The 57,671-nt window shown below is 31.7% G+C and carries 51 protein-coding genes and 1 pseudogene (2 of these 52 running past the window's edge); 24 read left to right on the top strand and 28 right to left on the bottom strand.

The window, feature by feature from the left end; translation table 11 throughout:
* The 12 genes from H0I32_RS04845 to H0I32_RS04790 form a co-directional block, all read left to right on the top strand.
* Nucleotides 1-2,886, top strand: the 3' portion of a protein-coding gene (locus H0I32_RS04845; protein ID WP_179312838.1) for a histidine kinase. 42 nt of this gene lie to the left of the window's left edge; the window shows 2,886 of its 2,928 coding nt (coding positions 43-2,928); its start codon lies off the left edge, out of view; its stop codon occupies nt 2,884-2,886.
* Between the two features lie 32 nt (nt 2,887-2,918).
* Nucleotides 2,919-3,671, top strand: a complete 753-nt coding sequence (locus H0I32_RS04840) for a LytR/AlgR family response regulator transcription factor (protein ID WP_179312839.1) — start codon at nt 2,919-2,921, stop codon at nt 3,669-3,671.
* A gap of 103 nt (nt 3,672-3,774) precedes the next feature.
* A complete protein-coding gene (locus H0I32_RS04835) occupies nt 3,775-5,502 on the top strand; it encodes a leucine-rich repeat domain-containing protein (protein WP_179312840.1) in 1,728 nt (575 codons plus the stop codon).
* Nucleotides 5,503-5,655: 153 nt separating this feature from the next.
* The gene (locus tag H0I32_RS04830) at nt 5,656-8,211 is read left to right on the top strand and encodes a LamG-like jellyroll fold domain-containing protein (protein ID WP_179312841.1); all 2,556 of its coding nucleotides are present in this window, start codon (nt 5,656-5,658) and stop codon (nt 8,209-8,211) included.
* Nucleotides 8,212-8,326: 115 nt separating this feature from the next.
* On the top strand, nt 8,327-8,758 hold the full coding sequence (locus H0I32_RS04825; protein ID WP_179312842.1) for a hypothetical protein: 432 nt from the start codon (nt 8,327-8,329) through the stop codon (nt 8,756-8,758).
* 134 nt (nt 8,759-8,892) lie between these two features.
* A complete protein-coding gene (locus H0I32_RS04820; RefSeq protein ID WP_179312843.1) occupies nt 8,893-9,924 on the top strand; it encodes a hypothetical protein in 1,032 nt (343 codons plus the stop codon).
* 95 nt (nt 9,925-10,019) lie between these two features.
* Nucleotides 10,020-10,688 carry a hypothetical protein gene (locus H0I32_RS04815; protein WP_179312844.1) on the top strand — a complete coding sequence of 223 codons (669 nt, stop codon included), beginning with the start codon at nt 10,020-10,022 and terminating at the stop codon, nt 10,686-10,688.
* 295 nt (nt 10,689-10,983) lie between these two features.
* Complete coding sequence (locus tag H0I32_RS04810) at nt 10,984-13,896, top strand: histidine kinase (RefSeq protein ID WP_179312845.1); 2,913 nt, start codon at nt 10,984-10,986, stop codon at nt 13,894-13,896.
* 100 nt (nt 13,897-13,996) lie between these two features.
* On the top strand, nt 13,997-14,749 hold the full coding sequence (locus tag H0I32_RS04805) for a LytR/AlgR family response regulator transcription factor (RefSeq protein WP_179312846.1): 753 nt from the start codon (nt 13,997-13,999) through the stop codon (nt 14,747-14,749).
* A 106-nt stretch (nt 14,750-14,855) separates the two neighbouring features.
* A complete protein-coding gene (locus tag H0I32_RS04800; protein WP_179312847.1) occupies nt 14,856-16,994 on the top strand; it encodes a T9SS type A sorting domain-containing protein in 2,139 nt (712 codons plus the stop codon).
* Nucleotides 16,995-17,149: 155 nt separating this feature from the next.
* Nucleotides 17,150-18,025 carry a hypothetical protein gene (locus tag H0I32_RS04795; protein WP_179312848.1) on the top strand — a complete coding sequence of 292 codons (876 nt, stop codon included), beginning with the start codon at nt 17,150-17,152 and terminating at the stop codon, nt 18,023-18,025.
* A 42-nt stretch (nt 18,026-18,067) separates the two neighbouring features.
* Nucleotides 18,068-18,424, top strand: a complete 357-nt coding sequence (locus tag H0I32_RS04790; protein WP_173587286.1) for a hypothetical protein — start codon at nt 18,068-18,070, stop codon at nt 18,422-18,424.
* Between the two features lie 151 nt (nt 18,425-18,575).
* Here the strand turns inward: H0I32_RS04790 and H0I32_RS04785 are convergent, their stop codons facing one another.
* The 5 genes from H0I32_RS04785 to map all read right to left on the bottom strand — a co-directional run bounded on the left by H0I32_RS04785 (nt 18,576) and on the right by map (nt 22,261).
* Nucleotides 18,576-18,944: a DUF423 domain-containing protein gene (locus H0I32_RS04785; protein WP_179312849.1), complete on the bottom strand. Its 369-nt coding sequence runs from the start codon at nt 18,942-18,944 to the stop codon at nt 18,576-18,578.
* A gap of 14 nt (nt 18,945-18,958) precedes the next feature.
* The gene (locus tag H0I32_RS04780) at nt 18,959-19,723 is read right to left on the bottom strand and encodes a class I SAM-dependent methyltransferase (protein ID WP_179312850.1); all 765 of its coding nucleotides are present in this window, start codon (nt 19,721-19,723) and stop codon (nt 18,959-18,961) included.
* Between the two features lie 47 nt (nt 19,724-19,770).
* A complete protein-coding gene (locus H0I32_RS04775; RefSeq protein ID WP_179312851.1) occupies nt 19,771-20,151 on the bottom strand; it encodes a GxxExxY protein in 381 nt (126 codons plus the stop codon).
* Nucleotides 20,152-20,656: 505 nt separating this feature from the next.
* Nucleotides 20,657-21,430: a DUF3050 domain-containing protein gene (locus tag H0I32_RS04770; protein WP_179312852.1), complete on the bottom strand. Its 774-nt coding sequence runs from the start codon at nt 21,428-21,430 to the stop codon at nt 20,657-20,659.
* A 12-nt stretch (nt 21,431-21,442) separates the two neighbouring features.
* On the bottom strand, nt 21,443-22,261 hold the full coding sequence (map, locus tag H0I32_RS04765; RefSeq protein ID WP_179312853.1) for a type I methionyl aminopeptidase: 819 nt from the start codon (nt 22,259-22,261) through the stop codon (nt 21,443-21,445).
* Between the two features lie 259 nt (nt 22,262-22,520).
* Between map and H0I32_RS04760 the strand changes: the two genes are divergently transcribed.
* A complete protein-coding gene (locus H0I32_RS04760; RefSeq protein WP_179312854.1) occupies nt 22,521-23,792 on the top strand; it encodes an acetyl-CoA hydrolase/transferase family protein in 1,272 nt (423 codons plus the stop codon).
* A 6-nt stretch (nt 23,793-23,798) separates the two neighbouring features.
* On the opposite strand, the gene H0I32_RS04755 is transcribed toward H0I32_RS04760, so the two are convergent.
* Nucleotides 23,799-24,197, bottom strand: coding sequence for a BT0820 family HAD-type phosphatase (locus H0I32_RS04755; protein ID WP_173587292.1), 399 nt, complete (start codon nt 24,195-24,197; stop codon nt 23,799-23,801).
* A gap of 43 nt (nt 24,198-24,240) precedes the next feature.
* On the bottom strand, nt 24,241-25,758 hold the full coding sequence (gene gpmI, locus H0I32_RS04750) for a 2,3-bisphosphoglycerate-independent phosphoglycerate mutase (RefSeq protein WP_179312855.1): 1,518 nt from the start codon (nt 25,756-25,758) through the stop codon (nt 24,241-24,243).
* 261 nt (nt 25,759-26,019) lie between these two features.
* Between gpmI and H0I32_RS04745 the strand changes: the two genes are divergently transcribed.
* Together H0I32_RS04745 and H0I32_RS04740 are read left to right on the top strand one after the other, a co-directional pair.
* Nucleotides 26,020-26,415 (top strand): ankyrin repeat domain-containing protein, encoded by a 396-nt coding sequence (locus H0I32_RS04745; RefSeq protein ID WP_173587294.1) that lies wholly within the window; start codon nt 26,020-26,022, stop codon nt 26,413-26,415.
* A gap of 145 nt (nt 26,416-26,560) precedes the next feature.
* Nucleotides 26,561-26,986, top strand: coding sequence for a GNAT family N-acetyltransferase (locus tag H0I32_RS04740; RefSeq protein ID WP_179312856.1), 426 nt, complete (start codon nt 26,561-26,563; stop codon nt 26,984-26,986).
* Nucleotides 26,987-27,108: 122 nt separating this feature from the next.
* Here H0I32_RS04740 and H0I32_RS04735 read toward each other — a convergent pair whose 3' ends face one another.
* A complete protein-coding gene (locus H0I32_RS04735; protein WP_173587296.1) occupies nt 27,109-27,954 on the bottom strand; it encodes a tetratricopeptide repeat protein in 846 nt (281 codons plus the stop codon).
* 26 nt (nt 27,955-27,980) lie between these two features.
* Entirely contained in the window at nt 27,981-28,688 is a 708-nt protein-coding gene (pepE, locus tag H0I32_RS04730) for a dipeptidase PepE (RefSeq protein WP_179312857.1), read from the bottom strand.
* Nucleotides 28,689-28,828: 140 nt separating this feature from the next.
* On the opposite strand from pepE, the gene H0I32_RS04725 reads away from it, so the two are divergent.
* From H0I32_RS04725 to H0I32_RS04700, 6 genes are all read left to right on the top strand, one after another.
* Nucleotides 28,829-29,647, top strand: coding sequence for a carboxypeptidase-like regulatory domain-containing protein (locus H0I32_RS04725; protein WP_173587298.1), 819 nt, complete (start codon nt 28,829-28,831; stop codon nt 29,645-29,647).
* Nucleotides 29,634-30,425 (top strand): carboxypeptidase-like regulatory domain-containing protein, encoded by a 792-nt coding sequence (locus H0I32_RS04720; RefSeq protein WP_179312858.1) that lies wholly within the window; start codon nt 29,634-29,636, stop codon nt 30,423-30,425. Before H0I32_RS04725 ends, H0I32_RS04720 begins: the two co-directional genes overlap by 14 nt.
* Nucleotides 30,412-31,206 (top strand): hypothetical protein, encoded by a 795-nt coding sequence (locus H0I32_RS04715; RefSeq protein ID WP_179312859.1) that lies wholly within the window; start codon nt 30,412-30,414, stop codon nt 31,204-31,206. Before H0I32_RS04720 ends, H0I32_RS04715 begins: the two co-directional genes overlap by 14 nt.
* A 45-nt stretch (nt 31,207-31,251) precedes the next feature.
* Nucleotides 31,252-31,755 (top strand): DUF6702 family protein, encoded by a 504-nt coding sequence (locus H0I32_RS04710; RefSeq protein WP_173587301.1) that lies wholly within the window; start codon nt 31,252-31,254, stop codon nt 31,753-31,755.
* A gap of 67 nt (nt 31,756-31,822) precedes the next feature.
* Nucleotides 31,823-34,123, top strand: a complete 2,301-nt coding sequence (locus tag H0I32_RS04705) for a M1 family metallopeptidase (protein ID WP_179312860.1) — start codon at nt 31,823-31,825, stop codon at nt 34,121-34,123.
* Nucleotides 34,124-34,222: 99 nt separating this feature from the next.
* The gene (locus H0I32_RS04700; RefSeq protein ID WP_173587303.1) at nt 34,223-34,513 is read left to right on the top strand and encodes a twin-arginine translocase TatA/TatE family subunit; all 291 of its coding nucleotides are present in this window, start codon (nt 34,223-34,225) and stop codon (nt 34,511-34,513) included.
* A 14-nt stretch (nt 34,514-34,527) separates the two neighbouring features.
* On the opposite strand, the gene H0I32_RS04695 is transcribed toward H0I32_RS04700, so the two are convergent.
* From H0I32_RS04695 to kynU, 12 genes are all read right to left on the bottom strand, one after another.
* Nucleotides 34,528-34,911 (bottom strand): DUF3037 domain-containing protein, encoded by a 384-nt coding sequence (locus H0I32_RS04695; protein WP_179312861.1) that lies wholly within the window; start codon nt 34,909-34,911, stop codon nt 34,528-34,530.
* On the bottom strand, nt 34,901-35,680 hold the full coding sequence (locus H0I32_RS04690; protein ID WP_179312862.1) for a HipA family kinase: 780 nt from the start codon (nt 35,678-35,680) through the stop codon (nt 34,901-34,903). The genes H0I32_RS04695 and H0I32_RS04690 overlap by 11 nt, the downstream gene beginning before the upstream one ends.
* An 8-nt stretch (nt 35,681-35,688) precedes the next feature.
* Nucleotides 35,689-36,330, bottom strand: a complete 642-nt coding sequence (locus H0I32_RS04685; RefSeq protein WP_179312863.1) for an O-methyltransferase — start codon at nt 36,328-36,330, stop codon at nt 35,689-35,691.
* A 105-nt stretch (nt 36,331-36,435) separates the two neighbouring features.
* Nucleotides 36,436-37,521, bottom strand: a complete 1,086-nt coding sequence (locus tag H0I32_RS04680; RefSeq protein ID WP_173587307.1) for an amidohydrolase family protein — start codon at nt 37,519-37,521, stop codon at nt 36,436-36,438.
* Nucleotides 37,514-38,050 carry a 3-hydroxyanthranilate 3,4-dioxygenase gene (locus tag H0I32_RS04675; RefSeq protein ID WP_173587308.1) on the bottom strand — a complete coding sequence of 179 codons (537 nt, stop codon included), beginning with the start codon at nt 38,048-38,050 and terminating at the stop codon, nt 37,514-37,516. Before H0I32_RS04675 ends, H0I32_RS04680 begins: the two co-directional genes overlap by 8 nt.
* 197 nt (nt 38,051-38,247) lie before the next feature.
* The gene (locus H0I32_RS04670; protein ID WP_179312864.1) at nt 38,248-39,030 is read right to left on the bottom strand and encodes an SDR family oxidoreductase; all 783 of its coding nucleotides are present in this window, start codon (nt 39,028-39,030) and stop codon (nt 38,248-38,250) included.
* Nucleotides 39,031-39,098: 68 nt separating this feature from the next.
* On the bottom strand, nt 39,099-40,430 hold the full coding sequence (locus H0I32_RS04665) for a short-chain dehydrogenase (protein WP_179312865.1): 1,332 nt from the start codon (nt 40,428-40,430) through the stop codon (nt 39,099-39,101).
* A 51-nt stretch (nt 40,431-40,481) separates the two neighbouring features.
* Nucleotides 40,482-41,924: an aldehyde dehydrogenase gene (locus H0I32_RS04660; protein ID WP_179312866.1), complete on the bottom strand. Its 1,443-nt coding sequence runs from the start codon at nt 41,922-41,924 to the stop codon at nt 40,482-40,484.
* A gap of 95 nt (nt 41,925-42,019) precedes the next feature.
* Nucleotides 42,020-42,454 carry a RidA family protein gene (locus tag H0I32_RS04655; protein ID WP_179312867.1) on the bottom strand — a complete coding sequence of 145 codons (435 nt, stop codon included), beginning with the start codon at nt 42,452-42,454 and terminating at the stop codon, nt 42,020-42,022.
* 337 nt (nt 42,455-42,791) lie between these two features.
* Entirely contained in the window at nt 42,792-44,189 is a 1,398-nt protein-coding gene (locus H0I32_RS04650; RefSeq protein ID WP_179312868.1) for an FAD-dependent oxidoreductase, read from the bottom strand.
* Nucleotides 44,190-44,285: 96 nt separating this feature from the next.
* Nucleotides 44,286-44,639, bottom strand: coding sequence for a hypothetical protein (locus H0I32_RS04645; protein WP_179312869.1), 354 nt, complete (start codon nt 44,637-44,639; stop codon nt 44,286-44,288).
* The gene (kynU, locus tag H0I32_RS04640) at nt 44,636-45,901 is read right to left on the bottom strand and encodes a kynureninase (protein ID WP_179312870.1); all 1,266 of its coding nucleotides are present in this window, start codon (nt 45,899-45,901) and stop codon (nt 44,636-44,638) included. Before kynU ends, H0I32_RS04645 begins: the two co-directional genes overlap by 4 nt.
* Nucleotides 45,902-46,056: 155 nt before the next feature.
* On the opposite strand from kynU, the gene H0I32_RS04635 reads away from it, so the two are divergent.
* On the top strand, nt 46,057-47,457 hold the full coding sequence (locus H0I32_RS04635; protein ID WP_179312871.1) for a sensor histidine kinase: 1,401 nt from the start codon (nt 46,057-46,059) through the stop codon (nt 47,455-47,457).
* A gap of 114 nt (nt 47,458-47,571) precedes the next feature.
* On the opposite strand, the gene H0I32_RS04630 is transcribed toward H0I32_RS04635, so the two are convergent.
* Nucleotides 47,572-48,261: a hypothetical protein gene (locus H0I32_RS04630; RefSeq protein WP_179312872.1), complete on the bottom strand. Its 690-nt coding sequence runs from the start codon at nt 48,259-48,261 to the stop codon at nt 47,572-47,574.
* Nucleotides 48,262-48,573: 312 nt separating this feature from the next.
* Between H0I32_RS04630 and H0I32_RS04625 the strand changes: the two are divergent.
* Nucleotides 48,574-49,977: pseudogene (locus H0I32_RS04625) on the top strand (Nramp family divalent metal transporter); the annotation flags it as partial.
* Nucleotides 49,978-50,149: 172 nt separating this feature from the next.
* Here the strand turns inward: H0I32_RS04625 and msrA are convergent.
* The 3 genes from msrA to H0I32_RS04610 all read right to left on the bottom strand — a co-directional run bounded on the left by msrA (nt 50,150) and on the right by H0I32_RS04610 (nt 52,847).
* On the bottom strand, nt 50,150-50,812 hold the full coding sequence (msrA, locus tag H0I32_RS04620; RefSeq protein WP_173587317.1) for a peptide-methionine (S)-S-oxide reductase MsrA: 663 nt from the start codon (nt 50,810-50,812) through the stop codon (nt 50,150-50,152).
* 152 nt (nt 50,813-50,964) lie between these two features.
* Nucleotides 50,965-51,750, bottom strand: coding sequence for a zinc ribbon domain-containing protein (locus H0I32_RS04615; RefSeq protein ID WP_173587318.1), 786 nt, complete (start codon nt 51,748-51,750; stop codon nt 50,965-50,967).
* A gap of 2 nt (nt 51,751-51,752) precedes the next feature.
* Nucleotides 51,753-52,847: a Nif3-like dinuclear metal center hexameric protein gene (locus H0I32_RS04610; protein ID WP_179312874.1), complete on the bottom strand. Its 1,095-nt coding sequence runs from the start codon at nt 52,845-52,847 to the stop codon at nt 51,753-51,755.
* Between the two features lie 41 nt (nt 52,848-52,888).
* Here H0I32_RS04610 and lpxK point away from each other — a divergent pair, with 41 nt between their 5' ends.
* The gene (gene lpxK / locus H0I32_RS04605) at nt 52,889-53,887 is read left to right on the top strand and encodes a tetraacyldisaccharide 4'-kinase (RefSeq protein ID WP_173587320.1); all 999 of its coding nucleotides are present in this window, start codon (nt 52,889-52,891) and stop codon (nt 53,885-53,887) included.
* Here the strand turns inward: lpxK and H0I32_RS04600 are convergent.
* The 3 genes in view from H0I32_RS04600 to lipA are tightly spaced (at most 41 nt apart) and all read right to left on the bottom strand, a layout consistent with a single transcriptional unit that may run on beyond the window.
* Complete coding sequence (locus tag H0I32_RS04600; RefSeq protein ID WP_173587321.1) at nt 53,880-56,120, bottom strand: ATP-binding protein; 2,241 nt, start codon at nt 56,118-56,120, stop codon at nt 53,880-53,882. The two genes, lpxK and H0I32_RS04600, sit on opposite strands and share 8 nt — an antisense overlap.
* A gap of 41 nt (nt 56,121-56,161) precedes the next feature.
* The gene (gene gap, locus H0I32_RS04595; RefSeq protein WP_179312875.1) at nt 56,162-57,166 is read right to left on the bottom strand and encodes a type I glyceraldehyde-3-phosphate dehydrogenase; all 1,005 of its coding nucleotides are present in this window, start codon (nt 57,164-57,166) and stop codon (nt 56,162-56,164) included.
* A protein-coding gene (gene lipA, locus H0I32_RS04590; RefSeq protein WP_173587323.1) for a lipoyl synthase crosses the window boundary here: on the bottom strand, nt 57,166-57,671 show its 3' portion. The gene runs 367 nt beyond the window's last position; only the last 506 of its 873 coding nucleotides appear in the window; its start codon lies off the right edge, out of view; it ends in the stop codon at nt 57,166-57,168. Before lipA ends, gap begins: the two co-directional genes overlap by 1 nt.

Raw genomic sequence — 57,671 nt, 5'->3', positions numbered from 1 at the left:
TTACATTTTTTGTGCGCCCAAGAACCTGTATCTATTCATCTTACTGAAAAAGATGGCTTACCAGATATTGAATTTTATAATATTTTAGAAGATAGTAAAGGGTTTGTTTGGTTAGCTGCAGATACCGGTTTATATCGTTATGATGGCAAAACGTATACCCAATATACTAACGCAGAAAAACGAGGCCTATCCATTTTTGGACTTTTTGAAGATACACAAGGCCGTATATGGTGCACTAATATTTCAGGACAGTTCTTTTATGTTGAAAACAACCAACTCCTCACCTTTATAGATTTAAAAGAGGAATTAAAAGGGCAGTTGGGAAATTACAGTATACAAGACAACAAACTTTTAATTACGACAAGTCGTTCGTTATATATTATTGATTTAATTACCAAGAAAATTCTTTTAAGAGAACTTCATGGAAATGGAGGGGCAAGATTGATGCCTCTAGATACGGGCTACATGTTGATTAGTTTTGATGCTGTAAAAATATTCAATAATGATTTTAAGGAGACCAATCAGTTTTTACTTAACATCCACTATCGTGACATTAAAGGTATGACTACAGCACAAGGTCAAACTCAAGTTTTTAAACTAAATGAGATTTTATTTTTTTCTCAACAATTTAAGTATAAAAACATGTTTAGAAGTATCAACCTAAATACAGGTACTACGGATGCTACACTAGGATTAGAACTTCTGAAAAATAAAAGGATTATTAGGATAAAGATCATAAAGGACAATATGTGGGTGTTAACCCATACCGGAATTTATATTTATGAAAACGATAAAAATGAATTCACACTTAAAAACCAAATATTAGAAGATGAAATCGTTACTGACGTTATCATTGATAAAGATCAAAATTTTTGGGTTTCAACATTGACCAACGGGATTCATTTAATACCGAATATAGAGGTTGTAAAACATAAATTACCTGAAAAGAGTAATGATATTATGGCTATTGATAAGGTGAATGATTCGGTTGTGTTTTTTGGTTCTAAAAGTGGGGTCGTAGGGTTTTTAAACGTTGATGCTTCTACTTATAAAGCATCTGCTAACTTGGGTAATAAAGTCTCTGCAATACAGTATAATTCTAATATTGAATATAGTTATGTAAGTATCGACGATGGTGGTTATTTTGTAAATAACAAAACATTAGAAACCATAAAAAAACATGAATTTCTTGGTGTGAAAAGTTTTTCTCGCGTTAATGAAACGATGACACTTTTTGGAACCTATAGCAGATTGGCTTTTTTGAATAATACTGCAGAGTTAGTTAAAACATTTTCTGATAACAAGCGGATCTATACAACCTACTACAGTGAGAATAGCAATACTGTTTTTATTGGGTATGTCGATGATTTATTAGTTTTAGATAACGATTTTAAATCAACCACAATACGCTATAAAGAGAAAGAGATTTTAGCCATTTCTATTACGGAAACTGCAGATGGCATCGTTTGGGTGGGGACGTTTAAAAATGGAATTTTTGCAATAAGAGATAATCAAGTTATTGCGCATTACACTACAAAAGAAGGCTTGTTGTCTGATCAGATTAAATATTTAAAGGCTGATGAAAATTCGATTTGGATAGCGACACCAAAAGGTTTGCAAGTGTTTAATACGGATAACAAATATTTTAAAAATTTAACCAAGACAGACGGTCTTTTGTCTTACAAAATTTCAGGAATCGAAGTCTTAAATAACCGCGTGGTTTTGTCTTCAAACAAGGGTGTTTTTTCTTTTGATAAAGAGAAGGTGTTTAAAAAGATGTCGCAACCCGAAATTTATTTTAACGACATAAAGATTAATGAAAAATCGACTGATCTAGGAACGGATTATGATTTAGATTATAATCAGAATTCAGTACAATTTAGTTTTAATGTCAATGGTGTTTTATACAATATAAATAAAACGTATCAATACCGTTTAGTTGGTTATAATAATAACTGGATTACTACAGATTTAGGTGTGAATACCGTAAAATATAGTAGCCTACCAGTTGGGGAATATACATTTCAGGTGAGGCCAACATCGATTATTGAGGGCACTGAGAGTAACGATAAGAGTATTAAATTGAATATCAAATTGCCATATTGGAAAAAGTGGTGGTTTATTTTAGCCTACAGTTTGTCTTTTGTAGGTCTCATTATTTTGTATTACAAAAGGAAATTAAAAAAGAAGGAAATAGCGAAAGAATTAGAGATTAGACAACTCTCTTTAGATAATGAGTTAATCGCTTTAAAACTAGAAAATTTACGCTCGCAGATGAATCCGCATTTTATATTCAATGCGCTTAATTCTATTCAAGAGTATATTATGCTCAATCAAAAAAAACTAGCTAGTGAATATTTAGGAAAGTTTGCCGATTTAATTAGAACTTACCTCAGCCATAGTACCAAAGGGAAAATCACCTTACAAGAAGAAATAGATTGTTTAGAAATGTATTTAGAATTAGAGAAATTACGTTTCGAAGATAAACTGCATTATGTCATTTCAACTTCTGGTAATTTAAAACCAGATGAGGTTAATATACCAACAATGCTTGTTCAACCTTATGTGGAAAATGCCTTAAAACATGGGTTGTTACATCGTAAAACAGATCGTAATTTAAGAATCAATTTCTTTATAAATGATAAAGTGAAAACGGTGAGATGTATTATTGTAGATAATGGTGTTGGTAGAGCGCAAGCCGAAAAGTTTAAATCGAGAAGTCGTAAAAGTCATCCATCTTTTGCTACTAAAGCTACTCAAGATCGATTAGCATTATTAAACTACGGAAAGGAAAAACAAGTTGGTGTCATTATTACCGATCTGTTTGATAAAGATATACCTGTAGGTACGCAAGTTGATATTACAATCCCATACACTACAGGTTAATCATTAAACATGCTCTAATAAAATAAACACATATGAAAGTAGTAATTATAGACGACGAACCTAAAGCAAGAAAATTGCTTAATATACTAATAGAGGAGAATTGCCCAAAAGTTGCTGTTATTTTCACGGCTGAAGATTTGTTAAGTGGTGTTGAAATTATAAAAGCAGAACAACCACAAATTGTATTTTTAGATATTGAAATGCCAGAGCATTCGGGTTTAGAAATTTTTGATTTTTTGGAGGAAACACATCGTAATTTCGAAATTATATTTACAACGGCTTATAGCGAATACGCTGTTAAGGCTTTTGAACTTTCGGCTGTAGATTATTTATTAAAACCATTGCGGTTAGATAAGCTTAGTGAAGCCATAGAGAAAGCAATTGATAATATCGGTAAATCTCATATTAACATTAAGTTAGATGAGCTTCAGAAAAGTTTAAAATCGTCTAATTTTAAAAAAATAGCACTTCCAGTAGCCGACGGTATCAAGTTTGTAAATTTTGATGATATCATCCTATTAAAGGCAGATGGTATGTACACCAAAGTTCATGTGCAAGATGCTTCAGAGCTGTTAATCAGTAAGCCATTAAAACATTTTGAAGAATTATTAGATACTATTCCTATGTTTTACAGACCACATCGTTCGTACTTAATCAACTTAAAGTATATTAAAGAATATTATAAAAAAGATGGAGGCTATATTATTATGGATAATGATGAAACGGTTTCTGTCTCAAAAGATAAAAAGGAAGAGTTTTTAACTATTGTACAGAATATAGGGTAGTTTGCTTTAGAAGTTGAAAGTGCTGTTTCAGAAATTTAGTTACAATTTTAGTAGGTTGGATTAAGATATTTGTTTTTATAAACTTTAAAATTCTTAACCTATTATGAAAAAAATTACATTTTTTCACGAACACTTAATCCATACATGTTTCGTGAGTAAAACAAAATTACTTTTTTTATTTACTATAATTTCTGCATTGAGTTATGGACAGACTTTTGATTGGGAGACAGGAACATTACTAAGTTTTGGTTCATCTAATCAAAACATTATTGCAAAGCAAATTGTTAATGGTTACGAGGTTAACTTTTCTGCCAGTGGTAGCGGTACACCTATTCTGCTTGGCACTTTTAATCAAGGTACTACAGGCAAGGCTGTTATGAATCAGCAACCTGAACAAGTTGTTCGATTAGCTTTTTTTCCTGCAGTAGATATTCAAAGCCTCAAAGCTTTTTCTGCTAATGCTAGTACTGTTAACTGGACTTTTACACCAGTTAATAGTCCAGGTAATGCCGTTGTAACAGCGAATGTTGCTCAAAATGCTGTTACAGTGAACTTAAATTGGACTAATGTTAGTATAATAGATATAACAGCAACTAATGGAAGCTCACAAAATTTTGGAGTTGATGATATTGTGTTTTCACCTTATACACCTTGCACAGTAACCATCCCAGACGCAAACTTTAAAGCTTACTTAGTTGGTAATACTGCCATAAACACCAATGGTGATACAGAAATACAGTGTAGTGAGGCTAGTGCTTTTACGGGAGCCGTAATTGTTAATGGTTTAAATATTTCAGATTTAACAGGTATAGAGGCCTTTACAAATATTTCAGTTTTAAATTGTCGAGATAATGCATTAACGAGTTTAGATATTTCTCAAAATACAGCTTTATTAGAATTGCTTTGTCAATCTAACGCATTGTCTAGTTTAGATGTCTCAACAAACACGCTTTTAACCCGTCTTTGGTGTGATGATAATAGCAGTATTTCAAGTTTAAATGTATCATCTAATACAGCTTTAGTAGTATTATCTTCTGGTAACAATAATTTAACAAGTATAGATATATCTTCTAATACGGCTTTAGTTTATTTAAGTTGTTATAATAATAGTATCACAAGTATAGATCTCTCTAATAATACCGTTTTAGTACGTGTCGTTTTAGACTTTAATGGTTTAACGAATCTAGATATATCATCAAATACTGCTTTAGAAAATCTATCCTTTCAATCTAATGCTTTAACAAATTTAGACCTGTCATCCAATACAGCTTTAAAAAATATAAAGGGTATAAATAATGGTTTAACAAGTTTAGATGTCTCGTCAAATTTAGCTCTAGAATCTTTACAGATTGATGATAATAGTTTTACAAGTTTAGATATATCAAACAACACCTTTTTAAATGTTTTACAAGCGAACAACAATTCCTTAACAAGTTTAAACGTTGCAAATGGAAACAATGCGAATTTTGTTCAATTTAATGCACTTAACAACCAAGATTTAACGTGCATTCAAATAGACGCAGCCTTCACACCACCAACAACTTGGCAGAAAGATGCAACAGCAAGTTATAGCGATGATTGCGCAGCATTAAGCGTAGATGAATTTAATCTAAACACAATCTCATTACACCCAAACCCAACAAATTCAATTTTAAATATAGAAATGACTAAAAACATCAAACAAGCAACTGTCTATTCTATGTTAGGTAAAGAAGTATTAAAAACCCAAAATAAACAGATCGATGTTTCTCGTTTATTAAACGGCGTATTTTTAATTAAAATAGAAGATGAAAACGGAAACGTTTCAACCAAACGTTTTATCAAACAATAATACATAGTTTTGTTTTTTTTAGAAATCTCGTAAGTGTTATGCTTACGAGATTTTTTTGCTTTAGAAGTTGAAAATGGTGTTTCAGAAACTCACCCCATTTTAATGAAGCTTCATAGTAGATATTTGTTTTCTAAATCTTAATAAAAACCAATTATGAAAAAAATTACATTTTTTAACGAACACATAATCAATAAATGTCTCGTGAGTAAAACAAAATTATTTTATTTATTACTACTTATATGTAGTTTTTCTTTCGCCCAATTTCCTACTACTAATTTAATAGCTCAGTATGGATTTGATAATGGGTCTTTAGTAGATGGTGCTAATGGCGCTAATTTTTCTCAACATGGATCAGCTTCACTATTTGTTAATGATAGATTTGGTACAGCTAATGGAGCTTTACAGTTAAATGGAGATGATTTTCAACGAGTAAACTTAGATCACGACTCTTCTTATGATGATATTTCTTTGTCATTTTGGATTAAGACGGCAACCAATGATAATAATGAAAGAACAATAATTTATGACCTTGGAGGAACTTTTAACAAAGGTTACCATATTTATTTAAAAGATGGAGAGATAAACCACTATTCAAGATTTAATGTGGGTTCTAACTATATTGTTTATAATATAACATCTATGGATATTAGTGATGATCAATGGCATCATATTGCTATTACAACACATATGTTAATTTCAAAAATTTATGTTGACGGGCAATTAGTGGATTCGACTGGGAATCCAAGTGCCTCAAGTTATAGTAATAGAGGATTTGATAGTAACGGTATTGTTGGTTTAGCAAGAAATAGATCTTCATACCCGACGGCTACAAGCAGTTATAGAGACGTTATTGATGATATATTAATTTATGATAGAGAGATATCAGCTGCAGAAATAACATCTATTGGTGACTATAATTTTTGTGTTGGAATTACTAATCAGTTATTTACTTCTAATATTACAGCTACAAATATAGATGTAAATGTACCAGGTACACAAACTGTGGATATTGCGTATCATGAAGTTTCTCAACCTTTTTCTTCTGCTACAGTTGTTTCAAGTGTTTCAGGAGGAGCAAGTACAACTATTACTGGAACATCGCCAGAAACTTATAAAGTTTATGTTAGAAAAGATTGTGGAAATGGTAGTTATTCATCATGGTCTGCACCCCTTATTTTTAAGAATACAGGAATACCAACTTATGTTAACTATAATGCAACAGGAAATAATGATGGTAGTAGCTGGTCTGATGCATATATTAATTTAAATACAGCGTTAGATTTGGCAAACTCTGGTGATCATATTTGGGTTGCGTCAGGTAATTATAAACCACATGCTTTTGATAGAAGCGTTTATTTTACAGTAAACAAAGAAAATTTAAAAATTATCGGAGGGTTTAATGGAACAGAAACTCAGGAATCTGATGCAGATCATGTTTTAAATACGACTATTTTATCAGGAGATTTACAAGATAATGATGTAAATATAACCGATTTTATTTCTAGCTATTCAAACACAACTCGAAATGCAGATAATAGTTACCATGTCATAAATATTACGGAATACGGAAATAATTTATTATTAGAAGGTATAACAGTAAGTGATGCACATAATAATTTAGATGCTTTTGAGAGTGGTGGTGCAATTGTAAAAGATTCTGGGGTTACTAAGCTAACCCTTAAAAATTGTATTATAAAAGATAATGTTTCAAGAAACGGCAATGCAGGTTTATTAGCTGAATATGATCTTAATGGAACAGGGATATTAGGTGAGTTGAATATTGAAAACTGTATATTCTCTAATAATATGGCTCGATGGGCAACAGCTATATATAGCTTTGTTCGTGACGATACTGATGCAAATATAAATATTACCAATAGTTTATTTGATGGTAATATTGCAGGAAATTTGAATAGTACAACTGCACAAGGCTATGCTGGTAGTTCGGCATGGCTTAGGAATTTAAGTATTAGTAGCAGTTCTACTTTAAATATAGACATCATTAATTCTACATTCGTTAGTAATAGCGATACAGGTACAGAGCAAAATTTAAATAACTTTAGTAGATCAACGTTAGCTATAAGTAGAAGTAACGGAAATGCAGGGGCAGTAAATACAACAGTAGCTAATTCTATTTTTTGGGGTAATACAGCTACTGGTGGTTTAACTGCACGTTCTATAACAGATTTATATGAACAGCCACCTACATCTGTAAATGTTTTAAATTCTATAGATGAAGCCAATTTTAACGATGCTGTAATTACAAATCCAAGTAATACAACTAACTCTAATCCTCTATTTACGGATGCTGCAAATGGGGACTTTACATTAACTTCTGGTTCGCCTGCGGTTGATACAGGAGACAACAGTTTTGTTTTTGAATCCACAGATTTATTAGGAAACCAACGTGTTTTTAATACAACTGTAGATATGGGAGTTTATGAGTTTGGAGCACCATTTTTAAGTACAAATGATTTTCAACTAAATGAAAATGAAATCAAACTATATCCAAATCCAACAAATTCAATATTAAACATAGAAATGACTCAAAACATCAAACAAGCAAGCGTCTATTCTATTTTAGGTAAAGAAGTGATTAGAACTGAAAATAAACAGATTGATGTTTCTCGTTTACCAAACGGAGTATTCTTAATTAAAATAGAAGATGTAAACGGAAACGTTTCAACCAAACGTTTCATCAAGGAATAATACATAGTTGTGTTTTTTTGTTTAGAAGTTGAAAGTGGTGTTTTAGAAACTGATACACTAAACCAACGACAGCATCATAGATATTTGTGTCATAAATCTAAAACATAACCTAATTATGAAAACAATTATAGCCTACCTTATTATAGCATTTACATCATCTGTACTTTTTTCTCAAAGTGAAATTCCTACAGAAGCCATTAACGGTACTTACCATTTGTTAGAAGCCGAAAAGAGGATAGGCAATAAGCCAACCAAATCTAAACTTTTTCAATACGGAGAGTTTGCAGGCGATAAGGTATTAGCAATTGCGGCTTGTGCTCAATGTATGCTTGCAATTTATAAGTATCAAAAAGACGAAAGTAAAGAGTTGGGGATTCCTGTTTTTTACAACGATAACGAAAGTTTTGTTATGGTAAAAGCAGCAGATGCAGATAGCGAAGATTGGACGGACTTTAGTTATAGTAATTTTTACAGCAAAAATGAAGCGAAGGTTATTGCTATGACACAACAAAAAATTAAAGCGTTTGTTGTAGCGGTTTCTGAATAAATTTCGGGGTAATTCAAATTTTTAGAAGTCCTTATTTTTTAGAAGTTAAAAACGGCATTTCAGAAACTTACTTCATTTTTTAGCTCTGTCATATTCGATATTTGACACTATATAAACTTGAAATTTAACCTATTATGAAAAAAATAATGATAACGGTTGCTCTAATTTTTACAGCAACCATAGCGCAAGCTCAAAAAACCTTTTACGAAGCTCTAGAGGCTAATGGTGAGACAGCAACCTACGAAGGTTTTTCTGGCATATCTATAAATGACGATGGTACTATAGCTATTGTAAGTGGAAAACCAGTGGTAACAATAACCGTAAAAAAATTGGCAACAGGACAACCTGTGGGTTTTGAAGCTAAACCCGTTTCAGAAAGTTATGGTGGTTTTGGAGCGTCTGAACTAGGCGATTATGATAGAGTAGATAGTTACCCAAATGTAATGACCATAAAAAACACTTACAAAAGAGGACTCGATGGTTATATGGTAATCGACGATTTGTTATTTAAGATTAGTTACATACCAAGTGACGGTGTTCCAGAAGTGAAAAATGTCACTGCTGTATATGTTATGGTTAAAGACCGTAGCGAAGCAAAAGATGACACAGGAAAGAAGAAAAAGAAGAAAGGTGGTTTTTTAGGACGCATGAAAGCAAAGTTAGAAGCTACAGGACAATCACCAACCTATAAGTATATTCAAACGGTAAATATTGAAAAGATATTTAACGATTACGTCACGGCTATGAAAGCCAAACAAGCGAGTCCAATAACGGCCCAAGACAAAACAGATATTGCAAAAATTAAACGCGCAAGAGAAGCTGGAAACGAAGAAATAAAACGTTATAACGATTCTATAAAAGCAACACCAGAGTATAAAGACTTGCAAAGAAGAATAAAACAAAATGAGGCAAACTATCAGGCATCAGAGTTAAAAAATACGGTAACACTTCGTAATAACTCGAATCATGAAATTTATGTAGGTAGAGCTGGAAGTCGTAATCCAGGAACAAGAATTAGTGCTGGTGGAACAGCCAGATGGAGCTGTGATCAAAATGCTTATTTACAAAAAATAACGAAGTCTGGAGGAAGTAATGCTTATGATTCTACTAATGTACAAGTGTACCGCAAAAATTCGGGTTGTGGGAATACGGTATCCATAAACTAATATTCTATAACAAAGATCAAACAAATTTAAAACTCAAATCTTTATACCATTTCTTGTTTAAAATGAGGAATGGTATAACCTAAACTTTAAAACAAATGAAAATATTTAAACCCGTAACACTACTCTTCGCTATTTTATTAATAACGGCTTGTAACAGTGATGATGATGCTACACCAAATTACGTCTTAGAAAGTGATCGTGATGCACTAATTGAAATTTATAATGCCAACACAAACAATACCTTATCTTGGGATATTACATCAACGGATGTTTCAACTTGGGATGGTGTTACAGTAGAAGATAGTAGAGTTGCAGTTTTAAGCATAGGAAGCTCTAATATTGACGATTTACCTACAACTGCCTTGCAAAAACTAACGGCATTACGATCTTTAGTAGCAAATAATAATAGTTTTTTAACCATTAATGTTAGTCATAATATTAATCTTAAAAACTTGCAATTATTCGATAATAATCTAACCGCGATTGATGTTTCTAATAATACACTATTAGAACAATTATTGTTAGAAGGTAATAATTTAGAAAATTTAGATGTAAGCATGTTGGTAAACTTAACCGATTTAAAAGGCGGTAGCAATAGTTTTTCAAATTCGGTAAACATAGCAAACGGAAACAATGCTAATATGTGGAGAATGGAATTGGGATCAAGCACTTTAAGTTGTGTACAGGTGGATGCCGGAGCTACAGATGGTTTTACTGGTTGGTCTATTTCTAGTAATGCAAGTTATAGCACACATTGCTTGTAAATACGTGTAACATTAACACCGATGCTATTTAATAATTTAAAATAAGTGATTAAGAAAAGTTGGACTAATTTATTTGAGTTCAACTTTTCTTTTTATTAAAGCATGAAGTACTTCAAACAATACAAATTAGAATTGTTTCTAATCGTGTTCTATGCGTTTATAGCTCTTGGTCTCGTCTATTTGTTTTAATTCATTTAGGGGATTACTTACCATTCATTAGTCAAAAAGTGCTTTCTACTAAATAAAAATAAAGTCCAATAGATTAATTTGTAAATTCACCCCTAAACTTTATCTCTTGAAATTAAGGCTTTTTCAGTATGTGTTTTTCTTGTTAGTAACATGGTTTGCAACAGCACAACAGCCTGTCTCAATTCATCTCACTGAAAAAGACGGCCTGCCAGATATTGAGTTTTATGATATATTAGAAGATGAACAGGGGTTTATTTGGTTGACCGCAGATAAAGGATTGTACCGTTACGATGGTAAACACTATAAATTGTTCACTAATCCTATTAAGCGCGGTCGCTCTTTATTTGGATTAACCTTAGATGCTAAAGGACGTCTTTGGTGTAATAATCTTTCCGGACAATTTTTTTATGTTGAAAACAACGAACTCAAACTCTTTAAAGATTTTAAAGACATAAACACACTTGTTGAGTTTAATATTTATAAAAATCACCTCTTCATCACTGCAAATAATACGTTAAGATCTATAAATATTGAAACAAAAAACGAAATTTATGAATTAGAGAATATTTCTCAAAATCATTTTACATTAGTAAACGAACGTAAAGAAGGTATTTATTTTAATAAAGATGAGGTTACGTATTTTACGAATGATGTGACCTTAAAACAGACAAAAGCGCTTTATTCTAACACAGTTTTTGAATTAAATAATAGTGGAGCAAAAACATACTTTAAATATGATAATAAAATTTTCTTTTTTAATCAATTAGAACCTAACAAGAAAAATAGTTTACATCAATTTAGAAATAGAGATTTGATAAATGTTCAATTACCCGAAGCATTAGTTTTTTCCATTATTGTGAGTTGCTTGCAAGTAGGAGACAACATATGGATACTAACCAATAATGGTATTTTTGTTTCTAAAATTGAAAATAAATGTTTAACTATTTTAGAGCATTATTTTAAAGGGATCTATACAACCGATATCATTAAAGATCGCAATACTAATTTTTGGGTAACAACACTAAAACAGGGTGTGTATGTTATGCCTAATTTAGCCTTAAAAAAAATAGATTTACCTAAGGATTTAGGTGTCAATGCAATAGAAAAAACCAATAAGGAAGAGCTGTATTTGGCGACGTCTAATTTTGAAATTTTTAACTATTTTAAAAAAGAGAATAAACTAACTAAAACCAACGTATCCTTCCGGAATAATATTTACGGAATTAGTTATAATCCGTTAACTGAAGATTTGTTAATGGTTGCAACAACCGAGTCTGTTTTTTATAATCCTAAAGAAAAAATAAATAAAAAAAGTAGTCTTATTGTTACCAAGTCCATAACTGTTTTTAATGAAGATCAATATTTGGTAAGTCTTCCTCATGCCTTGTCACTTTACAGTAAAAGAAGAGATGCATTTGAGTCATTACGCTTAATGAGAAGTTATGGCTCTGTTTTAAATACCTGCAAAACCAAAGCTTATTGTAATTTTATTGACGGTTTTGGTGTCGTCGATTTAAAAACAAAAACTTATAAGCAAATTACCTATAAAAATTCACCTGTCTATGGTTCTAAAATTGCAATTTCAACAGATAATGTAGTGTGGGTTGCGACGTACAACGAAGGATTGTATGGTTTTGTAAATGATAGTTTACATTATAAATTGAATGTTAAAAATGGATTAGCTTCTAATTTGATTAGTGTAATAACCGCAGATGAAAATTCACTTTGGATTGCAACTGATAAAGGCTTGCAAAATTATAATTATGAGACTAAGAAGATTATAACTGTTAATCGTGAAGATGGTATCGATTCATATAATATTAACTCAATTGAGATTTTGGGAGATGATATTTTTTTCGGATCTAATACAGGATTATATCAGTTTGATGCTAATAATATTACCAAAGCCAGAAAAACACTACAACCGTATTTTACATCTGTAGCTATTCAGGAAAAAGATACCATCGTAAAATTGAATTATGATTTAGATCAAACCGATAGCGAAATCAGATTTGGGTTTAATGTCAATGGATTTCAATCTAACAAATTTGTAAATTATGAATACAAATTAGAAGGTTACAGTGACAATTGGATTGCGGTAGAAGAGGGTTTAGACTTTGTGAAATTTAACACGCTTCCAGCTGGTGAATTTACCTTTCATCTAAGAGCGAAAAATACCTTTCAAAAAACGTATACAGAACCTATTTGTGTGGTTTTAAAAGTAAGATTGCCTTTTTATAAAAGCTGGTGGTTCTATACGCTTATTTTGTTAGCGTCAATAAGTTTTGTTTGGGGGTATTTTTCTAGAAAAACGGAGCGGTTAAATAAGGCTCAGCATCAAGCTTTAGAAAAAGCGAAGATTAATCAACAATTGGTGTTTTCGCAATTAGAGAATTTAAGATCCCAAATGAATCCGCATTTTATTTTTAATGCTTTAAATTCTATTCAGGATTTTATTATTTTAAATGAACGAAAATTAGCACGTGAATACCTTGTAAAGTTTTCGCGATTAATAAGAACTTATTTAGAGCATAGTCAAACCAATGAAATTTCTTTAAATGAAGAGGTTAAAACCCTGAGACTTTATTTAGAACTTGAAAAAGATCGCTTTGATGATGATTTTAAATTTGAAATTCACGTTGATCAAAGTTTAAATCTAGAAACCACATTTGTACCATCTTTATTTATTCAACCCTACGTAGAGAATGCTTTGAAGCATGGTTTACTTCATAAAAAAGATAACAAAAAATTGATGTTGAATTTTATTAAAAAAGCGAATCAAAATCATTTAATTTGTGAAATTATTGACAATGGAATTGGTCGAGAAGCATCAGCAAAAATAAAAAACCAACGGGTTGGGAATCATAAATCTTTTGCGACGTCTGCAAATCAAAAACGAATCGATTTATTAAATCGCAGTCAGGATAAAAAAGTAGAATTGCAGGTCGAAGATGTATACAACAAACAACAAGAAGTCTCAGGAACAAAAGTAACGATTATAATAGAATTAGCACATTGATAAGTTATCTTATGAAACGAGCATGCTGAGCATTTTAATATTTAGAGAAATGATTAATAATGAATAGCATGTACCTCATAAAAACAAATAAAATATATACATGAAAGCAATAATTGTAGACGATGAAAAACGTGCCAGACGTATTTTGCATACCTTAATTGTAGAAGAATGTTCTGAAATAGAAACGATTTTTGAGGCTGAAAATTTATTAGATGGTGTGGCTGTTATAAAAAAGGAACAGCCAGATATTGTATTTCTAGATATTGAAATGCCTAATCATTTTGGACTTCAGATTTTAGAGTTTTTTAAAACTGAAGCTATTAATTTTCAAATTATTTTTACAACCGCTTATGGCCATTATGCCATAGAAGCCTTTAAATTATCAGCTGTAGATTATCTTTTAAAACCCATTGATGTTACCGAAATGAAAGTAGCTATTGCTAAAGCATCAATCTATCTTGAAGAAAATTCTATAAAAGAAAAACTACAGAATCTCGAACGTAATTTTCAGCAATTAGCCTTAAATAAAATAGCTTTAGAAGTCCCAAAAGGAATTCGTTTTGTTTCTCACGAAGACGTCTTGTTTTTTGAGGCCGATGGTGTGTATACTAAAGTCTATTTACAAAATGGTAAAACCGAATTGATTTGTAAAACCTTAAAACATTTTACAGAACAACTGAGCAATAAACCATTGTTTTATAAACCGCATCGTTCATTTCTTATCAATTTAAAATATATGAATGAAGTCACTAAAAAAGATGGTCTTCAAGTTATTATGAGTAATAATAGAAGTATTCCTATTGCGCGTGATCGGAAGGATGAATTTATGGAAATTATTAATCGTGTATTTTAAATTTACATACCATTCATTACTATAATCTCACCATTCACTAAAAAGTGAAAAATTACTTAACTACATTTTTGCACTTTTACTTCATAATTATAAAATTAAACTTATTATGAAAACAAGATTACAATTTTTATTATTGCTTTTATGTTTTTACACATTTAACATAACAGCTCAAAATTTGGGTTACAAATATGCAGAGTACTCATTTAATAATGGATCTCTGATAAATACATTTAATCCAGGCAATGGGGACTTAGTAAAAACAGGAACAAGCTCTACCTTGCTCACAGACCGAAATGGGATTGCTAATAATGCCATATCTCTAAATGGAGATACAGTATATAATTCAATTTTACCTGGAGGGTCAGGTCAAACAAATTTTAGTGTTTCGCTTTGGATGAAAACCACTACAAATAATTTAGACAGAACTGTTTGGGAAGTTTATAACCAAACAGGCAATGCTGTAACTTTAAAAATGACAACAACTGGCAAACTTGTGAGTGAAGTTATGCTATCTGGTTCGGTTTATAATGAAGAAATTAATACGCCAACTAGTTTATTAGATGGCAATTGGCATCATATAGTTGTCACATTAGAAAAATATATAGTTAATGGAGGTAAATTACGCGTAAGAACATTTATAGATGGCGCAGAGGAATCTGGTTTACTTATGCAGCAGATTAATTATGGCCAAATTTGGACTGCTAGCCATGAAACAGGTGGAATTACTTTTGGAGATGGTCTTGATGAAGTGAAATATTTTAATGCACCTCTATCTGCTATTGATGTTGCAAACTTATACGAAAGCGAAATAAAGCTCGTAGATCAGAATGCTACAGGTGCTAATGATGGAAGTAGTTGGGCAGATGCTTATACAAGTTTAAATACAGCTTTACAAAATAATCCTGGAGGAGAGTTTTGGCTAAAGGGAGATACTTATGTTCAAATAGGCTCAGTAAATGCACCATTTAATCTTGATGATAATCAGAAAATTTATGGTGGCTTTAATGGTACAGAAACATTACTAGGTCAGCGTGATATTGTGGCAAACCCAACAATTTTATCTGGTGATATTAATGGAGATGATGATTACAACATCACTTTTAATAATGCAACTAGATTAGATAATAAAAATAGAATTGTACATGTTATTGGAGACAATGTTATAATTGATGGTATTACTATTACAGGTGGTAATGCTAATGGAACAACGCCAGAGCGTAAACGAGGAAGTGCTGTTTTTGTAAATCCGGGTGCTGGTCAACTAGTTTTAAGAAACTGTACAGTTACCAAAAACATCTGTACCTTTGGTGGAGCTATATCTGTATTAGATGGAGGAAATGACGTCACTGTTACTTTCGAAAATTCTACATTTTCAGATAATTTAGCTGATGTAAGTTCTGTTTTGTATGCCAGACCATCAGGAGGTACAATTATTAATTTTACTAGTATTAACAGTTTATACCACAATAATACCTCAAGTGGAGATTCTAATGAGCAAACAGCTGTTTTATGGTTGAGGAATGATACAGGTGGTGGTTACGAAGCTAACATAATTAATTCAACTTTTGTTAATAACAGTTTTTTAGGTAGTAATGCATCATCATATGATGAACCAGTTATTGCTGTTGGTTCTACAAATAACAGTCTTCATATTAATGTTTACAATACCATTTTTTGGAACAACACCAATAGTTTAGGAGATATAACTAATGCTTTAGGGAGTGTAAATAACAATACTATGACGAACCATGCATTAGTGCGTAATAGTTTAGATATCAATCATTTTTCTATTATTTCAGATGAACAAGCTATTTTACAAATGGACCCCTTGTTTGTAGATGAAGCTACTAACGATTTTAGGTTGTCTTCTGCTTCGCCAGCAATAGATGCTGGAGCAAATGTTTACCTACCAACAACCGTTGGTACAGATTTAAATTATAATACAAGAATTGTTAATAACATAGTAGATATGGGAGTTTATGAGTACGATGCTTCATTAAGCATCGTAGATCTAGATTTTAATAAAAACAGCATTAACCTTTACCCAAACCCAACAACAGCAACTCTAAAAATAGAAACACAAATAGAGATTAAAACGATTTCTATCTATTCAATATTAGGAAAAGAAGTTTTAAAATCTAACAGTAAAGTAACGGATGTTTCCGGATTGTCAAACGGTGTTTATCTAGTTAAGATTATAGATTTAGAAGGAAATCAACATGTAAAACGATTTATAAAGGAATAAATCATAGTTCTATTTATACTAAAAAAGGAAAGTCATCAAGGCTTTCCTTTTTTTGTTGCTATTCATTTACAAAATCTTACCATTCACTAAAAAGTTGAAAATCCTTTTACCAAAGCTTATCACTTTTGTGTCATAATTATAAAACCAAATTTATTATGAAGTACATTATTTTATTTTTTATTGCATTAGTAACCACAAGTACATTTGCACAGCAAACATTTTTTGAAAATATTAAAGCAAAAGGCGAAAACCCAGTTTACATTGAGTATCCAGGTGTGGGCACTGATAACGAAGGGAAACAGTCAATAAATCTTAGTCAAGAAAGAGTTGGTCAATATAACGAGCCACAAGAAGTTATCGTAAAATTATTAAATCATGAAGGTATTGACTCTGGAATAGCTATTATAGACAAAAATGATAATGACGAAAAAGGAAGCCAATATATAGCAGATTTTACAAAAAACAGACAAACTTTTACTGGGTTTCCCAACACATATATTATTTACGAAAATGTGTTTAACGAAGGTTATGTAGCTATTGGCAACTATATATTTTTTATAGATCATTTTAACAGCCGTACAGAATTTGGTGATATAAGAAGAGTTTATGTGCTAAAAGGTACAACGCCAGATGGTGAGGCAACTTCAAAGACTAAAAAAAAGAAAAAAGGTTTCGGTAAATTTTTAAATAAAGCAAAAAATATAGCTCTAAATAATAGTGCAGGACCAGACCCAAGAAAAGCACCAGAATATAAGGCCCTGTCTCAAGAGAATGTGCGTAAAATGGTATCTGATTATTTAACCGCTATGCGTGAAAAACAAATCGCCTATACGCTAACGTCTAAAGATGAAGCAGATTTGGCTACTATGCAAAAAGAGGCAGACGCTTACAGTAAATATATTAAAGATAAGAACAATGCCTATTGGCAAAGTCCAGAAGGACAAAAAACACTTAGAGGTTGGAAATTATTAGATGAGCATAAAGCAAGTTGTCTTAAAACAGCAGAGTCTTGTGATAGTCCTTTTCATTAAACAATACAGCCAAATTTAAACACCTAAATAACATCAAAACTTATGAGAATTTTTAAATTTATACTTTTAATTGGCTTAACACTATTAATTTTTAATTGTAATGCAGATGATGATCAATCTAAAGAAAATAGTAACCCAAGTGCTTTTGTATTAACAGAAGGAGCAGCAACAAACATAGGCATACCTTTTAATTGGACAGCGTCTATAGATCCAGACGATGACGATGTTGTTTATGCTGTTTACTTAAATGGGCTTTTAGTAATTGAAGATTTAAACGCTTTGACTTACGTAATTGAATATAATCAATTTATATCTGGTGAAAATACAATTCTCGTGATTGCATCAGACGGTTTAGGAGGTGCAGCAGAACAAGAGCTTGTTGTTAATTTAATATCCTAAAGTTATAACGAGCTATGGAAAATAAAACTAGAGCTGATAGTAATCATGTGTTTTTTTAGTATTTAGAATCTAGTTAAGGCTGAGTCTTTATAGGGCTCAGCTTTATTTATTCAGAAAATAAAAGCAGTTATTATATTTCCTTATGGAAAGCTTAAATAGCATTAATCAATACAAGCAACCAACCGACAACTAAAAGCAATCCTCCTATTGGAGTAATTGGTCCTAAAAACCTAAGTTTTTTATTTTTAGCATCAGATATAACCAAACCATAAATACTAAAAGAGAATAGTATAATACCAATAGTAAAACACCAATATGTTGCAGAGGTGATATTGCTTGCATTAAACCCTAAAACCAATAAAACAATAGCATGATACATTTGGTATTTTACACCAACTTCAAAACTATGTAATTGATCTGTAGATAAAATTTTCTTTAAGGCATGGGCCCCAAAAGCACCAAATATTACAGCTAACATGCCAAATAAAGCACCTGTAGCAATTATAATGTGTTGCGTCATTTTAATAAGTTGTATTATTTATAAACTACGGGAATAATTTCACCTTTAGCTAAACAGTATTTTTCAATATCTTCATCAGAAAGCGTAGCCGTATAATCTACTTCTTCAACTTTAAAACCTATAGAGCGTAGTTTGTCAAAATAATCCCGACCGTACACACGAACGTGATCATATTGTCCAAAAATCTTAGCTCTCTCATCTCTATCTGTAATAGAATTATCTTCAAAAGTAAACGCTCTATCTAATTCTTGTGGAATCTGAAAAATACCATAGCCACCAGGTTTCATTACTCTGTATAATTCCTGCATAGCCTTAGTGTCATCTGGGATGTGTTCTAAAACATGGTTACAGAGAATAACATCATAGCTGTTATCTTCAAAAGGTAAATCGCAAATATCCGCTTTTACATCAGCAATAGGTGATAGTAAATCTGTAGTGGTGTATTTTAAATTTTTAAGCTTTCTAAAGCGTTTTAAAAAACATTGTTCAGGAGCAAAATGAAGCACACTTTTTTCAGCAGAAAAGAAGGTTGTTTCCTTATTTAGGTACAACCATAGTAATCTGTGTCGCTCTAAACTTAATGTAGAAGGTGATAATACATTGTTTCTCTGATTACCATAACCATACGGTAAAAACGTTTTAAAACTTTTACCATCAATAGGATCCGTGAAGGTGTTTCCTTTTAAAAAGAATGCCAAAATAGGACGTGCCACATAGCTAAGCCTTATTAATAAAGGTCTTGGTATAGTGTTTAGAATAAGTTTAAAGAGTTTTTTCATTTTTATTACTCAGAGCTAAAAGAGATTCACAAAGTTTCGCAGAGGGTTTACGTGACAGTATTGATGAATCTTTTTATGCCATTTTTTAAAAGTTTAGTTTTGAAATTGAGTAATAGTCCAATAGGGTAATTTCCTAATTTCATGTAAGTCAATATTTGAGCCGTATGAACATCTGTGAATTTTTCAACTGTTTTGAGCTCAATAACAATACTATTTTCGACTAACAAATCAATTCTATAGCCGTGATCTAGTGTTATTTCCTTGTATGTTATGGGTTGAGTAATTTCTTTTTGAATTGAATATCCTATTTTTTTTAATTCATAAAACAAGCATTCTTGATAAGCAGATTCTAACAATCCTGGCCCAAGAGCTTTGTGCACTTCAATAGCTGCTCCAATAATATTTTCTGTAATTTTATTGTAAACCATATACTTTAATTGAACAAAAAACTCTCTCTGTGAATCTTTGTGTAAACTCTGAATATCTCTCAGCGAAAAAACATTAAAGAGAATAAAAAGAAGTATTTTAATAATATTTAAAATAACAGCTTTAATATAAGTTATCTATTTTAATTAAAACAAAAAACTCTCTCTGTGAACCTCTGTGTAACCTCTGAGTATCTCAGCGAAAAAACATTAAAGAGAATAGAAGAAGTATTTGGATAATATTTAAAATAACAGCTTCTATAAGTTATCTATTTAATTAAAACAAAAAACTCTCTCTGTGAACCTCTGTGTAACCTCTGTGTATCTCAGTGAAAAAACATTAAAGAGAATAAGAAGAAGTATTTTGAAATATTTAAAATAATAGCTTTAATATAAGTTATCTATTTTAATTAAAACAAAACTCTCTCTCCGGGCACCACTGTATAACCTCTAAGTATCTCTGTGAAATAATAAATACAAGTTAATTCAATGAAAATTATATTAATAACTAAGCTTCTACCTGGCTAGAAATTAAATTATAAATACCATCCCAAAGCGCGATTCTATGCTGTAAAGCTTCTTTAGCAACTTCTAAAACCTCATTCCATTTTTGCTGATCATTACCACATAATTCTTCAATCATTTTTAAAGAAAGTGGTCCATGCTCATCACCATCTAACTCTATATGACGTTTTAAATAGTAGGTTAATTTACTATACGTATTGTGGCTAGTTTTAGATTGGTTTATAATTTGAAAAAACATATCCGGAATCACATCTTCACGACCAAATGTAAAAGCCGAAGCAATTTTATGAGGTTCGTTAGTTGCAATAACATCAAAAGTAAAGTCTACAAATTTTGAAGTTTCAGCATTCAACTCCACTTTATTCGCTGTGTTTTTTACCGAAAAGCCATTTTGGATATGACATACAAAATTTTCAATTTGTGTTGTACTGGCATTAATTTGATGCATGGCATCCAAATACATTTCGTAATGACTTTTAGGTTCACCTAACTCATTAATATCGCTTTCTTCTCCAAGTACAATTTCATTTATAAAACGAGCCGTCGATGGATTTTTAACCGGTGTCCAAGGAACTGCTGTGTTTGTTAAATGATTTTGAAGAGCTTTTAGTAAAGACATAAAATCCCAAACAGCATATACATGCTGCTCCATAAAGATTTTTATATCTTCAATAGAAGATAAGGCGCTATATAGTTTATGGTCGTTGAGTTCAGTTCTTAAAAGCGTTAACTCTTTTTCTAAATGTTCAATTGTCATAAATAAGGTTTTTTATAAGACTAATGCTTTTTGTCTAAATTGATCTTCTTCAGTAGATGTAATACCTAAAGCTTCATAAACATATCCAAAAGTAGAAAGGATTTCTGGTTTTCCGTCTACAATAGCAACATCGTGTTCAAAATGCACACTAGGTTTTCCGTCTTGGGTTACAATCGTCCAACCATCACTAAGTTGTTTTATTTTATGAGTTCCTAAATTTATCATCGGCTCAATAGCAACTACCATACCTTCAATAAACTTTTTACCACGACCTCTTTTACCATAATTAGGCATTTCTGGATCTTCGTGCATTTTTCTACCAACTCCATGACCAACTAGTTCTCTAACCACACCATAACCTTCACCTTCTGTATATTGTTGAATAGCAAAGCCAACATCACCAACACGGTTACCGATTTTTAATTGCTCAATACCTTTGTAAAGTGATTCTTTAGTAATCTGAATTAATTTTTTAGTTTCTTCAGCTACATTTCCAATTTCAAAAGTGTAAGCATGATCTCCATAGAAGCCATTCATTATAGAACCACAATCAATAGAAACAATATCTCCGTCTTTTAATGGTATATCTGTAGGTAAGCCATGTACTACGGCATCATTTACGCTACATAATAGAGTAGAAGGACAATCGTAAAGTCCTTTAAAACCAGGGATTGCACCCATGTCCCTTATGTATTCTTCTGCAATTTTATCCAAATGATTGGTGGTAACACCTTCTTTTGTTTCTTTTGCTAACATACCTAAAGTTTTAGATACGATAAGTGCGCTTATACGCATCAATTCAATTTCCTCTGCTGTTTTTACTATAATCATGATTCATAATATTGAGTTGCAAAGATAGGTATTCCCATTTTCTTGTTAGAGATACAGTACAAGAAATTGACTTTTTTTTAATTAGAATTTTAGAATTAAAAGGAAGTCACTAAAAAAATAATTAAGTGCATCACTTTATTAGATAATGTTAAGTTTGAAAGTATGATAATATCGGGTTTAAAATATTTATAAAATATGATAAATAACAGTTTATTAATGTGTTTTGTATTCTAAATTTGTATTCTAAAATAGATTTATTATGTACAAAACCGTTACTGCCGAAGAAGCCTTAAAAGTTGTAAAGTCTAATGATCGTGTTTATATTCAAGCCGCTGCTGCAGCTCCGCAAACGTTAGTTAAAGCATTGTCAGCAAGACATGAAGAACTTAGAAATGTAGAAGTGTGCCATTTACATACAGAAGGTGTAGCGCCTTATGCAGATCCGGCATTAAGAGATAGTTTTCATGTGAATTCTTTTTTTATAGGAAAAAATGTAAGACATACCTTAAAAGCAGGTAATGGTTCTTATACTCCAGTTTTTTTAAGTGAATTACCACGACTTTTTCAAGAACGTGTTTTAGATCTTGATGTGGTATTGATACATGTTTCTGTACCAGATCGTCACGGTTATTGCTCATTAGGTGTTTCTGTAGAGGCAGTATTGGCAGCAGTAGATAATGCTAAGATTGTGATTGCTCAGGTTAATCCACAAATGCCAAGAACTCATGGAGCAGGTATTATTCATGTTTCGGAAATAGATTATTTTGTTGAGGTAGATGAGCCACTTCCAGAACATCATATGGCAGAGCCAAGTGCTATTGAAAATATTATAGGTAATAATGTTGCGAGTTTAATTGAAGATAGAAGTACTTTGCAAATGGGTATTGGTTCTATTCCAAATGCTGTTTTAACACGCTTAACAAATCATAAAGATTTAGGACTTCATACTGAAATGTTTTCAGATGGAGTAATAGATTTAATTACTAATAATGTTATAACAGGAAATTATAAAAAGATAAATAGAGGGCGCGCGTTGTCTACATTTTTAATCGGTTCTAAGCGTTTATACGATTATGTAGATGATAATCCATTTGTAGAAATGAGGGCGTCTAATTATACAAATAACACTTCATATATTAAGCAAAACCCTAAGATGGTCGCTATTAATTCAGCAATTGAGATTGATTTAACAGGGCAAGTTTGTGCAGATTCTATAGGGTCTAATATGTACTCAGGAGTTGGAGGACAAGTAGATTTTATAAGAGGAGCATCATTGAGTAAAGGCGGTAAAGCAATTATTGCGTTACCATCAGCGACAAAAAGTGGAATAAGTAGAATTGTACCTATATTAAAACAAGGCGCAGGAGTTGTAACATCTAGGGCGCATGTACATTATGTTGTTACGGAATATGGAATTGCTAATTTGTTTGGTAAAACAATTGAGAAAAGAGCTAAAGCATTAGTTGAAATAGCGCATCCAGATCATAGAGAATCTATTGATAGAGCTTACTATGATATGATTAAAAAGTAGTGATACTTAAAGATGCCACCATTTTTTTGGGGGAGTTGTGATTTTGGGTTCTTCGTTGGTGATAAGTTGATAAACTTCTCCCCAACCTAGAATTCCCCCTATATTTCTATCATCAATAAATAAATCAGCATGAATTTTCCGACTTCTGCTGTCGTCAAATATTTCTTCAGGAAAACTAGCGTTAACGGCATAGAACTCTATGCCGTTTTCCTTGCAAAAAACTACCGCTTCCTCTAATTTAACACCACATCTGTAGGTCCAAAGAATTAGTCTATGACCATCTTCTTGAAGACGTTTTAAAGTTTCAAATGCAAATATGCGTGTTTTACCAATCTTAGGATAGGCATCATCTACTATGGTGCCATCAAAATCTACGGCTATTATTAATCTATTCTGAAAATTCATGCTGTTTATTCAATTCAAATGCAAAGTTACAATATAATAAAAATTATATAAGACTATGTCTTGTCATTGCTTTTGGTTGAGGTACATCTAATAATTTTAAAATAGTTGGAGCTACATCACCTAAAACACCATCTTTTATTTCTTTTAAATCTTTATCGATTAAAATAATAGGTACTGGGTTTGTTGTGTGAGCTGTATTTGGAGAACCATCAGGGTTTATCATTGTTTCACAGTTTCCGTGATCAGCAATTAATAGCGTAGTATAACCATTTTCTAAAGCAGTAGTTACAACATCAGTTACACATTTGTCAACATGTTCACAGGCTTGGATAGCAGCTTCCATAACACCAGTATGGCCAACCATATCTCCATTTGCAAAATTAAGACAAACAAAATCTACGTCACCTTTTTCTAACTCCGGTACTAAAGCGTCTCTTAATTCGTAAGCGCTCATTTCTGGCATTAAATCGTAAGTCGCAACTTTTGGAGAGTTTCTTAGGATTCTAGTTTCACCTTCAAAAGGTTTTTCTTGTCCACCAGAAAAGAAAAATGTTACGTGAGGATACTTTTCAGTTTCAGCAATACGTATTTGTTTTTTGTTGTGTTTTTCTAAAATCTCACCTAATGTTTCTTTTAAATTATCTTTATTGAAAACAACGTTGATACCTTTGTATTTATCGTCGTAATTAGTTAAAGTTACATAGTGAAGATTTAACTTATGCATATTAAATTCATGAAAATCACTTTGAGTTAACACTTCTGTTAACTGACGTCCACGATCTGTTCTAAAATTAAAGAATATAACAACATCATCATCTTTAATTGTAGTAAGAGGTTCGTTGTTAGCGTCTGTAGCGATTAGAGGTTTAATAAACTCATCAGTAACGTCATTTTCGTAATTATCTTTAATAGACTGTACGATGTTTTGAGTTTTATCTCCTTCAGCATGTACTAAAGCATCATAAGCTAATTTTACACGTTCCCAACGTTTATCTCTATCCATTGCATAATAACGACCTGTTACAGTTGCTACTTTTGCAGAATTGTTTTCTAAATGTTTTTCTAAGTCAGTAATAAAACCAGCTCCAGATTTAGGATCTACATCTCTACCATCCGTAAAGGCATGTACAAATACATTTTCTAAACCATAATCATTAGTAGCATCTAGTAATCCGTAAAGGTGTTTAATATGAGAGTGTACACCACCATTACTAACTAAACCTAATAAGTGTACATTTTTATTGTTAGTTTTTGCGTATTCAAAAGCTGATTTTAAAACAGCTTCTTCTCGGAGTGTTTTATTTTCAACAGCAAGATTAATTTTTACTAAATCTTGGTATACAATTCTACCTGCACCCAAATTCATGTGTCCAACTTCACTGTTTCCCATTTGTCCTTCAGGTAAACCAACATGTAAACCGTCTGTCCTTAAACTTGCACTTGGATACTTCGTGTATAACGAGTCAATAAATGGAGTTTGTGCATTGTCAATAGCCGAAACTTTAGGATCAGGTGATTTTCCCCAACCGTCTAAAATCATTAAAATAACCTTCTTGTTCATTTGTATAAAATTTGTTCCTCAAAGATAACACTTACAACGCTATTACAAATCTGTAACAAGAAAAAATTTAACATATTAAAGTTATTTTAAGTTTTTGTAACTTGTTGGTAACCTTTTGTTTAAAATTTTATAGAATGTTAACAAATTAATTTTCATAGTGTTAAATAATTGTTGTAAATTAAGCCTTACTGTAACACTTTCAGTATTTTATCGTCTATTTAGTATAGTTAAAAAATAAATTAATTAATAAAAACTTTCATCATGAGAAAATTACTAGTCGTATTGACCTTAGCAATAGGTTTTTCAGTTTCAAATTTAAATGCATTTAATGAAATTAAACCTTTAGATAAAAATGAAGTTATTGATAAAAAAGGAGATATAGCTGCTTTGTGTAAAGCTGTTGCAAAAGGTAATTTAGAAGAAGTAAATAAGCTGATTAAATCAGGGGTAGATGTTAATGAAAAGTCTAACGGTTTAATGCCAATCCATTATGCTGCAAAATATAATCGTGTAGAAATTATTAAAGTATTAATTACAGCAGGTTCAGAGATTCATAAACCATGTGATATGGGTTATACAGCTTTAAATTATGCTAAAAAATCTAACGCTAAAGAAGCAGAATTGTTTCTTATGCGATTCAAAAATAAAAATGTCTAGAAGTAGATAAATATTTAAGTTAGTTAGTTTAAAAAGCACCCACTGGGTGCTTTTTGTATTTTATAAATATTTTAACATCGACAACAAGCTAGTAGTGATAAAGAGGAGTAAAAATGATTTACTTTTATCCCTTTATTTATAACTTATGAATTATCAGTTTAAAATTCTTTCAAACGAAGAATTAGATAAGATTGTCCCTTTAGTTTATGAACTTAATAATGCTAAAATAAGTTTAGATATTCTGAAATCTCGTTTTAACGAAATGAAAGATCAGAATTACGAATGTGCTGTTATTACAATTGATGAAGACGTAATTGGGGTTGCAGGTATGTGGTTCTGTACACGTCACTATATGGGGAAATCTGTAGAGTTAGATCATGTGTATATTCAATCTGAGCATAGAGGAAATGGTTTAGGAAAACAATTTATGGCTTGGGTTAATACCTATGTAAAAGAAAAAGGTTGTAATTCCATTGAATTAAATACTTATGTGCAAAATTACCCTTCACATAAATTTTATTATAATGAAGGGTTTCAAGTTTTAGGTTATCATTTTTTGAAGAAAATCTAAAATATTTATTATGTGGACAAATAATTAAGTAGATAAGTAAAAAAGAATCGAAAATTCAATAGGGCTTATAAAAGTAGGAAATAAGCAGGTAATAAATTATATACGTCTTGAGTTAATCATAGTTAGTATTTTGAATAATAGCGTTTCATTAAAATTTCAACTTTTTTATTTTCGCCTAAATTTTTCGCTTTATCCCAATCTTCCTTTGTTTTATACTTTAGACCTTGTCTCAAAAAAATATAGCCTCTAGTAATATAAGTTCCGCTAAATTTAGGATTTAATTCTTCTGTTTTATTTAAAAAAATTATTGCTTGATTAAATTTTTTTAATCTGAAACACGATAATCCAGCATTGTATTGAACTTTCCAATTATCATTAAATTTCTTAGCTACTCTTCTATAAATTAAATATGCTCTAAACGTATTTTTATTATGCAAATAGCTATATGCTAAATTAGCTTTAATAGCGTCTTTCTGAAAATTTTCTTTTAGGGCTTTTTTAAAATCACATATTGCTTGTTTGTGATTTCCTAATTCCGCATTTGCAAATCCTCGAATTAAGAATGCGATATAAAACCTTTTATTATAATCAATAGCTTTTTTAGAATTTTTAAGCGATTCTTGATAGTTTCTCGTATAAAAATAGTTACAACCTCTAATTAAATAAAAATAAGAAATTTCAAAAACATCTAAATCAGCTATATTAATATTTTCAATAGTTTTATTAGATTGATGATGTTTTTTCTGCATAATCAAAATAAGAGCTTTTAATAATTTTGCTAGTTCAATTTTCGGAAAAAAATCAATGATTTCATTAAATTTTATCAATGCTTCGTCTAAATATCCATAATCCACATTTTCTTCAGCTTCAAGAATAAGCGATTTATAATATTCTGTCAATTCTTCTTTTCTGGAAACTTCTGTAATTGCTTCAAAAGCTAATTTTGTAATGTTTAATTCTTTGAGCATAATTAGTTTCCGCAATTTTGGTTAGCTTATTTTAAAAATTCTAAGTCAGAATTTGTTGCTATTTCATAAGGAGTTTTATTGTATTCGAAAACGCGAGCTTTTAAAGTTCCTTTTAATGTTAATTTTTCATCTTTGACCTCAATCCAACTCCCTTCTCTAATTCCAATAACAGGTTGGCTGTTGTAAGCATGAAACTCTTTAATCCGAGTTTCTCTGGTTTCTCCCATATGTGTGCTTCCTTCAATCGGATCCAAATAATGTGGGTTAATATTAAAAGGCACTAATCCTAAAGTTTTAAAGCTAGGAGGATATACTATTGGCATATCATTAGTGGTATGCATCGTTAAGCCACAAATATTACTTCCAGCACTTGTGCCTAAATATGGAGTGCCATTTTTAACAGCATCTTTAATAGCTAATAATGCATTGTTTTTATAGAGTTGAGAGACTAAAACAAAAGTATTACCACCACCTACAAAAATACCTTTTGCATTTTTTATAGCTTCTTCTGCATTTTCAAATTCGTGAATACCTTTTATTGTTTTATCTATTTTGGCAAAAGCTTTAGCGGCTGTATTTGTGTATTCGTCATGAGATATTCCACCTGGTCTAGCATACGGAATAAATAAAATAGTATCCGTAGCTTTAAAATGAATTTTAAGTTCTTCTAATAAATATTCTAAATAGCCACTACCATGAATAGTAGAAGTGCTTGCGATTATAATTGATTTCAAAATTTATGTTTTTAGGTCTTTAATATTGCAAAGGAAATCAAACTTTTTTAAAGAACAGTTTTATCATTTAACAAATATTTACTATTCAATTACTATGGTAAGTCAAGAATAAAACCGAAATTTATTAAAAGAATTAGATTATGAAAAAAACACTACTCTTATTATTCGGAATTTTTACATTAACCATTTATAGCCAAGATATTGAAAGAATTACTGTAAATGGTAGAATAGTGGTGTCTACCGATGAAAAGGAAGGAGTAGCTGTTTTTAACTCTTCATCTAATAAAGGAACTTATACAGATGCAGATGGAAATTTTGTAATAGAGGTTGCTATTAATGATGTTATTGAAATTGGAGCGCTGCAGTTTCAGGATTTTAAAGTCACCATAACAGATAAAGTTATTTTGTCTAAAAAGCTTACTGTAATCCTTGTTGAAGAGATTAATAAATTAGATGAAGTTGTATTATTACCCTTTGATCTTACTGGGAATTTGTATGCGGATTTAGAAAATGTAAGAACTTACAACGTTAATTTAGATGATGTCTATTTCGGCTTAGACCATATTGAAGATTTTGATTTTTCTGCAGATTATAAGACAGAAGCTGATAATTTGGCGTTTAATGAGTACAATCCGTACGTTGGTAATATGTTAGATTTGGTTAATGTAGCAGGCTTTTTATTAAAACAAGTTGTCGATTTAGATACTAAAAAACCAAAATCTAAAAAAGGAAAATTAGAAGAACTTACTCCTTTTAAACAAGCTTTAGATACCTATAGTGTAAATTATATTCATAATAATTTTGATATTCCTTTAGAGCAAGTTGAAGCATTTACAGACTTTGTAGAAAAAGAAGGTGTAGATGAGGTATTATTTGAAGAGGGTAAAGAAATGCAACTTTTAGAGCGTGTTTCTCAATTGAGTAAAGCATTCTTAAAAGAAAATAATGCAAAAGAGTAAACCTGTTTTAATCATTATTTGTTTAATTACTGGTTTTATTAATGCGCAACGAAGTGACTTAAATGGTCAAATCATAGCTAGTGATGAGGTCGAAGGACTTCATATCCTTAACAAAACAGGTTTAAAATACACGATATCTAATGAGGATGGAAGTTTTGTGATTCCTGCAAAAGTATCCGATACCATTATTGTTTCAGGTGTGAAATATCAAAAACAAGAGATTGTTATTTCTCTTTCAAATATAAATTTAGGTCAATTTAATGTATTGCTTATTGAAAAGGTAAATGAACTAAATGAAGTTGTTGTCGGTAAAATTTTAACCGGTAGTTTACAATCAGATTTAGAAAATTTAAATATTAAACCAGATATTAATTTCTACGATTTAGGAATTCCAGGCTCTACAGATTTACCCGCAACACAGAACGAACAACGTTTGTATGATGCCGACCATGGTAAATTTGTATATTATTATGGCATAGGGTTGTCTATAAATGTTCATAAAATATTGAATAGAATTAATGGAGATACAAAAGAATATAAAGCAAGAGTTTTGATGGAATCTAATGAAGCTTGTATCTCTTTCTTACAATCCGAGTACTCGAGTACTATTTTTGAAGCGATTTCAATTCCTGAAAAACATAAAAACGAATTTTTTCAATATTGTTTAGAAGATATTCAGTTTAGTGTGATTTGTGAAGATGAAAATAAAATAAATAAAGTTCATTTTCTTTTAGAAAAATTAAATATGTTTAAAATTCAATTAGATGAAGGTAATTAAAACAATACTTGTTTTAACATTTGTTTTGTGTCTTAACCTTCAGGCGCAAACCAAAGAAATCAATGGTCAGCTCATAGCTAATGATGAAGTAGAAGGACTTCATATACTTAATAAAACAGCAGTGAAATATACAATTTCAGAAGAGGATGGAAGTTTTATAATTCCTGCAAAGGTTTCAGATACATTGATGATTTCAGGGGTTCAATATCAATTAAAAGAAATTGTCATTACAGATTCAATTATAAATTCAGGCTATTTAAGGGTGCAACTAATAGAAAATGTAAGCGCGCTAAACGAAGTTGTAGTCGGTAAAATCTTTACAGGAAGTTTAGAGTCCGATTTAGAAAACTTAAAGATTAAACCCGAAGTCAATTTTTACGATTTAGGAATTCCTGGTTACACAGGGAAACCACTTACTCAAAATGAACGTAAACTTTTTGATGCTGATGGTGGTTCTTGGGGAGGAGTTGGTTTAGGGTTTAATGTTAATTTTTTTAAGTTATTAAATACTGTTAGCGGAAGAACAAAGAAATTAAAAGCCATAGTAGAACTAGATAATAGGGATGGATGTATTCAGCGTTTAAAACGCGATTATGAATCTTTTCTTTTTGAAAATGATACTTTAACTCCAGCTATACGAGCAGAGTATTTTTTGTATTGTGAAGAGGATGCTCGCTTTTTAGGCTTATGTAAACAAGAAGATGAGTTTGCTTTAATCGAATTTCTACAAGCAAAATTAAAATTATATCTACAAAATAGAATATCGGTTATTAAAGATTAATTTTGGACTGTGTTTTTGCTAAAAAAATGAATTCACACTATAAATATGAAGCTACTACATTTTTTAATTGCCTTTTTAATTTTTCCTGTTTTAATAGGTAACAGTCATAAACACGAATATTATGTCAGTGTTACAGAGGTAGAATACGTAAAGGAACAGCAATCACTTCAAATTATAACTCAAATTTTTATTAACGATTTAGAAACTTTAATACGTAAACGTTATGACGAAAGTATTACACTAGATGTAGAAGATGAATCTAGGTTGGTGGACGACTATATAGAACGCTATCTAACGGATAAATTTAAAGTTAAAGTCAATGGGAGTGGGGTAAGTTTTAATTTTTTAGGCAAAGAATACAAAGATGATATTGTGTACTGTTATTTAGAAATAGAAAATGTATCAAAAGTGAATTCTATAGAAATCACTAATCAAGTATTATTTGATGTTCTGCCAAGTCAACAGAATATTGTTAGATTAAAACTTCTAAACAAAAACAAGAGCTTTCTACTCGTGCCAGAAAATGACACTTGCTTGTTAAACTTTTAGTGAAAAGGCTAAAAGCCATCATAAATTATTATTTTAGGCATCATATTTAATAACACTAACTACAACTATGAAATTATTTAAGTACTTCTTATGTGCTATGCTGTTTACATCATTTAACTCTTTTGCACAAGACGATGTAACTACAGAACGCGAGCAAGGTCACACCAATCAGAACAAATTTAAGCAACTGTATGAAGAGTTTTCGACTCCAAATATGTTTAGAACAGGATCGGGTGCGCCAGGTCCAGGATACTATCAGCAGCAAGCTGATTATAAAATGGACATCGAAATAGATGATGACAAAGCCAAGTTATATGGTGAAGAAACGATTACCTATACAAATAATTCTCCAGACGAATTAAAATACCTTTGGGTACAGTTAGATCAGAATGTGCGTGCTAAAGATTCTAAAACACCTTTAATTAGTAATTCTGTTGTACGTCCTGTAACTACGTCTTCTAATGCTGTTACATCATATTTAAAAGAATCTTTCGATGGAGGGTTTCATATCGATGAGGTAAAAGATGTTAAAGGTAAAGATTTAGCTCATATGATAAATCGTACAATGATGCGTGTAGAATTACCTAAGCCTATGCAATCTGGAGACCAATTTTCTTTTCAGATTAAATGGTGGTACAATATAAATGATCACGTTAAGGATGGCGGACGTTCTGGTTACGAGTATTTTGAGGAAAATGATAATCGTGCCTACGTAATTGCACAGTTCTACCCCCGTATGGCTGTTTATAATGACGTAGAAGGATGGCAAAATTCTCAGTTTTGGGGACGTGATGAATTCGCGTTACCATTTGGTAATTTTGATGTAAATATAACTGTACCTGCAGATCATATTTTAGACGGAACAGGTGTCTTAACTAATAGAGAAGAGGTCTTTACAAAAGACATGATGAAACGTTATAATAAAGCGAAGAAATCATACGACGAACCTGTAATGATCGTTACACAAGATGAAGCTGAAAAAGCAGAAAAGTCTAAAAGTAAAAAGAAAAAAACTTGGAAATTATCAGCTAAAATGGTTCGTGATTTTGGTTTTTCAACTTCTCGTAAATTTTTATGGGATATGATGGCTGTAAAATTAGGAGATAAAGATGTAATGGCTGTGTCGTTATATCCTAAAGAAGGAAACCCTTTATGGGAGCAATGGTCAACTAAAGCAGTTGCGAGTACATTAAAGTCGTATTCTAGAATGACTTTCGATTATCCTTATCATAAAGCAATTTCTGTTCATGCTAAACAGCAAGGTATGGAATACCCAATGATTTGTTGGAATTATGGTCGTCCAGATAAAAAAGGAAACTATTCTGATAGAACAAAATACGGAATGATTAGTGTTATTATTCATGAAGTTGGCCACAACTGGTTTCCAATGATTATAAATAGCGATGAGCGTCAATGGACATGGATGGATGAAGGTTTAAATACTTTTACGCAATATGTTGCAGAACAGGATTTTGGAGAATGGCATCCTGGCGCTTTGTCTCCAAATGATAAAGCATATCCTTCAAGAAGAGGGCCTGCTAAAAATATTGTGAGATATATGGGCGGTAATCAAGATTACATTGCACCTATTATGACTAAAGGTTTAAATACTTACCAATTTGGTAATAATGCTTATAGTAAACCAGCAACAGCATTAAATATTTTAAGAGAGACTATCATGGGGCGTGATTTATTTGATTACTCTTTTAGTGAGTATGCTAATAGATGGAAGTTTAAACATCCAACACCAGAAGATTTTTTCCGTACTATGGAAGATGCATCTGCAGTTGATTTAGATTGGTTTTGGAGAGGTTGGTTTTATAGTACAGACTACACCGATATAGGAATTAAAGAAGTGAAAAAGTTTGCTGTAACATCTACGCCTAACGAAAGTGGAAATAGAATCGCAAAACGTAATAATATAGATCCTAAAGATTTAGTTTATTTTATAGAAGAAGGATCTGAAGGTTATGATGAGAGTATTAAAAATGGAGTTGCTATAGATAATTTACCTACGGTAAAAGAATATATTATGGATAACTTTACACCTGCAGAGCAAAAAGAAATGAAAGAAACTCCTAAGTTTTTCTATGAAGTGACTTTTAACAAGCCAGGAGGATTGGTAATGCCGCTTATTGTAGAGTACACTTATGCCGATGGGACAAAGAAAAGAGAAACATACCCTGCTCAAATTTGGAGACTTAATGATAAAGAAGTTAGCAAAGCTATAGCTAGTAATAAAGAAATCGTTGGGGTTATGGTGGATCCGGATTTAGAAACAGCTGATGTAGATACATCTAACAACGCTTGGCCAAAAGAAGTTAAAGAAAGTGATTTCGATAAGTTTAAGGAAAAAGTAAGAAACTAATAATTATAACATAACTTTAAGCCGACTTCTTTTGAAGTCGGCTTTTTTATTTCTTTATTTGAAGTCGTATTATTCACAAACTCACTTTATATTTGCAACGTGATACAGCAACTAACATTTTTATTCATAGGAGGCACAGAAATAGTATTTGTACTATTTATTGTAGTCTTAGTTTTTGGTGCCGATAAACTTCCAGAAATCGCACGTGGCTTAGGTAAAGGTATGCGTCAAATTAAAGATGCTACCAACGATATTAAGAATGAAGTCACAAAAAGTGCAAGAGAAAATAATATTATAGACACAGATGTGACTAAAAACATCAATGACGAAATTAAGAAAGTAAAGGATGATTTAGAAGACTTTACCGGATCGTTAAAACGTGATAAATAATCATTCGATTATATTTATAATACATAATTTTCAAAAATAGAATTCAATTCTTTTTCTGGATCTTCTGTTAAACCAGAATGTGTTTTAGAACTTTGTATAATGGTACTTCGTGAAGCGGCTAACCATCTAAACCGATCTGAAATTTCAAATTGACCAATTTTTCCAGCAGAAACTTCTCCTTTAGAAATTAATTCCCAAGATTTTAAGTAGTTGTTAATCGCATCTAAGTCTAATTCACAAGAAAAAGCCTTTAATTTATTTTCATTGACGTTAAATTTAACACCGAGATATTTTTTTCGTTTTGAGAATAAAATAACTCCAATATTAAAAAATTCTTCGCGTTCCACTCTTGGTACGAGTCTAATTATAGCGTATTCAAAAGTCACTTTATTTGGCATCTTTAGCTTCTTTAACTAATGAATCAATTTTTGAAAGTCTAGAATTTAGATATTCTATATAAGCATTTCGCATTTCATCTGGTGATAACATATCAGACTCGTTTACTAACCAATCTTCAGGTATTTTAGAAACAATATCTTCAATAGTATCTTTATTTAAAGCTGAAATAATAATCTTAGAGGCCTCATCTAAAAGCGAAGCACGTTCTAATAAAACATGATCTTTAATAAGGGGAAACGTTCTTGTAAGGTGATTTTTCCAAGTACTCCAATTATGATGAAAATAGAAACTAGCACCATTATCTATAACCCATAATTCTTTATTCCAATTTAGTAAATTGGTGTTTTTTACAGTGCGATCTATGTTGCTAATAATACTGTCTAAAAGCACTATTTTAGAAGAGATCATAGCATCTGCAACAGAAACTAAAGGGTCAAAAGTAATAGAGCTACTTAAGTAATGTAAGCCTAGATTAAGACCGACACTGAATTTTAATAAATCTTGAATCTCTTCATCTGGTTCTGTTTTACTGAAGGAATCGTCTAAATTCATAAAGACTAATTCAGGAACCTTTAATCCAATAGCTCGGGCTAATTCACCTCCAATAAACTCAGAGATTAATGCTTTTTTTCCTTGCCCTGCACCTCTAAATTTTAAAACATAGAGAAAACCATCACTAGCCTCAACAATGGCAGGCAGTGAGCCGCCTTCTCGCAAAGGTGTGATGTATTTTACCACATCTACAGTTCTTATTTCAATTTTACTCATAGTTGTGGTTATAATTTTCGACTAATCGTTAAGCCATCTCTAATAGGTAATACAACCGTTTCAATGCGCTCATCATTTTTTAAAAGCGTATTGTAATCTAAAATAGACTGTGTAGAAATGTCTTTTGCACCAACAGGTTCTACTACTTTTCCGTGCCACAACACATTATCAGAAAGTATAATGCCCCCTGGGTTTAATTTGTCTATAATTAAGTGGAAATAATTACTATAATTAGGTTTGTCGGCATCAATAAATATTAAATCGAATGTTTTATCTAACGTCGGAATGATATCGATGGCGCTTCCTGTATGTTGCGTAATTTGAGAACTGTAATTAGATTTGTCAAAATATTTACGCTGAAAATCTACCAATTCTTCATTAACATCTATAGTGTGTAATTCGCCATCTGCTTGTAAGCCTTCCGCTAAACACAAAGTGGCATAACCCGTAAATGTGCCTAGTTCTAAGATAGATTTAGGTCGCATTAATTTAGAAATCATACTCAACACCCGACCTTGATAAGGACCGCTAAGCATAATAGGCTGTAATATTTTTTGGTACGTTTCTCTTGTTAGTTGTTGCAATAAATCGGGCTCTTGTTCAGAGTGTTTTACAACATAATTGTCTAAGGCTTCGGGTAAGAAATACATTGGAATATTTTTTATTTAAAAGAGATGCAGTTAGTCTATAGGTTTTTGAGTTTGCTTCAGGATTAGAAATCCTAAACGCAAAACTAATAAACCAATTAGAAATCGTTACGACATAATACGAGAAACTAATTTTTGTTTTGCAGCCTCATCATCTCCACAAAGCCATTGAATAACATTGTCTTCCCAAATAGCATCACCTTCAGTCTCCGTTATAATTTTTCTGTCTATGGCTAAATCAATAATTTTACCAGGGTAAGAAGATTGTTGTTCGCTTTCCATTTCACCCAAAGGATAAGGATCATCTAAGCCCATAATGACCTGTTTAGAACCTTGATTTCTTATTAATAATTCTAATCCGCCAGTATCATGTACTAGTGTATCAAAGAATATGTTTTTATGACCAACCGCTTTTCTAGGATGACTTTTGCCTTCAAATAAATCGGGGCGTCCATCAAATCCTTGAATACGTCTCCCTAAGTTAATCTGAGCTAATTGTCCGCCATGAGCAAAACAAGTACGCATATTTGGGTATTTATCTTGATAGCCATTTAAAGTTAAAAAATGATAAGCGTCTCCACATTGCGCTAACATCCAAATTAAATGAAAACGCCAAGACGTGTTTTCAAGTTTTATAAATTTCTCACCATCGTAAGGGTGAATTTCAATAGCCAAATTATACTTGTTGGCCATTTCAAAAATGGGTTCATTCTCTTCGTCAAAAATACAACGCCAAGTTCCAATAGAATCCATGTAATGTGTAGGTAAACACAAAAGTTGCATGCCTAATACTTCTACACAACGCTCAATTTCCCAACAAGCACTTCTTACAAAACCCGGATGAACGACAAAGCCACAAGTAAATTTACTAGGGTGATTATGTTGTATTTTGGCATTGAAATCATTCTGAAACCTCAAAGCTTGTTTCATTTCTTCAACCCTTAAACCATTTCCGTAAAGTTGCGATAAATTTAAGACAACAGCATGGTCTAGTTTATTGCGTTCCATCCATTCTAACTTTTCATCCAAGAAAAAACTAGAATCAGTAATCGGACGGTTCCAATCTTTTTGAAGCATAAACTTTCGGTCTTTATCCACCCAAAAAATTTCTTTATCTTTCATAAACTGAGGGATTTCTTCAGGATAGGGAAGTAGGTGTGAATGGCCGTTTATTCTAAGTTTGCGTTTACTCATCAATTTGTACTTTTTTAGGTGGCTCCATTATTTCTCCACAATTAGGACAGCTGCGTTTTTCCTTGTCATTGTAATAATGATCAAAAATTTTAGGCATATCCGTCTCTATATTTTTTACGGTAAAGTCCTCTTCATATAATTTTGTGGTGCAATTTTCACAGAACCATAATAACGCATCTTTTACACCTTCTTCTCTAGGATATTCAATAACTAAACCGACCGTGTTAGCACCACGCTGAGGTGAATGCGGCACTTTAGGTGGTAAAAGGAAAATTTCACCCTCTTTAATATGAATATCTTTAGGCACACCTTCATCAATTATTTTTAGGATAATATCGCCCTCAATTTGATGAAAAAATTCTGGTGTCTCATTATAATGATAATCCTTTCTGCTGTTAGGACCTCCAACAACCATAACAATATAGTCACCATCTTTCCAAACCACTTTATTTCCCACAGGTGGTTTTAATAAATGACGATTTTCGTCAATCCAGTTTTTAAAATTGATTGGTGGATATATTTTACTCATTATTTTATGTTTTTGGGCGTTACCCTGAAAAAGGGTTAGGCTTTACACTCTATCTTTTTTTGCCATATATGGCAGCAAAAAAAGGATGCCGTTGCAATCCTTAACGCAGATTCATCAATGCAATAAAATTAGTAATAAAAAATCGAAATTCTACTACACAAACTTGTTAGGTTTTTAAAACCTGATAGATCTTAGGATTACAAAGATTTTGTTCTTCCGCCATCAACAGGAAGGTTAATTCCGTTAATATAAGCAGCACGTTCACTCGCTAAAAACGTAATGGCATCTGCAAGTTCTTCTGGTTTAGCAAAACGTTTGGCTGGTACTGTACTTTTCATAGCATTAGCAGATTCTTCTTCTGTTTTACCAGATTTTGCTGCTTTATTTTTAATAATCTCAGCAAGTCTATCGGTTCCGGTGGCACCAGGTAAAACATTGTTTACGGTAATACCAAATTGCCCTAGTTCATTCGCTAGAGTTTTGCTCCAACTCGCAACAGCACCTCTTATGGTATTACTAACACCTAAACCGTCTAAAGGTTGTTTTACAGAAGTAGAAATTACATTGATTATTCTTCCATAACCTTCGCTTTTCATAAAAGGAACAATAGTTTGCGCCAAGACATGATTACATTTTAAATGTTGCGTAAAAGCAGATTCAAATTCATTGATTTCTGCAGAAAAAATAGGTCCACCAGCTGGCCCACCTGTGTTGTTTACTAAAATATGAAACCCATGATTTTTGGTAATATAATTAGAAACTTTTGTTTTTAAATCTTCTGGATTTGAAAAATCGGCAACAATGTAATCATGCTGATTTTGTTTCGGTAATTCTGCTAAGGTTACCTTCAGTTTGTCTTCATTCCTAGCGACTAAAGTTACTTGAACACCTTCTGCAGCTAATGCCATAGCTGTTGCTTTTCCTATTCCTGCTGTGCTTCCGCAAACTAATGCGTATTTATTGTTTAATTCTAGATTCATTTTTATTGATAGCCCTCATAAGAAATGAGGTTTTTTTTATTAATATTTAATTTATTAAAAATGAATAATTACTCATTATTCAATAGGTCTTTTGCGGTATTAAAAAAACTATTACCTGTTTCTTTTATTGCTTTACTTGCTTCATTGATTGTTTTGCCACTTAGTTGGTTATCTATTTTTTTTGAGAGATTATTTAATGTTTCAATCATTTCAAAAATTTCTTTTGTATGCTTAACATCATTCTCAATTAGTATTCTTTCCCAATCGATAGAAGATAGTATTGAAAAAATATATTTAGTGGCTATTTTACTTAAAAAATATTTATCATAAAAACCATTTAAGACTTTATCTGGTTCTCTGTTTTTTAAATACGTTATAGATTGATCAATGTTTTCTTTATCATTACTAGTTAGGAATGAGCTTGTTTTTAGTTTCTGTAATGCTATTATGGCTTTTTCATTTTCTTCATTTTTTAAATATAAATAAGTTTCAACAGACCATATAAGCTCATTGTCTACTCCTAATTTTTTAGAATCTGATAAGAAAATTTCAAAATCTTCAAGTGCTCTTTTTTCATCAATGGCTCTATCCATCATAAGTCTATCAAAGCCTCTAAACAAATGGTTGATAGAATGAAAGCCTATATGAGTTTTCTTATTATCTAAGTTGCCCCATTTAAACATAGATCTTGTTAATGGCAGGTCTATATTTTTGTTAGCATCGAGCCAATTTATATTTCTAGTGATTTCATCTTCAGAAAGGTAAAAAAGTTTTTTTTCAAAAAATATAAAACCTCTAAAAAATTGAATTAATGTTTTAAATTCAGAATCGGGTAGAAATTTAGGTTCAGTTTTAGAGCATTCATATAGCGCTACTTCTTTTCCTAAATCTTTACTTAATAAAACAATTGCGCTTAAAGCAGCATGTTCAAAAGCTTCTGTCTCTTTCTTTTTAATTCCCTTTAACCTTGGCTGAATCTTAGATGTGTCACCATAAATTTCATTTATTGATTCAGCGAGTGTTGGGAATAGGTCTTCATCCGTTTCCATAATAAATGTTTCCATTTTCTTATAGTCTCGGTATATTGAAATATAGTCTAAAACAGATAACTCTTTATTTTTACTAACTTTTTCAACTTTTTGAAATGTATTATTTAAAGTAGATTTAAAATCTATAAAGTTTTCAGCATCTATTTCATCGCCTTCTAGAGAATAAAATGTAGAATCTTTTTTTGCAGATGCTCTAATTAAAATTTTACCAAATTTATAGCCCGCTACTTTTCCTGCATCCAGGTTTTCAACTAACATTTTTTTGTCTTTTTCTAAAAGTGCTTTATCTGTTTGATCATCGTTAGAACAATTGATTAAGATTAATAATAATAGGTAGGCTATTTTCTTCATTGATTAAAATTAGATGGTATTGCTGAGAGAGATTTTGTATGACAAAAAGTATTAATATTTTATACAAACATTCTTAGCTTCCGTAAAAAAGCGCAAGGCCTCAAATCCGCCTTCTCGGCCAACACCAGAAGCTTTTGTGCCTCCAAAAGGGGTTCTTAAATCTCGCAGCATCCAAGTATTTACCCAAATAATTCCGGCTTGTAATTGGTTGCTTAATTTCATGGTGCGTTTTAAATCATTCGTCCAAAGTGTGGCAGATAAACCGTATTTAACTTTATTAGCCATTTTTAAAACCTCATCTTCTGTGTGAAATGGCATGATCGTTACTACGGGTCCAAAAATTTCTTCTTGGTTAACACGACATTCATCATTAGGAACTTCGATGACTGTAGGTTCTAAATAATAACCGTTTTCAAAACCTTTAACAACCACTTCATTGCCTCCACATAAAACCGTTCCTTTTTCCTCTCTAGCGATGTTTATGTATGTTTTTACTTTTTCTAGATGAGATTTTGAAACTAAAGCCCCAATATTGGTGTCTTCATGTGAAGGATGACCGACTTTTAATGCGTTTACTTTTTTAACAAAATCGGTTTTGAATTTTTCATAAATAGAAGCTTCTACAAAAATGCGGCTACCACATAAACAAATCTGCCCTTGGTTAGCAAATGACGATCGAACCGTTGTCGTTAACATATCTTCATAATCGCAATCTGCAAAAATGATATTTGGATTTTTTCCACCTAATTCTAAAGATAATTTTTTAAACATTGGTGCAGCAACTCGGGCAATATGTGCTCCTGTTGCTGTGCCTCCAGTAAAACTTATGGCTTTAATATCTGGATGTTCAATGATGGCTTGCCCTGTGGTGGTTCCTAAACCATGAACAATATTTAAAACACCTTTTGGAAGGCCAGCGTTGTTACAGATTTCGCCTAACAAATAAGCCGTCATTGGCGTGACTTCACTTGGTTTTGCAACTACACAGTTTCCTGCCGCGATTGCTGGTGCAATTTTCCATGTAAATAAGTAGAGTGGAAGATTCCATGGCGAAATACAGCCTACAACACCGATGGGTTGACGTAAGGTGTAATTTATGGCTTGTTGCCCAATAGATTCGTGACTTTCACTTGCAAATTGTGTAATTGCATTACCGAAGAATCTAAAATTACTTGCGGCTCTTGGAATGTCTATTGCTTTTGCTAAACGAACCGGTTTTCCATTGTCTTTACTTTCCGCTTCTGCAAAATGCTCTAAGTTTGCCTCTAGTAATTCTGAAATTTTTATAAGAATTCTACTGCGTTCTTCTAATGTGGTTTGCGACCAACTTGTAAATGCAGATTTGGCTGCTTTGTATGCGTTTTCAACATCTTTTTTTGTTGAATTTGGAATTTGTCCGTAAACGTCTCCGTTAGCGGGATTATAGTTGTCGATCCACTCATTAGCAATGGGAAGCGAAAATTCTCCGTTGATGTAGTTTTTTATAGTTGCCAAAGGTTTTACGGTTTTATTCTGTTCTTTTGTTATTTCTAAAAGCGGAATGATTGAGGAATTGCATGATAAGATTCCTGCCTTCGCAGGAATGACAGTTATTGTTTCTTATAAGCCATAACCTTTATCTCAACCACCAAATCTGGATGTGGTAATTGGTGTACAGCAACCGTTGTTCTGGTTGGTCCTGTTTCTTTTTCAAAGAATTCTCCGTAGGCTTTGTTATAATCAGCGAAGTCGTTCATGTTGACTAAAAAAGAAGTGACATCGACCACGTCTTTTAATGTTGCTCCAACTTTAGCTAAGTTTTTTTCTATGTTTTTTATGACTTCTTGGGTTTGGGTGTAAGCATTTAAACGTTTTGTTCCCATATCGTCGATTAAGTCAACGCCTGCAATGGTATTATCTGCACGTCTAGAACTTGTACCTGAGACGAAAATGAAATCGCCTACTTGTTTTACGTGTGGATAGGCTCCTCTTGGTGTTACGCCAGTTCCTGCGGAAGTAGGAACCTCATTTTTTGTATTACTCATTTTCTTCTTTATTGTTAATGTTCATTTTGTCTTGAAACAAAACGAACCAAAAATTCAAAACGATTTATCAGGAAATTGCTAAAGCACCATTCGCTTTCGAAGCTACATGCTTGAAGCTTCGCTTCGCAGTTCCGCTTCTTCGCTCATTATTTCTTAAAATCGTTGTTTCCGACTGCGTCGAAATTTGGGACATTAATTTTTGTTGAATTTTGTTTTATTCCCAATTTATATTTTAATTTTTGCTTACTGCTTACTGCTTACTGCTTACTGCTTACTGCTTACTGCTTACTGCTTACTGCTTACTGCTTACTGCTTACTGCTTACTGCTTACTGCTCACTACAACCTGGCAATTTTATCGTCTTCTAAAATAGCTTCGGTTTCTTTTTTTACTTTTTCTAAAATATCTTTTAAATTATCTTCTACGGAAATAATTCCATCTGTAAGCATATTTAAAATCGCTTTGTCTTGGGCTCTTCCTCTTAGCATCGCTTCTCTATAGCCAACCGTTTCGTTGAAAGTTACTAAACTATATTTAGAATTGTATGCTGTTGGAAATTCTTTTTCGAGTGCCATTTCAATCTTGCGTTTTTCTTGAAAAATGGGATTTGATACGTGGCCTTTCATTTCGTGAAAATTGTCAATAGCTAAATCTGCAATGGCATCAGTATCTTTCTTTCTGTTTTTCTCGTAAGCTGTAAAAGTAGCTTCCCAATTTTCTAAATTTTGGTCTAAAACTTTATCGAATTCTACAACATCTTCAAAAGAGGCATTCATGCCTTGTCCATAAAAGGGAACAATAGCATGAGCAGAATCTCCTATAAGTAAAGTGTTGCCCTTATAGTGCCATGGTGAACATTTTACGGTTCCTAATGCTGCGGTTGGGTTTTCAAAAAAATCATCAACCAAATTGGGCATTATTTCTAAGGCATCTGGAAATTCTTTTTGGAAGAATTCTGTAACAAGCTCTGGGGTTGTTAAATTATTGAAATTGTATTCACCTTCAGCATAACTTAAAAATAGAGTAACGGTAAAACTACCGTCTAAATTTGGTAGTGCAATGAGCATAAAGCTGCTTCTTGGCCAGATGTGTAAAGCGTTTTTATAGGTTTTGTAATCACCATTTTCTGTGGGTAGAATGCTTAATTCTTTATAACCATGAGTTAAATAATCTTGAGAGAAACTGAATAAGAATTTCTTTCCTAAATAATAACTTTTTCTAAGTGCAGAGCCAGCGCCATCTGTTGCGATAATGATATCTGCGTCTTCTACAAATTCATCTTTAGAGTTATAATCTTGAAATAATGCTGCTGTGTTTTCAAAATCTACAGATTTACATTTCTTATTGAAGTGAATTTTTACATTTTCATGCTTTTCGGCTTCCGTTAAGAGCAGGGCATTAAGTTCTCCTCTAGAAATAGAGTTTATATATTGGTGATCTCTTCCGCTGTAATTAGATAAAAACGTGTTCGATTCTTTATCGTGAATCATTCTGCCATTCATGGGGATGCACAATTCTTTTACTTTGTCTTCTAAACCAACAAGTTTCATGGCTTTATTACCACGGTCAGAAAAAGCTAAGTTAATAGAACGACCTGCAGAAATATCTGTTGTTCTTAAATCGGGACGCATTTCGTAAACGGTAACGTTGTAACCTCTTTGCCCTAATCTTAATGCGAGTAAACTTCCACAGAGTCCTGCTCCGATTATCAGTATATTTTGTTGTTTGTTACTCATAATGTTTTTGTTATTTCTACAAAGGCAGAAATCAGTTTTATGGCTTCAAATTGTTGCTAATGCTATATTTGAAGTGTTGATATTTTAGAATTCAGATTAAACACTTGTCTTATTCAATAGTTTTTTGATGTTCTGAATGTCTTCATATGAAGGTCTAAATCTATTTAAATTAATAATTTGCGTTTGACCTTGATGATTCTTGAATTGTAAATTATTGTTATTAGAATTGAATTCGAGACTAGAAAATACTTGATATTCTACATTCTTTATTAATTCATCTTTAATAATGACTACGATTCTTTTATTTGTAATTATTAAGTAATCATGCCCTAAGTTGTAGAAAAAAGAGAGGAATCCTAAAAAGTGATATTCTGAAAAACTCGTTTCTGATTTTTTTCTGATTTTTAAAAGTATGTTTTCATCTTTTATAATGGAAAATATTTTATTCATAAAAGTGCTTTCAATTTCTCTACCATTAAATAGACATCTTCAAACGAATTATATAATGGTGTTGGTGCACAACGAATAACATCGGGCTCTCTCCAATCGCTAATGACTCCGGCTTCAGTTAATTTATTGTGTAAGGATTTATCTGCGTTTAAAACTTGGATGGATAGTTGGCAACCGCGTTCTTCAGGATTTTCGGGTGTGATGATTCTAATGGTATCTTCGCCTAAATCTTTTAGTAGAAACTCGAAATAACCAGTTAGTTTTTTTGATTTATCAATGAGTTTTTTAATTCCAATTTCATTAAACATATCTAAAGACGCTTTAATGGCAGCCATAGATAAAATGGGTGGATTACTTAATTGCCAACCTTCGGCACCTGGTAAAACATCAAATTCATGACGCATATTAAAACGCGTGTCTTTATTGTGGCTCCACCAACCGGTAAGTCTATTTAAGGTTTTGTCATAAGCATGACGCTCATGGACAAAGCAACCCGATAAACTTCCTGGACCAGAATTCATATATTTATAAGTACACCAAACCGCGAAATCTGCACCGGAATTATGTAAATCTAAATCTACATTTCCTGCGCCATGAGCACAATCAAAACCAACTTTACAGCCGTATTGATGTCCAAGGTTGGTAATGCGTTTAAAGTCGAAAAACTGCCCTGTGTAATAATTAACGCCACCAACCATCACTAAGGCAACTTCGTTTCCGTGTTTTTCTAAAATCGCTTCTAAATCTTCATAACGTAATAATTCTTCTCCTTCTCTTGGTGACCATAAAATTAAACCTTCTTTATCATCGTAACCATGATGACGTAATTGGGATTCTACAGCATATTTATCTGAAGGGAAAGCATCACTTTCAATAATTATTTTATGGCGCTCTTTGGTTGGCTTGTAAAATGAAGCCATCATGAAGTGAAGATTCGCAGTTAAGGAATTCATGGTTACGACTTCAATTGGTTTTGCACCAACTAATTTTGCAGTAGCTTCCGTTAAAAATTCATGATAAGGTAGCCAAGGATTTTTAGCATCAGTATGCCCTTCGACACCTAGGTTGGCCCAATCGTCTAACTCTTGATTAATGTAAGCTTTTGTAGATTTAGGTTGTAAGCCTAAAGAGTTTCCACAGAGGTAAATGAGTTCATTGCCATTCTTATCTTTTGGGATATGAAATTGTTCTCTGTAGTGAGATAATTCGTCTAAATTGTCTTGTTGTTTAGCGTAGTCAAGACCTAGCTTGTAGTTGGGCAAAGTGAGTTGTTTTTTCGGTTGCTAACAAAAATAGCATAATTATATGATATTTTAATAATAGATAAGAATGGAGTATAATTTATTGAATTAAAAGGATATAAGTAGTTTTTTTGAATTTTTCTCATTAAATTTAGTGATATCAATCAATTATATAGATGCTAAATAAATTATGGACCTCTTACCATCAATGGTATATAAGGTATATTCGTTTTTCTAGAAAAAGCGAACAGGATGAGTTATCTTATTTTAGAGATAAATTATTTATTTCAATTTTAATATTAATTCTTCCATTGGGGGTAATGTCTTATATTCCAAGTGCTATAACTGCTATTCTTTTAGGTAAGTGGTTTGTTTTTTTTGCTGATACTTTGGCTATATGTATAATTGCTTTCTTGTTTTTTAATAATAAAATGGGTATAAATACAAAGAAGAAAGTGTTTTCTGTTAATTTGTTTTTATTGTCTTTTGCTCTCATTTTTTACATAGGATTAAAAAGTAGTAGTGGACTTTTATTATTTATGCTTTCTATATTGGTAACGTTGTTTAGTGGACGAAAAGCAGGAATTAAAACCGTGATTTTTATAGCGTTTGGATACTTTATGATGGCTATAATTTTTTATTTTAAGCTTTTTGATTTAAAAGCTTATATAGGAGAACGATTTGAAGTTTTAGTCATCGTATTTATTAATAATACTCTTTTTATTTTAATGACTGTTTTTTCAGTGTCATTTTTAATACGACATTTACACAATGCTCTTTTAAAAGAAAATCACTTACAAGAAGAGCTCATTGAAAAGCATAAAGTAGTAATTGCAGCTAAAGAGAATGCGGAACAATCGGATCGATTAAAAACGGCGTTTTTAGCCAATATAAGTCATGAGATTAGAACACCTATGTATGGTATTTTAGGGTGTGCAGGTCTTTTAAAATCTTATGATATTAATGACGGTGATTTTAAAGAATACATAAGTGTAATAGAAGGTAGTGGGCAAGAATTATTAGATTCTATGACAGATATCATGACGATATCTAAGATTGAAGCAGGCTTGGTGACCACAAAAATATCAACTTTTAGTATTAATGAGACAGTAGAGGTGATATATAAATCATTATTACCTGAGGCGAAATCAAAAAAAATACATTTTATCTTAAATAATTTTATTCCTAAGTGGGGAAGTATTGTTAATTCTGATCTTGATAAATTTAAAGTAGCTTTAGAACATTTGGTCGAAAATGCTATAAAATATACTCCTGAAGGTGGTAATGTTGTACTAAGTTGTAATTTAGATAGTGATGAGACTCAAGTACAGTTTATGTTAAGAGATACAGGGATTGGTATTCCTAAAGATAAGATAGAAACTATTTTTAATCCTTTCTATCAAGTAGACGTTGATAATAAAAACGCGTTACATGGATCTGGTATTGGGCTTTCAATATCTAAAGCCTATGTTGAAATGTTGGGAGGGGATTTGATTTTAGAAAGTAAAGTAGGAGAAGGGACTACCTTTTTATTTAATATAGATGTTGATTTAAAAGAAAAAGCATCTCAATCTTAAAAGAAGAGATGCTTTAATATATAATAGGCGCCATATGGCGGAAAATGTAAGCTATACGCCTTAGATAGAAACTATCTGCGTGAAACTTACATTATAGACTGCAAATGTAAGTGCTTATTTTTTGGTGTCCAAAGTAATACTCACATCTGTAAAATTAAGATTCCAGTTTCCTCCTTCTTGTTTGTGATCTGTAGCAATTTTAATACCGTTAAAATCTTTAATATTTTCAAATGTTGTAGAAAGTGAAGGTGCTTCAGAATTTCCTTTTCTATAGGTCCATTCTTTAATGATATAATTATCGTTGTAATATATGTCGTATGCATCACCAGGAGTATAACCTCCTTCATTAGAATAGGTGAGAGTGGTCATATTTAATTCTTCTTTACTAATTGGTGCTTCTGCTTTTTTAGACTCTGTAATGTCAGCTGATGTATCCCAAGCCAATTGAAAAGGAATTAATAACCAAAATTTATCATTAATAAATGCTTTATCTTTAGCAATCGTTGTGCTGTCTACTTGGCTTCTTATATAATTATAAGTCGTGTCGTTATCTCTTAAAAGGACTTTATCTTCTTTAGGAAACCAAGTCCAAGTTCTTCCTTTTCCTTTAATAGTATCTTTATCTACTTGGAATGTGAAACTTACCTTTGAAACATTTTTCCAATTTTCAAAACCATGGGCATTGGCAATTTTTTCTGCTAATGATATTTCTTTCTTGGTTTCTACTGCAATTTCTTCTTTGTTATCCGATTTGCAACTTGAAACAAGTATTAAACATATTAAGCCAAGATATAATGATTTCATAGTAAAAGTGATTTTTATTCAGTACAAAATTAATCAACGATGTATAATGAGACTAATTATTTTGAAGTTAAAAAAGCGATTACTTGCTAAAAGAATCTCCTATTAAAGCTCTTCAATTTACTATTGCTTTATTCTGATTAATTCTATACGTAATGTTGAAATATGTAATTCAGTACATTAAATATTGAAATATATTTATTCTTTATTACTAATGAGATTTGTTTGGTGTTAGAAGTGCTATTCCTCAGATTTCCGTTGTAGTTTTGTAGCCTTAAGTTATAATTAGTTTATGATGAAAAATTTTAAATACTTATGAGTTTAGAATCCTTAAGTGAGGTAAATTCTTCAGTTAGCACAAATAAAAAAGGCTGGAGAAAAATACTAGCTTTCATAGGACCGGCGTACCTTATTAGCGTTGGGTATATGGATCCAGGAAATTGGGCTACCGATATTGCAGCAGGTTCTCAATTTGGATACAAATTAATTTGGGTGCTTTTAATGTCTAACCTTATAGCCCTTTTATTACAGTCTTTAAGTGCTAGATTAGGAATTGTAAAAGGGCTTGATCTTGCTCAAGCTTCCAGAAATGCCTATCCTAGTTGGGCTAATATACCTTTGTATATTTTGGCAGAAATAGCTATTGCAGCATGTGATTTAGCTGAAATTATAGGTATGGCCATCGGGTTAAATTTACTTTTTGGTCTTCCTTTAATATGGGGAATAAGTCTAACCGCTCTAGATACTGTTTTACTTTTATACTTGTTAAAAAAAGGAATGCGGACTATGGAAGTGTTTATAGTTTGTCTTGTTTTTATCATAGGAGCATCTTTTGTGGTCGAGATGCTAATTACAGGTCCTGTTTATACGGATGTGGTAAAAGGACTTATGCCTACAGGTTTATCTGATGACGCACTTTATATTGCTATTGGGATTATTGGAGCAACTGTAATGCCTCATAACTTGTATTTACACTCTTCATTAGTACAAACAAGAAAGATTGACCGAACCTTTAAAGGGATAACAAAGGCTATTAAATATAATTTTATAGACACTACAATAGCTTTAAACCTAGCTTTCTTTGTGAATGCTGCTATTTTAGTTTTAGCCGGATCTGCCTTTTATGTTAATGGCTATTATAATGTTGCTGAAATTCAAGATGCTTCCAAATTATTAAATAATCTTTTTGGAAGTGTAGCTCCAGCTTTCTTTGCGATTGCTTTAATTGCAGCCGGACAAAGTTCAACTATTACTGGTACACTAGCGGGGCAAATTGTTATGGAAGGGCATTTAAATCTTCGTATAAAACCGTGGTTACGACGTTTAATAACGCGCTTATTGGCTATAATTCCAGCGTTGTTTACCATATTATATTTTGGTGAATCTGCTTTAGGAAACCTTTTAGTATTGAGTCAGGTTGTTTTAAGTTTACAATTAGGGTTTGCTATTATTCCTCTTATTCATTTTAATTCAGATAAAAAAATGATGAAGGAATTTGCCATAAAATTATGGGTTAAAATTTTAGCTTGGATTAGTACGGCCATTATTGTATTCCTTAATATTAGTTTGGTTGTTACAGAAATTAAAGGATGGATAAGTGAAGCATCGCCTGATGGGGTTATTTTAATTTATGCTCTTGTAATACCTATTACTTTGGCTGCTTTAGCGTTGTTAATTTATGTATTTATACATCCGTTTTTAAAGTCGAAATCAAATAATGAACCAGAATTACCTTTAGGAGATGGTTAATGAATTCATATGAAAAAACCTCAAACCTATTAAAACTGGAATATTAAATCCAATGATAGATGTTGAGGTTGAATATCTCTTATAGAAGTAAATAAGACCTGTAATGTTTAAATAACGTTACAGGTCTTTTGTTTGCTTTATACTAATGTTTTAAGTCACTTTTTAATAACTCAGGAAACTTAGCCTTAAATTTGTTTAGTCTCGGAATAGAAACCCCTTGAATATAACCTTGATTAGGATGAAGACGTTCATAGTTTTGGTGATAATCTTCAGCTACCCAAAATTTTTGAAAAGGATATACTTCTGCAGCAATTTTAGCATCTAATTCTTTTGATAATGCGGCTTTCTTGTCTTCAATAACTTTCTTTTGCTCTTTATTTTGGTAAAATATAATAGAGCGATATTGAGACCCATGATCTGGTCCTTGTCCATTAACTTGCGTTGGGATTTGAGAACCAAAATATACATCAACTAGTTCTTTAAAACTTATAATCTCTGGATCGTAAATAATCTCTACAGCTTCTGCATGTCCTGTTTTACCTGTATTGCTAGCTGCGTACGTAGGATTTTTTGTAAACCCACCAGAATATCCAGATATAGATTCTTCAACTCCTTTTACACTTTCAAAAATAGCTTCAACACACCAAAAGCATCCGCTTGCAAAATAAGCTTTGGCTTTTCCGTCTTTTAAAGGAACAGTTACAGGTTCTGCATCTATAACAGCTTGTTGTTTGGGGTTAACTTGTGCCTGATTATGGCAACTAAATAATAAGGCAATGGTTAAAATAGTAAGTAACTTTTTCATCTTTTAATTTTTCTTTCCTTCTTAGTCGTGTGAAGTTATAAAACCTAAATGTCAATTATTGTAAAATAATGTTAAGAACAATGTTCTACTTTTAAGTCACAAAAAAAAGCCTTTGCTAATGCAAAGGCTTTTTTTTATAAAGTGTTGAGAAATTACTTGCTAAGTTTAGCAAATAATTTGTTCATTTTTATTTTTTCTTCTTCAGCTAATTCAGCATCAACTAAGATACGTCCACTATGCTCATCAGTAATTACTTTTTTACGAGAAGCAATCTCTACTTGAATTTGTGGTGGAATTGTAAAGAAAGAACCTCCAGAAGCACCACGCTCAATAGCAACAACAGCTAAACCATTTTTAACATTGTTTCTAATTCTTTGGTATGCCTTAACTAAACGGTCATCAATTTTCTTTTGAAAATCTTCAGACTTTCCTTTTAAAGCTTCTTCTTCTTTTTCAGTTTCTTTTAAGATTTCGTTAAGCTCACCTTTTTTATGCTTTAAGTGTGCTACACGATCTTTTAAACGATCTTTAGTACCAGAAATAACTTCTTTTTTCTGCTCTATCTGAACTTTAAATTCTTTAATGTTTTTTTCAGCCAATTGAATCTCTAATTCTTGAAATTCAATTTCTTTTGTCAATGAGTTATATTCTCTGTTATTTCTAACATTCTTTTGTTGCTCAGTGTATTTTTTAATTAAAGTTTTTGCTTCTTCAATTAAGTTTTTCTTTCCTTTGATGTCCTCATCAATAGTAGTTAAACTATCATTCAGCTTGTCCATCCTTAAGTTAAGTCCTTCAACTTCGTCTTCTAAATCTCTCACTTCTAAAGGAAGCTCACCTCTGACATTTCTTATCTCATCTACTCTAGAGTCAATTAATTGTAAATCATATAGTGCTCTCAATCGCTCTTCAACAGAAACTTCAGCTTTTTTTGCCATAATTATAAATACTTTATCGGATTTGTATTTGTCTTTGATAAAATGATTGCAAAATTAGTGATTTTTTTCGAGAGATACTCTACTAAAAATGATTTTGTGAACTGTTCACTCTCATAATGACCAATATCAGCTAAAACAATCTCTTTTTCTGCACTGAAAAAATCATGATATTTTAGATCGGCAGTAATCAAAAGATCAGCATTCATAGCTTTTGCAGCCGGAATAGCGAAACTCCCAGAACCTCCTAAAACAGCAATTCGTTTTATAGGTTGGTTTAATGATTTAGAATGTCTAATGCACTCTGTATTCATTCTAGTTTTAATAAAATGAAGACAATCTTTGGTCTCTAAAGCTGTTTCTAGCTCTCCAACCATGCCTATACCAATATGTTGATTGGTGTTTTCTAAGGTTGAAATTTCGTAAGCAACTTCTTCATAAGGATGTATTTCAAAAAGCGCCTTTAAAATTTTAGATTCAAGATGTTTTGCGTAAGTTATAGAAATAGCTATTTCTTTTTCTGTGTGTAATTCCCCTTTTTTACCAATCACAGGATTTGAATTTTCATTACCTAAGTAGGTACCCTGCCCTTCAATATTAAAACTACAAGATTCATAATTACCTAAACTTCCTGCTCCAACTTCAAATAAAGCTGTTCTTAATGCCTCTGCATTTTCTTTAGGAACATAAGTTTGAAGTTTTTTAATCGTACCTTTTTGCGGGATTAAAACTTTTTTATTTAATAAACCTAATTGGTCACAAATGATAGAATTAACACCTTGAAAAGCATTATCTAAAGCTGTATGAATTGAAAATATGGCAATATTATTTTGAATAGCTTTAATAACAACACGCTCTACATAAGTTTTTCCGGTGAGTTTTTTTAAACCTTTAAAAATAATAGGGTGGAAGCTGACAATAAGGTTGCAGTTGTTTTCAATAGCTTCATCTACAACTTCTTCAAGTGTGTCTAATGTAACAAGGATACCTGTAACGCTTTCGTTTTTATCACCAACTAGTAGTCCAACGTTATCAAAATCTTCAGCATAAGCTAAAGGAGCTAAGTTGTGTAAGTGATTAATGACGTCTTGTATAATCATAAGTGTATATTTGTTTTCAAAAATAATATAATTTAGCCATCGTGAAGTTTATCCGCATCATATTGTTTCCTATAGTACCAATTTATTACCTCATTACTTGGTTTCGTAATTGGTTGTTTGATGTTGGATTAAAAACGTCTAAATCTTATGATTTTCCTGTGATTTGTGTCGGTAATCTGAGTACTGGGGGTACTGGGAAAACTCCTATGATTGAATATTTAATTCGTTTGTTAAAAGACCAAAAGCAGTTAGCTACGCTAAGTCGAGGTTATAAACGTAAAACAGAAGGTTTTGTTTTAGCAGATGAAACCGCAAATGCAGATACTATTGGAGACGAACCTTTTCAGTTTCATAGAAAATTTAATGATGTTACTGTAGCGGTAGATGCTAATCGTCAGAATGGAATTGATCAACTTAGAGAATTAGAGAAACAACCAGAAGTAATTTTGTTAGATGATGCTTATCAGCATAGAAAAGTAAAAGCGGGACTTAATATTCTTTTAACGGCTTATAATAATTTATACTACAAAGATATCGTTTTGCCAACAGGTAATTTGCGTGAACCAAGATCAGGTGCTAATCGTGCAGATTTAATTGTGGTGACTAAGTGTGATAAATCTATTTCTGAAAGTGAAAAGCAAAAGATTACTTCAAGATTAAAATTAAAAGCAAATCAACAATTGTTTTTTAGTTATGTAGATTATGCGCTTCAAGTAAAATCTGATCTCGAAGAATTAGAATTAACTACGCTTCCAAAATTTACATTGGTTACAGGTATTGCCAATGCAAAACCTTTGGTTGGTTTTTTAAAAGAAAAGGAGTTAGAATTCGAGCATCTAGAATTTAATGATCATTATGATTTTAAAGCTTCTGATATTAAGAATTTAGAGTCAAAAACACTGATTATTACAACAGAGAAAGATTATGTAAGGTTAAGAGATTATAAAAGTTTAAGCGGTAAATTGTTTTATTTACCTATTGAAATTAAGATAGATAAGGCTACTCAATTTAAGGGTGCTATAACTAAATTTGTTAACTAAAGAAGCTAGAGATTATTTTTTCTCCAGAAAGTGCAGCGTGTAATTTATCTTCAAAATCTTCTTGCTTAAATGGTTTAGAGATGATGTCATCAAAACCAGCATCACCAAATTCGTGCATTTTATCTTCAAGAGTTACAGCAGTTAAAGCAAATATTGTTAGTTCTTTATCAAAGGTTCTAATGATTTTAGTAGCTTCTAAACCACTAATCCCAGGCATATGTATATCCATTAATACAACATCATATTTTGTTGTTTTAACAATCTCTACCGCGTCTTCGCCGTTATCTACAACATCACAATTTAGATTCATTTTGTTCAGAATCTTTTTTGTGATCATTTGATTGATTTTATTATCTTCAACAATGAGGATTTTAACATTGCTTAAATCTAAACTTTCCATCTTATTTGTTTTTTTAACATCTACGACTTCAGGTTTGTCTACACTTTTATCGTATTCTAAAGGGATTTCAAAAATGAATGTTGTGCCCTTTCCAAGTTCACTCTTTAGGTAAATTTTACCTTTCAGAATTTGAATAAGTCCTTTTACAATTGATAAACCTAAGCCAGTACCACCATATTTTCTATTAATTTGAACTGAACCCTGAGAGAAACTCTCAAACATGTGTTCTTGTTTTTCTTTTGTAATACCAATCCCATTATCTTCAATTTCAAAGCGAAGACTATACATCTTATCCTTCTTGTCAATTTTATATGTTCTCACCCAAATGTCTCCATCTTTTGTGAATTTAATAGCATTTCCTAACAGGTTAATTAAGATTTGAGAAATTTTTAATTGATCTCCAATAAATGTTTCTGGTAACTCATTTTCATAGTCAAAATGAATTTTTGTATCCTGGTCGTTAGCAGAATTACTAAGTGCAGAAATTACATTTTCTAACTTATGTTTAAGGTTGAAATGTTCAGGGTCTATTTCAACTTTATTAGCCTCAATTTTATTAATCTGAAGGATATCATTTATAAAGGTAAGTAAGTAATCACCAGAAAATTTTAAGGATTTTAAATGTGGTAATTGATGTGGTTTAGGATCTTCATCTAATAACATGTCTGTAAGTCCGGTTACGGCATATAACGGTGTCCGTAGCTCGTGAGTTACTGTAGATAGGAAGTTTGCTTTTGTCTTAGAAGCTAATTCGGCTTTTTCTTTTGCGATTATAAGTTCGTCATTTTTCTTATGAAGCATCGTATTAGAATTCAGCCTAATATTATTGTTTTTGTATAACGATAATGTTAACAGAGATAGTATGGTAATTAACGCAATACTTAAGATGGTTGTTATTTTTGAAAAAGCACTTGCAGCAGTAACTTCTTCCATTTGTTCTTTTAATTGCTTGTTTTGTGCGTCTTTGTAATTATTAATCGTTTGACCAGATATTCCAGGTGCTAAGTTTTTTCTTGTTACATTTAAAATAGAATCAGATAAAGAAATATGCTTTTTGATATAGTCGAGCGAATTTTCATAATCGCCATTTTTTTCATGAATATTACTTAGAGTTAAGAAAGCTTCATTTTTATCTTCTGAAATTTTATGCTTTTGCGCAATAGATAATCCTTTTTCAGTTTGAGTTAAAGCTATTTCATCATTATCTAGAGCAGAATACACTTTTCCACTATGAATTAATGCACTACTAAGACGACGTGGTTGATTGTATTTTTTAGCTAAAATGATGGTTTTTTCTAAGTCTATTTTTGCTTCTTCATATCGATTTTGCTCAATATAAACTTTAGCTTCGTTTAGAAAAACATCTGAAGTGTATTCTTCTAAATCTTCTTGCTCGAATAAATTTTTAGCTGAATTGAAATAATCTAAGGCTTCATCATAATCTTTTTTGCTACTATGCATTACACCTTTAATATTGTAAGCAATAGCAAGATTACCATAATCCTCAATTTCGCGTTGAATGTGCATTGCCTTACCAATAGAAATATTGGCTTTATCTTCCTCTCCAACTAAGAATTGGACTTTTGAGATTTTGGTGTGAATTTTACCTTGGCTGGTTTTATCATCAATTTTTATAGCAATGCTTAATGCTTGATCTAAGTTATCTAAAGCATTGTAGTATTTTCCTCTGTCACTATCTAATTTGGCTTGGTTTAAGTGTTCGTTAAGCCATAAAGGAAGCATATCTTCATTAGCCATGCTTGCTTGCTGTGCAAAAACAAAACTGCAAGCACATGCAAAAACAACAAATATATAATATTTGATTTGAGACATTTAGCTAGATTTAATTTAAACAAATATAAATATTTATTCGACTAAGGTCGTTTTTTGCCTGATAAATTGGAAATTAAATCTAAAACTCTTGAGCTATAGCCAGTTTCGTTATCATACCAACCAATAATTTTTACCATGTTACCTATTACTGAGGTCATTTGAGCATCAAAAATACATGAATGAGGATTACCTACAATATCAATGGAAACGATTGGGTCTTCTGTATATTCAAGAATACCTTTTAATTGGTTTTGTGCTGCATTTTTAAAAATTAAATTAACTTCTTCTGTAGATGTTGGTTTTTCAACGTTAATTGTAATATCTGTTAAAGAGCCATTAGCAACAGGGACTCTAATACCACAACCTCCAATAACGTCTGCTAAATCCGGAAAAATCTTTGTTAATGCTTTAGCAGCGCCTGTTGTTGTTGGTATTATAGATTGTCCGGCAGCTCTTGCTCTTCTTAAATCTTTGTGAGGTTGATCGTGCAGACTTTGGTCTGTTGTATAAGAATGTATTGTTGTTATATAAGCTTGCTCAATACCAAGATGTTCTTTTATTAAAGCAATCATTGGAGCAGCGTTATTAGTTGTACAAGAGGCGTTAGATAAAATGGTTTCTGTACCATCAATTGTATCATCGTTAACTCCTAAAACAATAGTTTTAATGTCATCTTCTAAAGCTGGAACAGAGAGAACAACACGTTTTGCTCCGTTAACAATATGGTATTGAAGTTCTGTTTTAGTTTTAAATTTTCCTGTAGATTCTATAACAAAATCGGGTGCTACTTGAGACCAATCTAAATCTTTAGGGTGTGATTTATTGTATAGAGGAATTGCGGTATCGTTTATTATAATATGGTTGTCATCACAAGAAATATGATCCTTTAAAACACCATGGATACTATCATACTTTAGTAAATGGCTTAGAGTTCTTGTATCTGCTAAATCATTTATGGCAACAATTTGTATTTCAGGATGCTGTAACGCTAATCTAAATACACGGCGGCCTATTCTTCCAAAACCATTAATAGCTACAGTAATCATTAATTAATGTGTTTTTGAGCTTTGTAAGAAGACCTTACTAATGCACTACTTTCTACGTGTCTAAATCCTAGTTTTAAACCAATTTCTTCGTATTCTTTAAATTGATCAGGGTTGATGAAAGATTTTACAGGTAAGTGTTTTTTACTTGGTTGTAAATATTGCCCAATAGTAACAACATCAACATCATTATCTCGTAAATCGTGAAGTGTTTGTATAACTTCTTCACGTTCTTCTCCAAGACCTAGCATTATACCAGATTTTGTTCTACGTTGTCCTTGAGATTTTAAGTATTTTAAAACACCAAGGCTACGGTCGTATTTTGCTTGTATTCTTACATCACGAGTTAAACGTCTTACAGTTTCAATATTATGAGAAACGACTTCAGGAGCGACATCAATAATACGGTCGATATGTTTTTCTACACCTTGAAAATCAGGGATAAGAGTTTCTAGTGTTGTTTCAGGATTCATACGTCGGACAGCTTTCACAGTTTCAGCCCACATAA

This window comes from Winogradskyella sp. HaHa_3_26 (assembly GCF_019278425.1).
Lineage (GTDB): Bacteria > Bacteroidota > Bacteroidia > Flavobacteriales > Flavobacteriaceae > Winogradskyella > Winogradskyella undariae.
This window is presented reverse-complemented; position numbering and strand designations above follow the sequence as displayed.

Coding starts and splice junctions, on each gene's coding strand:
- H0I32_RS04840 (WP_179312839.1), top strand. CDS start 2,919: ATGAAAGTAGTAATTATAGACGACGAACCTAAAGCAAGAAAATTGCTT.
- H0I32_RS04835 (WP_179312840.1), top strand. CDS start 3,775: ATGAAAAAAATTACATTTTTTCACGAACACTTAATCCATACATGTTTC.
- H0I32_RS04830 (WP_179312841.1), top strand. CDS start 5,656: ATGAAAAAAATTACATTTTTTAACGAACACATAATCAATAAATGTCTC.
- H0I32_RS04825 (WP_179312842.1), top strand. CDS start 8,327: ATGAAAACAATTATAGCCTACCTTATTATAGCATTTACATCATCTGTA.
- H0I32_RS04820 (WP_179312843.1), top strand. CDS start 8,893: ATGAAAAAAATAATGATAACGGTTGCTCTAATTTTTACAGCAACCATA.
- H0I32_RS04815 (WP_179312844.1), top strand. CDS start 10,020: ATGAAAATATTTAAACCCGTAACACTACTCTTCGCTATTTTATTAATA.
- H0I32_RS04805 (WP_179312846.1), top strand. CDS start 13,997: ATGAAAGCAATAATTGTAGACGATGAAAAACGTGCCAGACGTATTTTG.
- H0I32_RS04800 (WP_179312847.1), top strand. CDS start 14,856: ATGAAAACAAGATTACAATTTTTATTATTGCTTTTATGTTTTTACACA.
- H0I32_RS04795 (WP_179312848.1), top strand. CDS start 17,150: ATGAAGTACATTATTTTATTTTTTATTGCATTAGTAACCACAAGTACA.
- H0I32_RS04790 (WP_173587286.1), top strand. CDS start 18,068: ATGAGAATTTTTAAATTTATACTTTTAATTGGCTTAACACTATTAATT.
- H0I32_RS04785 (WP_179312849.1), bottom strand. CDS start 18,944: ATGACGCAACACATTATAATTGCTACAGGTGCTTTATTTGGCATGTTA.
- H0I32_RS04780 (WP_179312850.1), bottom strand. CDS start 19,723: ATGAAAAAACTCTTTAAACTTATTCTAAACACTATACCAAGACCTTTA.
- H0I32_RS04775 (WP_179312851.1), bottom strand. CDS start 20,151: ATGGTTTACAATAAAATTACAGAAAATATTATTGGAGCAGCTATTGAA.
- H0I32_RS04770 (WP_179312852.1), bottom strand. CDS start 21,430: ATGACAATTGAACATTTAGAAAAAGAGTTAACGCTTTTAAGAACTGAA.
- map (WP_179312853.1), bottom strand. CDS start 22,261: ATGATTATAGTAAAAACAGCAGAGGAAATTGAATTGATGCGTATAAGC.
- H0I32_RS04760 (WP_179312854.1), top strand. CDS start 22,521: ATGTACAAAACCGTTACTGCCGAAGAAGCCTTAAAAGTTGTAAAGTCT.
- H0I32_RS04755 (WP_173587292.1), bottom strand. CDS start 24,197: ATGAATTTTCAGAATAGATTAATAATAGCCGTAGATTTTGATGGCACC.
- gpmI (WP_179312855.1), bottom strand. CDS start 25,758: ATGAACAAGAAGGTTATTTTAATGATTTTAGACGGTTGGGGAAAATCA.
- H0I32_RS04745 (WP_173587294.1), top strand. CDS start 26,020: ATGAGAAAATTACTAGTCGTATTGACCTTAGCAATAGGTTTTTCAGTT.
- H0I32_RS04740 (WP_179312856.1), top strand. CDS start 26,561: ATGAATTATCAGTTTAAAATTCTTTCAAACGAAGAATTAGATAAGATT.
- H0I32_RS04735 (WP_173587296.1), bottom strand. CDS start 27,954: ATGCTCAAAGAATTAAACATTACAAAATTAGCTTTTGAAGCAATTACA.
- H0I32_RS04725 (WP_173587298.1), top strand. CDS start 28,829: ATGAAAAAAACACTACTCTTATTATTCGGAATTTTTACATTAACCATT.
- H0I32_RS04720 (WP_179312858.1), top strand. CDS start 29,634: ATGCAAAAGAGTAAACCTGTTTTAATCATTATTTGTTTAATTACTGGT.
- H0I32_RS04715 (WP_179312859.1), top strand. CDS start 30,412: ATGAAGGTAATTAAAACAATACTTGTTTTAACATTTGTTTTGTGTCTT.
- H0I32_RS04710 (WP_173587301.1), top strand. CDS start 31,252: ATGAAGCTACTACATTTTTTAATTGCCTTTTTAATTTTTCCTGTTTTA.
- H0I32_RS04705 (WP_179312860.1), top strand. CDS start 31,823: ATGAAATTATTTAAGTACTTCTTATGTGCTATGCTGTTTACATCATTT.
- H0I32_RS04695 (WP_179312861.1), bottom strand. CDS start 34,911: ATGCCAAATAAAGTGACTTTTGAATACGCTATAATTAGACTCGTACCA.
- H0I32_RS04690 (WP_179312862.1), bottom strand. CDS start 35,680: ATGAGTAAAATTGAAATAAGAACTGTAGATGTGGTAAAATACATCACA.
- H0I32_RS04685 (WP_179312863.1), bottom strand. CDS start 36,330: ATGTATTTCTTACCCGAAGCCTTAGACAATTATGTTGTAAAACACTCT.
- H0I32_RS04680 (WP_173587307.1), bottom strand. CDS start 37,521: ATGAGTAAACGCAAACTTAGAATAAACGGCCATTCACACCTACTTCCC.
- H0I32_RS04675 (WP_173587308.1), bottom strand. CDS start 38,050: ATGAGTAAAATATATCCACCAATCAATTTTAAAAACTGGATTGACGAA.
- H0I32_RS04670 (WP_179312864.1), bottom strand. CDS start 39,030: ATGAATCTAGAATTAAACAATAAATACGCATTAGTTTGCGGAAGCACA.
- H0I32_RS04665 (WP_179312865.1), bottom strand. CDS start 40,430: ATGAAGAAAATAGCCTACCTATTATTATTAATCTTAATCAATTGTTCT.
- H0I32_RS04655 (WP_179312867.1), bottom strand. CDS start 42,454: ATGAGTAATACAAAAAATGAGGTTCCTACTTCCGCAGGAACTGGCGTA.
- H0I32_RS04650 (WP_179312868.1), bottom strand. CDS start 44,189: ATGAGTAACAAACAACAAAATATACTGATAATCGGAGCAGGACTCTGT.
- H0I32_RS04645 (WP_179312869.1), bottom strand. CDS start 44,639: ATGAATAAAATATTTTCCATTATAAAAGATGAAAACATACTTTTAAAA.
- H0I32_RS04635 (WP_179312871.1), top strand. CDS start 46,057: ATGCTAAATAAATTATGGACCTCTTACCATCAATGGTATATAAGGTAT.
- H0I32_RS04630 (WP_179312872.1), bottom strand. CDS start 48,261: ATGAAATCATTATATCTTGGCTTAATATGTTTAATACTTGTTTCAAGT.
- msrA (WP_173587317.1), bottom strand. CDS start 50,812: ATGAAAAAGTTACTTACTATTTTAACCATTGCCTTATTATTTAGTTGC.
- H0I32_RS04615 (WP_173587318.1), bottom strand. CDS start 51,750: ATGGCAAAAAAAGCTGAAGTTTCTGTTGAAGAGCGATTGAGAGCACTA.
- H0I32_RS04610 (WP_179312874.1), bottom strand. CDS start 52,847: ATGATTATACAAGACGTCATTAATCACTTACACAACTTAGCTCCTTTA.
- H0I32_RS04600 (WP_173587321.1), bottom strand. CDS start 56,120: ATGTCTCAAATCAAATATTATATATTTGTTGTTTTTGCATGTGCTTGC.
- gap (WP_179312875.1), bottom strand. CDS start 57,166: ATGATTACTGTAGCTATTAATGGTTTTGGAAGAATAGGCCGCCGTGTA.